The organism is Mycobacterium sp. SMC-18 (genome assembly GCF_045310895.1).
Lineage (GTDB): Bacteria > Actinomycetota > Actinomycetes > Mycobacteriales > Mycobacteriaceae > Mycobacterium.
Genome location: NZ_JBJIAL010000022.1, coordinates 1 through 55,678 on the forward strand (window position 1 = coordinate 1; position 55,678 = coordinate 55,678).

Consider the following 55,678-nt stretch of genomic DNA (forward strand, 5'->3'; position numbering starts at 1 on the left):
CGTTTGAGAACGAAGGTCACCAAGGGTCCGGGATCGCGGGCCGCTGGATTGGCCATGGCCTACAAGCTGATCGACGCAGCCCAAGCCCGTTGGCGGGCCGTCAACGCCCCACATCTGGTCGCCCTCGTCCGCGCCGGAGCGGTCTTCCACAAAGGCAAACTGCTCGAACGGCCCACCGACATCACCCCACCGACACCACCGTCAGACGGCGATCAACACACCGAAACGGAGGTCGCCTGAAACACCCCGATCCACAGGTATTGACAATTGCTCGGCCCTCGCGGCTTAAGCTCCCTACGTCAGGGTCCAACTTTCGGGGACCACTTCAGGCCGGGGGCTTTGTCGTATCCGCTACTTGTTGCCGAGCAGGTCGCGGATTTCCTTCAGAAGTTCGACTTCCTCCTTGAGTGCATCCTCCTTGACGGCCCGGAACTTGCTATATGGCAGCACGACCACGAAGTAGATGACGGCGGCGACCAGGACGAAGTTGATCGTCGCGCTCAGGACAGCGTTCAGGTCCATGTAGTTGTCGCCGAGCAGGTGGATGCGCAGCACGCCGTACGAATGGTCGCCGCCGGCACCGATGCTGGAGATCAACGGCTGGATCACCTGGTCGGTGAACGCCTTCACCAGCGTGGTGAACGCGGCGCCGATCACGACGGCGACCGCCAGATCGACGATGTTCCCCTGTGCGAGAAACTCTTTGAAGCCCTTAAGCATGACTGCCCTCCCTGTGATACGGCCTGTACCCACGAACGGTAAGACCGACCTGAGCATCGTGCAGGAGTCGGCGGCCGGACGATCGCAACAGATGCGTACTGGTGACGAAATCGAAATCAGCCGTGCGGCAAATTTCGCGGATCAGTGCAGAGTGACGGTGATGGCCCGGTGCAGCGCCGCGCCCGCGACGACATTGGCGCTGTGCCGAGGCAGGGCGACGAGTACGACGCGCTCGTCGTTGCTCGTCGGCGACTTGAGGCGTTCGGACACCAGCACCACGCGGGCGTCGGTGGCGATGACTTCGGCCGGCGTCTGATCGGCGACCGCGCCGGCGTTATCCGGACCGGCAAGGACGTCCACGACGTCTCCGGAGCGCAGCAGATCAGGCAATGCGGCGTCCGCCAGATGCAGCGGGACCATACGGGCATCGGGTCCGGCGGCGGCAGCCGTGAGTCGGGAACCCAGCAGACGCACGTCGGTGATGACCTCACCGCGTCGAGCCGGCGCGGCCAGCGTCGAGCCCACCGCGGCGCTTGATTCGTGCAGCGCGCCGTCGGGAATGCTTGGCGTGGAACGTGATTCGACCACAATGTCGTCAGCGGTCAAGGCCGAGCCGGGGGAGAGATCGTGCGTGGCGACCACCACCGCGACCTGACCCTGCCGGGGGTCCGGGCGAAATTCGATGACGGCGGCCAGGAGCACCAGTAGCCCGGCGGCGACGCGGCGCGCAGCCGTGGTCCTGGCCCAATCGGGCCGTAGTTTCTGTGCCAGCCGGCCGAGCAGTGGTGCGTCGAGCGAATCCCCCATGCCGTAACGGTAGGGATTTCGGTCGGGAAAAACAGGCCGGGATGGTTCCGGCCTGTGGATAACTCAGCTGGACGCGGCAGCGGCCGGTGCGGCCGACTTCGTGCTGCTCGACGAGGAGGAGGACGACGACGAGTCCGACGAGCTGGAGCCCGACTCGCTCTTTGCGGGAGCGGCGGCGGTGCTGGAGCTCTTCGAATGGCGGTTGTCGGTGCGGTAGAAGCCGCTGCCCTTGAAGACCACGCCGACGGAGCCGAACAGCTTGCGCAGCCGGCCGTGGCACTTCGGGCATTCGGTCAGCGCGTCATCGCTGAATGCCTGCACCGCGTCGAACCGGTTGTCGCACTCGGTACACGCGTAGGAATAGGTCGGCACGTAAACCTCCGAGGTCGTCAAACTTGTTAGCACTCTACCGGCTTAAGTGCCAAAACAGCTATTCGGTGCCGGGCATTCCCCGACCGACAGGCCCGGTGGCCTGGTGACGGGGGCAATCACGTCCGGGATGGCGGTGGGACACATAGCATTGTGCGCATGACTCGCATCATGACCAAGGGCGGCTGTGACAACCCGGACTGCACCTGTGAAAACTGCAACTGCGGATCGGGATGTACCTGCGGCAAGGACTGATCGTCTCCCGCAGCTTCAAACTCCCAGCGTGACGAGGCCCGCCCGCGGGGTCAGGGCATGCGTCATCGCGATGTCGTGCGGCTCGGCAGGTAGCGCCGGCAGCAGATCGTCGTCGTACACCACCGCCACGAGCAGCGCGTCCGCCGCGGCCAGCGAGAGCGACCGGTCGTAGAAGCCGGCGCCGCGGCCGAGGCGCACGCCCGCACGGTCGACGGCGAGCGCAGGGACCAGCACCACGCCGGCCTGCCGGATCGCATCGGGCGGCAGATGCGGAACCGCCGGTTCGAGTAGTCCGAAGGACGCCTTCGTGAGATGCCCGGCGCGATACCAGCCCCAGCTCAGCGGGGCGTCGGGGTGCGTCACCGGCAACAACACCCGGGCACCGGCGTCGATCAGGGCGTCCAGCATCGCCGGCGAACCCGGTTCGGTGCCGATCGGGACATACGCGCACACCACGACGCCGGGGCTCACCAATTCGGGCGCCCGTCGCGCCAGCGCTTCGGCGTCCGCCTGCCTCTGCTCCGGCGTCAGGGCCCGCCGTCGATTCAGGATGGCGCTGCGGAGCTCACGCTTTCCCTCAGGGGTCACGGTTACCACCGTGTCATATTTGCTCGCCCGGTGTTGTACACCTGTCCAGGTGACGGCCACTTCGGCGTTGCCGCTGACCCCTGGAAGGTGCACCTTGGTAGGGCAGATCGAGGCATTGCCGTTATCGTGTGAACAATGACGACACAGACTTCAGTGCCGATGCCGCGTACCGCGGTGGTCCCGGCGGCTGGTCTGGGCACGCGTTTCCTGCCTGCCACCAAGACCGTGCCCAAGGAGTTGCTGCCGGTCGTCGACACCCCCGGCATCGAGCTGGTTGCTGCGGAAGCTGCCGACGCCGGCGGCGAGCGACTGGTCATCGTGACCTCGGAGGGCAAGGACGGCGTCGTTGCGCATTTCGTCGAGGACCTCATCCTCGAAGGAACGCTCGAGGCGCGCGGCAAGCACGTGATGCTCGAGAAGGTGCGGCGCGCACCCGCATTGATCAAGGTGGAGTCGGTCGTGCAGGCCGAGCCCCTGGGCCTGGGCCACGCCGTCAGCTGCGTCGAGCCGGTGCTGCTGCCCGACGAGGATGCCATCGCGGTCCTGCTGCCCGACGATCTGGTGCTGCCGACCGGCGTGCTCGAGACCATGGCGAAGGTACGCGCCAAGCGTGGCGGCTCGGTGTTGTGCGCCATCGAGGTGCCCGAGGACGAGATCAGCGCCTACGGCGTGTTCGACGTCGAGACGGTGCCCGACGCGGCCAACCCGAATGTGCTGCGCGTCAAGGGCATGGTGGAGAAGCCGAAAGCCGAGGACGCCCCGTCGCCGTTCGCCGCGGCCGGCCGGTACATCCTCGACCGCGCCATCTTCGACGCGTTGCGGCGCGTGCAGAAGGGTGTCGGCGGCGAGATCCAGTTGACGGACGCCATCGCGCTCCTCATCGAGGACGGCCACCCCGTGCATGTGGTGGTGCACCGCGGGTCCCGACACGACCTGGGAAATCCCGGCGGCTACCTTAAAGCTGCGGTTGACTTTGCGTTGGAACGCGACGACTACGGCCCGGAATTGCGGCGTTGGTTGGTCGAGCGATTGGGTCTTGCCGAGCGCTGAGCGCCTGACACCGGCGGTACGGTTGGCCCGCACGTGCGCGAGCATGTGGTCAGCCACGGTGTGCGAGGTATGCAGAAAGGCGAGCTGTGCGTTCGGTTGAGGACCAGCAGGCCCGGGTTGCGGCTGCGGCGGTGGCACCGCGGCCGGTGCGGGTGGCGATAGCCGAAGCGCAGGGCCTGATGTGCGCCGAAGAGGTGGTCACCGAACGCCCGCTGCCCGGATTCGATCAAGCCGCCATCGACGGCTATGCCGTGCGCAGCGTCGACGTGATGGGCGCGGATTCCGGCGGCGACGCCGACGTCACGCTGCCCGTGGTCTCGACCATCGCCGCGGGCGAACGCACTCCCACCCGCCTGCAGCCGCGGCAGGCCGCGCGGGTGCAGACCGGTGCGCCGATGCCCACGCTCGCCGACGCGGTGCTGCCTCTGCGCTGGACCGACGGCGGCGAATCGCGCGTGCGGGTCCTGCGCGGGGTGCGGTCCGGCGCCTACGTCCGTCGTACCGGGGACGACGTGCAGCCCGGCGACGTCGCGGTGCGTGCCGGCACCATCATCGGGCCGGCCCAGGTCGGACTCCTGGCGGCGGTGGGCCGTGAACGCGTGCTGGTCCACCCGCGGCCGCGGCTGACGGTCATCTCCGTCGGCGGCGAGCTCGTCGACATCTCCCGCACACCCGGCAACGGCCAGGTCTATGACGTCAACTCCTATGCCTTGGCCGCCGCCGGTCGCGACGCCGGCGCCGAGGTGAACCGCGTCGGCATCGTGGATGCCGACCCCAAGACCCTGCGCGACGTGGTCGAGGGCCAGCTGAGCCGGTCGGAAGTCGTGGTGATCGCGGGCGCTGTCGGCGGCGCGGCGGCCGAAGGCGTGCGCACGGTTCTCGCCGAGCTGGGGGAGATGGAGGTCGCCCGGATCGCGATGCACCCCGGATCGGTGCAGGGTTTCGGCACGCTCGGCCGCGACGGCGTCCCGGTTTTCCTGCTGCCTGCGAACCCGGTGAGTGCGCTGGTGGTCTTCGAGGTGATGGTCCGTCCGTTGATCCGGATGTCACTGGGCAAGCGGCAGCCGATGCGGCGCGTGGTGCCGGCCCGGACGTTGTCACCGATCTCATCGGTGGTGGGGCGCAAGGGATTTCTGCGTGGGCAGCTCATGCGTGATCAGGACACCGGCGAATATCTGGTGCAGGCGCTGGGTGGGGCGCCGGGCGCGTCGCACCTGCTGGCCACCCTCGCCGAGGCGAACTGCCTGGTGATCGTGCCCACCGAGGCCGAGCAGATTCGCACGGGCGAATCGGTCGATGTGGCCTTTCTTGCGCAGCGCGGCTGATTCGTGAACCTGTTGCGTTCGAGTGCGATGCATCCGGGCTGGCCGCTGTCGGTCGGCCCGATCCGCGTGCAGGCCGGGGTGGTGCGACTGCGGCCCGTGCGGTTGCGTGACGGTCCGGTGTGGAGCCGGATGCGGCTGACGGACCGCGCTCACCTGGAACCCTGGGAACCCGTCGGTGAGGTGGATTGGACTGCACGCCATGCGGTTTCGTCGTGGCCGGCGCTGTGCTCGGGGTTGCGGGCGGAGGCGCGGCGCGGCCGCATGTTGCCGTACGTCATCGAGCTGGACGGTGAGTTCTGCGGGCAGCTGACCATCGGCAACGTGACACACGGAGCGCTGCGGTCGGCGTGGATCGGCTACTGGGTGGCGCGTCAGTACACCGGCGGCGGGATCGCGACGGCCGCGCTGGCGCTCGGCGTCGACCATGCCTTCGGGCCGGTCGGACTGCACCGGATCGAGGCGACCGTCCGCCCGGAAAACGGTCCGAGCCGGTCGGTGCTGGCACGGGTGGGGTTCCGCGAAGAGGGACTGCTGCAGCGGTATCTGGAAGTCGACGGGGCCTGGCGGGACCATCTGCTGGTCGCCATGACCGTGGAAGAGATGGCGCAGTCGGCGTCATCGGCGCTGGTCAGGGAGGGCCGAGCCACCTGGGTCTGAGGGATTTGTGCACGGTAGTCCGCGGTGGGCGCGGCAAATCGTGCACAAATCGCAAATAGGACTGTGTTGCAGATGTGACATCTGTGACTGATGTGCTTGTAAGTAGCGAATTACAGGTGTGTAATTGACCTTGGCGCGTCGGCTTCGGATGCGCTGGTCACGGACCTAATCTGATGGGGAAAGGAGCCGGCGACATGCCAAGCATCCCCCAATCCCTACTGTGGATATCCCTCGTCGTGTTGTGGTTGTTCGTGCTGGTGCCGATGTTGATCAGCAAGCGCGAGAACGTCCGCCGGACGAGCGATGTCGCATTGGCGACCCGCGTGCTCAACACGCAGGGCAACAGCCGGTTGCGACGCCGCAGTGGACCCGCTTCCGGGCACTACAGCGACCCGCACTGGAAGCAGGACGACGATCTCAGCGCGTTCGAAGAAGACTTCGCGCGCAGCGATGCGACCACCGATTCGATCCCGGTCGCCGACCCGGAGGCTGATGCGCCGCGTTCGGTGGTGCTCGCCGACCAGGTCGTCGTCGAGGAATCGGAGTACCTCGACGTCGAGGTGGTCGAGATGGACTCCGGTGCGCTGCCGATCGGCGCCTCCGGGCGCATGAAAGCCGTTCCCGAGCCCGAAAGCCAGGAACAGCCAACGCTTTTCGACGACATCGCGACGCCGACCATGGCGATCCGGACCATCTCCGAGGCCGACTTCGACCCCGAGGAAGCGCTCACGGACGAGATGGCGGCGGCGCCCGAGGCTGAAGCCCTCTCGGAGGCCGAGCCGACCACCGACGTGCACGAGGCCATCGCGGCGGACGAGGAACCGGCCGCGGAAGCGCCCGAGCCCGAGCCCGAGCCCGCGCCTGCGGCCGAAGCCGAGGACGGCACCGAACACGACTACGAGTACGTCGACGACACGTCAGGCGTCGAAGCGGCCTCCGAAGCCGAGCCGAAGCTGGCCGATTCGATGTCCAAGGCGCGCCGCGTCCGCTACGAGTCGAAGGCCGCCGTCGCGGCCGCCGAACGCAAGTACCGCTTCCGCAGCCGGATGCTGTCCGTGATGGCGCTGGCGATCCTGTTCACCGGCATCGCCGCCTTCGCGCTGTCGCCCGGCATGTGGTGGCTGTGCGGCACGGTCAGCGTCATCTCCGTGCTGTACCTGGCGTACCTGCGCCGCCAGACCCGGATCGAGGAACAGCTGCGGCGCCGGCGCGCCCAGCGGATGATGCGGTCCCGGCACGGCGTCGAGAACACCCAGGACGAGGAGTTCGACGTCGTCCCCTCCCGCCTGCGCCGTCCGGGTGCCGTCGTCCTAGACATCGACGACGAGGATCCGATCTTCGAGCACCTGGAATATGCCCGGATGGCGCGCGACTATGACCTGCCCCGAGCGGCCGGTCAGTAACTCGGTTTTTATGTGGCGGACCGGTACTGGTAGCCTTTGCTTCCGGTACAAGGGGCTATAGCGCAGTTGGTAGCGCGTCTCGTTCGCATCGAGAAGGTCAGGGGTTCGATTCCCCTTAGCTCCACAGAGATTCAGATGGGGTCGGTGTCCACCGGCCCCATTTCTGTTTCCGGACCTGGCGGGAGTTCACTCGCTCAGGCCCAGTGTCACGGACGGCCCGGCGAAGCGCTTCACCAGTTCGTATTCGGCCTGTTTGTCCTTGAGCGGCCAGTACCACAGCGCGAATGTCACGCGGATCAGCCATTGTGCTGCCAGCGGGTCGTGGCGCCCGATCATCTCGTCGGCGAACTTGGCAACCAGAGGTGACGCGGTCACGGCCCCGCTGTCGTGATCGGGCCGGATATCACCCATGATGAGCTTTCCCAGCGGCTCGGCCCGCATGCAGTCCAGCGCGACGACGATGGCAGCCACGACGCGCTCGGTACCTTCCAGGCCGGTGATGGCCTCGCGGATGGAGCCGACGATTCGTTGGGCGAACAGCGATACGAGTCGCTCGAGGATGGCGGCCTTGCCACCGGCGCGGCGGTAGACGGTGGCCGGGGAACAGTGCAGTTCGGCGGCCACCGCTTCGACCGTGAACGCTTCGAAACCCTTGCGGGACACGAGTTCCGACGAGGCCGAGAGAATGCGGGCGAGCGCTTCGGTATTGCGGTCGGTGCCGAGCACCCAGTCATGTTGTGGCATGTGGTGGGGCCTCCTCGCGATAGGAGCAGAATCCGTTCTATCACCTTGAGACGTTCTGCGGTTTCTATCTCAGAGGTATGGGCTGGTCGGGAATCCCCGCGCGCTCGACCACCGGCGCCGTGCTGCTGGTGCGTCTTTCAACTTCGACGAGACGCATTGACCACCTGGGTGGCCGGCACGGACGCTGATCAGGTGGCAACCAGGAAGGTCCGCTGACATGACAGTCGCACAGGCGGTACGTGGCACCACCTCATTGCTGTCCCCGCTGCTGGCCGCCGGCCAGCTGAACGTCGCGGCGGCGGTGCGTGCCCGCCGCCTCGGCTACCGCAGCTGGACCGGCGCCATCAACACCGACTATGACCCGCTGGACCCGCAGACCGCCGCCCATCCGCACGAGGCGTACGCGGCCCTGCATCGGGGTGGGCGAGTGCACTACAGCCCGCAGCGGTCGACGTGGATTCTGCACCGGCTCGACGACGTCCGTGCCGCCCTGCGCGACACCGACCAGGTCACCAGCAGCCAAGGGGTGACGCGGATTCGGATGGTCGCCGACCTCGTCGTGGTGACCGACGGCGAGCAGCACAGCCGGCTGCGCAAGCAGGTGCAGCCGGCGTTCACCAAAGGCGCGCTGGACAGTTGGCGCGCCACCATCGATGGGCTCGCCGCGGATCTCGTCGGCGATCTCATCGCCGACCCGGGTGCGGACGCCGTACAGCGACTGACGGTCCCGCTGCCGCTGCGGGTCATCGCCGCGCTGCTCGGCGTCCCCGAGCGTGACATCGCCGAGTTCCGCCGATGGTCCGACGAGAGCACCCGGCTCATCAACTTCACCCCGACCGTCCCCGGTCTCGTCGACGCCGCGAAGTCGATGCGTGCCGCAATGGCGTTGCGCCGGTACTTCTTACGGCATCTGGCGGCAGGAGAGCTGAAGGGCTCGGACACGGTGCTGGGGCGGCTGCTCGCCCACAGCTCCGACGGCGCGTTGTCGGACGAGGCGCTGTTCCAGATCGCCATCCTGCTGCTGATCGCCGGCAACGAGACGACCACCAATCTGCTGGGCGGGATGCTCCACACCTATGCGCTGCACCCGGATCAGTACGACATGATCCGGGAGAACCCGGACCTGATCCCGCAGGCCATAGAGGAACATATCCGGTACACCAGTCCCATTCAGAACCTCTACCGCTACACCCGCGCGCCCTACCGGGTCGGCGACGTCACCATTCCGACGGGTTCACGCGTCCTCCTGTCGTTCGGCGCCGCGAACCGCGATCCGCTCGCATTCGATGACCCCGACGTTTTCCGCACGGACCGCAACCCACGGACCCATGTCGGTTTCGGCTTCGGGGCGCACCTGTGTCTGGGCGCGCCGCTGGCGCGGATGGAAGCGCATGCCGTCCTGCGTGAGCTCGTCAACCGCGTTTCGAGAGTGGCCATCACCGGACCGCCGACATGGTCCACCAACAGTTCGCTGCGCGGACCCACGCGACTTCCGGTCGTGCTTCACCCCTGACGCACTCCTTCGCCGAGATTTCGACGGTTCCGTGATCGCCGGGAAGTTCGTAGGCTGGCCTTGTCGTCGCAATTCCCGCCAAGGTCAGGACGTCTCGTGAGCGAATCCGAACTGAGCAAGTCCCCGACACCCGATCCGGCCGAGGACAACGCCTTCTTTCCCTCGGCGTACTCGTTGAGCCAATACACCTCGGACAGAACAGATTTCGGCGGCGTCAAACATGCCGGCGCCTATGCCGGCGGCCGGTGGAAGATTCTGATGATCGCCACCGACGAGCGCTATCTGCTGATGGACAACGGCACCATGTTCTCCACCGGGAACCACCCCGTGGAGATGCTGCTGCCGCTGCATCACCTGATGGCCGCGGGCTTCGACGTCGACGTCGCCACCATCACCGGAAACCCGGCGAAGCTGGAGCTGTGGGCGATGCCGGGCAAGGACGACGCCGTGCAGCAGACCTATGCCGACCTCAAGCCCAAACTCAAGGAGCCGCTGAATCTTCGTGAGGTGATCGTCGACAGGCTGGGACCCGATTCCGACTATCTGGCGGTATTCATCCCGGGTGGCCACGGCGCCGAGGTCGGTATCCCGTTCAGCCCCGAGGTCGGTCAGGTACTCAATTGGGCACTCGAGAACGACAGGTTCGTCATCACGCTGTGTCACGGTCCGGCCTGCCTGCTGGCGGCCGCGATCGGCAAGACGGAGTCACCGTTCAAGGGCTACCGCATCTGCGTTTTTCCCGATGCGCTCGACAAGGGGCCCAACAAGGAGATGGGTTACATACCCGGCGGGCTGCGGCTCTTCATCGGGGAGGCGCTGGAGGATCAGGGTCTCAAGGTCGTCAACGACCAGATGACCGGTCAGGTCCATCAGGACCGGCGGCTGCTCACCGGCGACAGTCCGCTGGCCTCGAACAACCTTGGTCTGCTCGCCGCGGACGCGTTGGTCGAGGCGGTGACTGCCGAGGCGTAGCCGCTGGTGACGGGCTACGTCATCGTCACGGCCAGGACAACGCCGAAAACCACGGCGGGTGCGGTCATCCCGGCGAGAAACCGGAGCCCGAACCGGCGACCGCCGGCCGTGAATGCCAGCACGGTCTTCACGATCAGGTTGGAGCCGAGTGCGGCCGCTATCGCGAGCAGCGCGGTGTCGACGGTGATATCGCCCTTGGCGGCGAGGCTGGCGGCGGCGACGGAACCGGCGTGCGCGTCGGCCAGACCCGCGGCGAACGCGGCGAGCACGGTGCCGCCGGCACCGAGCACGTCCGCGCCCCACCGCCCGACAAGCAGCGCGAGGGTGAGCACCGCGGCCAGGATCAACGCCGGACGTAGGGCGAACGGTCGGCTTGCGGCTTTCGCGCCGGTGTCCTGCTCTGGTGACGGATTGTCCTCGGCGAGACCGGCTCCGCGGTAGACGACCCCGGCGATCACCACCAGCACCAACGCGCCGGCGGCCACGGGTGGCCACAGGCGCTGGAGGACGTGGGAGTCGACCACGCCGATCACGATCAGCAGCTGGACGAAGGTGGCCAGGCTGGCCAGCAGAGCGCTGGCCAGGGGCGCACGCACGCTCGGTGTCGTGCGGCTGAGCCGGGCCATGGACGCCGTCGTCGCGGTCGCCGAGACGAAGCCGCCGGCGATAACGGTGATCAGCAGGCCGCGTTCCGGGCCGAGCGCACGAACCCCGATGTAGCCCACCCACCCGATGCCGGTGAGCAGGACGACGAGGAGCCAGACCTTCTCCGGATTCAGAATGCCGTACGGCCCCAGTCCGCGATCCGGCAGCAGCGGCAGGATCACGAACGCGACGACCAGAAACTTGATCGCGTCTTCCAGCTCGACCTCGGTCATGATGTCGCGGGCGAACCGGTGGATGCGGTTCTTCGAGACGAGCAGGCCCGCGACGACGACCGCGAGGGCCACCGCGAGTGCCGGACGCGAATAGGCAAGGGCGCCAAGGAGATATGCGACGAGTGCGGCTGTCGCGGTAGTCGTTCCCGAATCTTCCGCGCTGGTCCGGAGATAGGCCAGGGCGATGAGCGCGCCGACAGCCAGAAATCCGGCGACGACAGCCCACTGACTGAAACCGGCCGCGATCGCGCCGGCCAGCGATAGCAGCGCGAACGAACGGGAGCCGGCCGGGAGCTTGCGGGCATGGCTACGTTCGCGCTCCAGGCCGAGCAACAGCCCGATGGCGAGGGCGACGAGGAAGGGTTCGATCTGTTGCCAGGTCATTTCGGTCGCCGCGCCTACTGCGCCGACGGAAACCGGGGCGGCCGCTTCTCGCGCAGCGCCGTATACCCCTCGACCACGTCCGGCCCGAGGAACGTCAACATCTCGTAGGCGGCGGACTGGTCGAAGATCGGGCCGGCGTGGCGCAGCCAGTTGTTGAGTGCGCGCTTGGTGAGCCGGATCGCCTGCTGGGCGCCGGTGGCCAGCACGTCGGCCACCCGGAGCGCTTCGTCCAGAACCTGTTCGCGGGGAAGGGCTTTGGCGACCATGCCGATGCGCTCGGCTTCGACGCCGTCGATCATCTCACCTGTCATCAGGTAGTACTTGGCCTTGGCGGTCCCGGCCAGCAACGGCCAGATGATCGCGGCGTGATCGCCCGCGGCGACACCGAGTTTGACGTGGCCATCGCCGATCCTGGCGTCCTCGGCGATGATTGCCACATCGGCCAGCAGCGCGGCCACGGCACCCGCGCCGACCGCGACGCCGTTGATGGCCGACACGATCGGCTTGTCGCAGTTGATCATGTTGTAGACGAGGTCGCTCATCTCGCCGAGCATGTGCGAGACGCGGTCGTAGTCACCCGCCATGCGTTCGACCATGGCCAGATCTCCGCCGGCGCTGAAAGCCTTTCCCGCGCCGGTGATGACGGCCACCCGGGTGTCCGGATCGGCCGCGACGTCCTTCCAGATGTTGGCCAGCTCGGCATGCATGCCCTCGTCGGCGGCGTTGTACTTCTCCGGCCGGTCGAGGGTGATCAGCAGGACGCCGTTGTCGTGGCGCGTCAGGGACAACTGCTGGTAGTCGATGAATGCCATCTCGCGAAGCCTTTCTGCCGCATGCGGGTGCATGAAGCGCTGCGCCCGACGGCAACCCACGTTACGGTCTCCCGACCGCCGCCGTGGTCAGCCCACGCGGATGGCAGCCTCGGGTGGCTGAGCGGCCCGGGACCAGGCCAGGGGATTCAGGCCGCGGTACGGATCGCGGGCCCGGACTTCCTGGAGGTCGGACAAGATCTGTTCCAGCGCTTGCTGAGTCGCGGACTTGACGGTTTCGACCCACCGGGCGTGGTCGGTCGTGCCGGACGGCGCCGTGGTGCTGATCGGCGCGCCGAACTCCAGGTACATACGCTGCGGACGGGGGATCAGCGTCGGGCCGATGCCGCGCACCAGCGGCATCGCCATGTCGGACCGTCCGCCCAACCGCTCGCCGATGGACTGGCTCAGCCGGCCCAGTGTGCTGTCGCGCTGGAAGAGGGGCTCGTAGACGTCGTCGCTGCCGACCAGTCCGACCGGCACGATCGGGTAGCCGTTCTCGATGGCGACGCGGGCGAAACCGCTTCGCCCGTCCCATTTCAGCTGGTATTCCTCGCCCTTGAACTTGGGCATCTCGCGTCCGCCGCCAGGGAAGACCAGAACGGTCTCGTTGTGCCGCATCAGTTCTCGCGCCGTGTCGGGGTGGCCGACCACGCCGCCGTACGCGGCGACCAGGTCACCGCCGAAGCCCTTGGCCTGTGCCAGGCCGCGCTCGGCGAGCGGGCGCACCTGCACTCCGAGCTCGCGGCGGGTGTAATACGGCATCAGCAGGATCTCGGCGAAGCCGAACGCGGTGTGGTTGCCCACCAGCAGGAAACGGCCGTCGCGCGGCAGCCGGTCGAGGCCGGTGACGTACGGTCGATACAGGTCGATCAACGGTTCGAGGGCATCGCCGGTCGCGTCCAACACATTTCGCAGGGTTCGGACGCGTTGCGGCGGTTCCATGATGGCAGTGATCTCGTCGTCGGTGACGGTCGGCCGGCCTTGTGGCGGTCCGAATCCCATCGGTGCTCCCGTCGGTGTCGTGGTGTTGACACCAAGGTACCGAGAGTTTTGATAGATCAGCTAATAAAAGGCTGTGAACTTCGTATCGCAGCCCGCTCCTTCGGGGTCGTGGCGCCCCAGATGCCGTAGGGCTCATCTGCTTCCATGGCGTGGCCGAGGCAGTCGCGCAGCACCGGGCAGTGGTGGCAGATCTGTTTGGCGTGTTCTTCGTGCGCGACCCGGCGGGCGCCGCGATCATCATCGCCGGTGTAGAAGACCTCGGCCGGCAACCCACGGCAACGGGCATGCAGTTGCCAGTCCCAGGCCGCGGTGGTCGCCGCACCCCGGGTGTGGGACCCGGGCCGCGGCCGATGCCGGGTGATACGCGGCGGGGAGATGAATGAGTCGGTGTGGCAAGGGGATACCCGCGCCAAGGTCATCGACCGTACTTGCGGTTGAACTTCTCGACGCGACCCGCGGTGTCCAGAATCTGCCGCTTGCCGGTCCATACCGGGTGGGAATCTGAGGTGACGTCGACCACGATCAGTGGGTACGTGCGAACGCCGTCGGCGGTCTGCCATTCGATGGTCCGGGAGCTCGTGGCGGTGGAGCGGGTCAGGAACGTGCGTCCGGTGGTGGCGTCCTGGAAGACGACGGGGTGGTAGTCGGGGTGGATGCCGGCCTTCATGGGAACCTCCGTCAGTTAAGTGAAAATCGTTTTCATTAACGCGCGGCCGACGATACCCGACACCGGAGAGCTTGTCGAAAATTGTTTTCAATAGGGGGAGTCCCAACGGCACCACATGCCGTGCCGTCCGCCGGTAACGTTTCCTTCCGTGCCGGAAGCGACGACGGATGAACTGGCCTCGTTGGGGTTCTTCGCGAGCTGCCGTCGGGAGGACCTCGACCGGCTGGCGCCCCTGCTGAGGCCGCTGACCGCCGAACCGGGCAAGGTGCTGATGACGCAGGGCGAAGTTGCGTCGTCGTTCATCCTGATCAGCGCCGGCAGCGTCCGGGTGACGCATGCCGCCCCCGACGGCGAACTCATCGTCCACGACATCGGCCCGGGCCTGATCGTCGGTGAGATCGCCCTGTTGCGGGGTGGCACGCGCAACGCCACCGTGCTGGTCACCGAACCGCTGACCGGGTGGGTCGGTGGGCACGACGCGCTGACCGCGATGCTCGACGTGCCCTGTATGGCCGAGCGGCTGGTGCGCACGGCGCGGCAGCGGCTCGCGGAGTTCATCACGCCGCTCCCGGTGAAGCTGAGCGACGGCAGCCAGATGTACCTGCGGCCCGTGCTGCCCGGCGACAACCCGCGCGTGCGCCAGGGACCCGTCCGTTTCTCGACCGAGACCATCTATCGCCGGTTCCAGACGGCCTACCAGCCCAGCCCCGCGCTGATGGCCTACCTCTTCGAGGTCGACTACGTCGACCACTTCGTGTGGGTGCTGACCGACGGCATCGACGGACCCGACGGGCCGATGGTCGCCGACGCCAGATTCGTTCGGCTGCACGAGAATCCGACGGTCGCCGAGGTTGCCTTCATGGTCGGTGACGACTATCAGGGCCGGGGCATCGGTACCTTCCTGATGGACGCGCTGGTGCCGGCCGCGCGGGGCTCCGGCATCGAGCGGTTCGCGGCGCGGGTGCTGTCCGACAACTTTCCGATGCGCAAGATCCTGGAGCACTACGGTGCCACCTGGGAGCGCGACGACCGCAACATGATCGTCACCGAATTCGACGTCCCGAAACCCGGCCAATTGTCGTTGTCGCCCAAGCAGTATCAAGAGATCCACACCCTGGCGCAGCAAGTGATCAAGGCGGTCGGCTGATGGCGGAATCGTTGTACTCCCGGCGTCCGCTGCTGAACAAGGACACCGCGGTGTGCATCTCGCTGGCTGCCCGGCCCAGCAACATCGGCACGCGCTTTCACAACTACCTCTACGACGAGCTGGGCCTGGATTTCGTCTACAAGGCCTTCACCACGACCGACATCGCCGCGGCGATCGGCGGCGTCCGGGCCCTGGGCATCCGCGGCTGCTCGGTGTCCATGCCGTTCAAAGAAGACGTCATCGCGCTCGTCGACGAGCTGGAAGAGTCGGCGCGCGTGATCAATTCGGTCAACACGATCGTCAATGACGCGGGCCGGCTGACGGCCTGCAACACCGACTACCTCGCCATCGCCCGGCTCATCGACGAGCACGGCCTCGATCCGGGCGCGTCGCTGCTCATCCGCGGCAGCGGCGGCATGGCCAGCGCGGTGGCGGCAGCGTTCCGGGACAAGGGATTCGAGGCGGGCACCATCGTCGCACGCAACCCTGAGACCGGCGGCCGGCTGGCCGACCGGCTGGGGTACCGCTACACGGCCGACGCGTCAGGTGGCGCGGACATCGTCGTCAACGTCACCCCCATCGGGATGGCTGGTGGCGCCGAAGCCGACGACCTGTCGTTCGCGCCGGAGGTTGTTGCCAAGGCGCGCAACGTTTTCGACGTGGTGGCCCTGCCATCGGAAACGCCGCTGGTGCGCGCGGCGCGCGCGGCCGGGATCCCGGTGATCACCGGCGCCGAGGTCATCGCCCTGCAGGCCGCCGAACAGTTCGAACGGTACACCGGGGTCCGGCCGACGGCCGAGCAGGTGGCCGCGGCATCGGCGTTCTCCCGCGCCTGAGTTCAGGCCCGTCAGGGCACGGTGATCTTCAGCGATTTGTCGATCGACGACGTCGCATCCATCAGCGGCGCGATGGTCTCCTTGGTGCCGCTGGCGTTGATCTGCAGCACGATCACGCCGTCCTTGGTCGGGATGGCCGCCGTCTTCTGTGCCATCAGCCGGTCCTTGCCGTCCTGGCTGTACATGCCGCCGACCTGACACGCCTTGAACCCCGCGAGCGTCGCCTCGCAGTTGGTGCCGGCGTCCTGCCAGTTGTGCAGGTTCTGCAGCTCGCCGGGTGCGTACTGCAGTACCTCGTCGGCATTGGCGCCGGGCAACTTCGAGATCAGCACGATGATGGTCGGCGGGTCGGCCTTCATCGCCGGGTCGTCGAATTTGCTTGCGCTCCAGGCCCATTTCGGTGTCAGCGGACCGGCGTCCACCCAGCCCTGGGGGAGCGGCATGGTCAGCGTCGGGGCGCCGGGATCGCCGGGGTGCAGCTGCTGCTCGGTGATGTTCTTCTCGTGCAGGTAGTCCCGGATGGTCTTCTTCGGAACCGCCGGTGCGCTGGGTGCCGCAGAAGTCGGTGCGGCCGCCGCGCTGGTGCTCGCGGCACTGCTGGACGTCGACGACGGCGCCGGTTTCGAGTCCGAGTTGCAGGCACTCGCGCCCAGCGCAGTCACAGTCACGGCCAGCGCAACGCCGGCAACCCTCATCGGCAACATTTCCGTCTCCTGTCGTCGGTTGCAGACTACGGGGCGGACGAAGCCGGATGCGCGAGCTTGCGGTGGAACGTCGTGTCCGCAAAAGTTGCATCGGCGTGGCGCCGGACATCGGCCGGGGTCGACGCGTTCGCCGTGCTATCAACAGCAAATGCGCGTACTCGCGTGGTCGGCAGCGGTGCTGCTGTGTGCGGCGTGTGGGTCGACGACCCCGCCCACGCGGCCGACCACCCCGGCGGCCGCGAAACCCGCCGACCCGGCCGCGATCGGCCGAATGCGCCAACACCTGCCCAAGGATCTGCAGGGCTACGAGTTCGCTGCGTTGCCGGCACCGGCCGCCCCGACGACGTTCTGGGGCATGTCCGCCGGGTCGGCGGCCGACCCACCGGACTGCGCGGTCCTGGTGGCCGCGCCGGCAGACGGCGTGCGGGGCTGGTCGGCATCGGGACCCGGCGGCATCGTGTACGCGACCGCGGCGCCGGCCGTCGCGCCGGCGCGCGAGCTCGTCGGCGACTGCCACGCCTGGTCGTTGAGCGCCGGCCGTGCGCACGCGGCCGTCGACCTCGTCGACGCTCCGCAGATCGCCGACGCCAAGACGCTGGGCCTGACGGCGCACATCACCACCAGCGTCGAGAACGGTGCGCAAACCCATTCGCAGGCAACGACTCTGATCGCGTACGTCGACGCGCTGGCGGTTTCGGTCACCATGGTGACCGACCCGGGGGCCGTCACGCCGCCGTTGCCCGCCGAGCTCCCGGCGACATTGTTGGACGCGGCGGTGCGGTCGGTGCGGGGCATCCCGGCCGCAGACGGATTGGCCCGGTAGATTCGCCACAATGCGCAGAACGGTGCTCGCGGTGGCCGGCCGGGTCGGTGTGGTCGGTCTGGTGGCGGCATGCACGTCCCACTCCCCGGCGGTGGTCGCTGACCCCGACATCACCAAAATCCTTGATCTGAAGGGCACTTTCGGGCCGGACTACCAGGTCAAGACGGTCGCGCCGACAGGCATCGACCCGCGCGCGTTCGCCCCGCAGACGCTGCCGCCGGGCCTGAAATTCGAGCCGCCGGACTGCGCGAAATTCGCCTCCGGCATGGCCGTCTCCCCAGGTGCCAAGGGCAACATGACCGCCGTCACCGCCGAAGGGCAGGGCAACCGGTACGTCATCTTGGCGGTCGAGACGTCCGAACCGATCGCGCCGGCCGATCCCGGTGACGGCTGCAAGAAGGTCGCCTTCTCCGGCGCCGGGGTGCGGGGCCTGGTCGAAGAGGTGCCGGCCCCGCCCATCGACGAGGTGAAGACGCTGGGTACCCACCGCATCCTCGAGACGATGGCGGGCGGCAAGCCGGCCTCCGGCCAGCTGTACAACTACGTCGCCGGTTTCGGCAGATTCCTGGTGATCGTCACCGCCAACTCGCTCGTCGCGCCGGACAAACCCGTCGTGCCGGTGAACACCCAGAAGGCGACGGAGCTGCTGACCAAGTCGGTCGCCGCGGTACGCGGGCAGTAACTACCGCACGTTGCGCGGCCGGAACTGAATGCTGATCCGCGGCCCTGTGGGCCGTGCGGTCTTGGGCACCGCGTGCTCCCAGGTGCGCTGGCAGGACCCGCCCATCACCAGCAGGTCGCCGTGGACCTGGGGCAGCCGGACGCTGGTGCGTCTGCCGTCTGCGCCCGCGTTGCGGGGACGCAGCGCGAAAACCCTTGTCGCCCCGAGGCTCAGCACCGCGACCATGGTGTCCTCGGTGCTGCTGCGCCCGATGGTGTCGCCGTGCCATGCGACGCTGTCATTGCCGTCGCGGTACAAGCACAGGCCCACCGTGGTGAACGGCTCGCCGAGTTCGTGGGCGTAGGCGTCGTTGAGGCGCACCCGCAGCCGCGCCAGCCCGGGATGCGGCGCCCGTTCCTGCGCGAGGTCATGGAAGCTGACGAGCCGCGGCACGTCGAGCACCTTGTCGTACATCTGGCGCTGCTCGGCGCGCCAGGGAATCGCCGTCAGCAGCTCGTCGAAAAGCGTGTCGGCGCCCGTCAGCCAGCCGGCGCGGACGTCGACCCAGGCGCCGTCGCCGAGCCAGCGCCGTTCGGCATGGTCGAACAGCGAACCCTGAACCGCCAAGGACACCCCGCGATCCTATCGCACAGGCGTTCGATGTGTCGGAACCGTTCCGTTGACTCCGCGGTGGCGGCGTTCGCCACTCGCACTCTTGCGCTCTAGACGCAGGATCAACGCCAGGAGGGCAGCACGATCTCCATGTTCCAGGTCGACGGCGAGATCGGCAGACCCGTCAGGATCGGGTACATCCAGGCGAAGTTGGTGATCACCAGTGCCACGTAGAAGCACACGACCAGCAGCCCGAGCGTTCGTCGTTCCGGTTCCGTCGATCTCGGATACAGGATGTCGCCGAGGATCAGGGTGATCAGGATGATCAGGAACGGCGCCATGGGCGTCGCGTAGAAGAAGTACATCTGCCGGTCGATGTCGGCGAACCACGGCAGGTATCCCGCGGCGTAGCCGGTCAGCGCGGCGGCGTACCGCCAGTCGCGTTTGACGAACGTCCGCCACACCGCCCAGGCGAGCACCGGCACCGCGATGAACCACATCGCCGGCGTACCGGCCAGCATGACGGCCTTGACGCACGACTGCGCGCCGCAGCCCGGCACGTTGTTGTTGTCGATGGCGTACAGCACCGGCCGCAGCGACATTGGCCACGTCCAGGGCTTGGATTCCCACGGGTGGTGATTGCCCGCGGCGTTGGTCAGGCCGGAATGGAAGCGGTAGACGTCGTGCGTGTAGTACCAGAGCGAGCGCAGCGTCGCGAACGGCCCGTCGCCGATGTTCCGGCCTTCCATGTGCCGGTCGATCGCGGTCTCCGAGGCGAACCACGGGGCATACGACGCCAGGTACACACCCACCGGGATCAGCGTCAGCGCCCACATCCCCGGCACGACGTCGCGGCGCAGCGTTCCCACCCAGGGCCGCTGCACGCGGTACGCCCGCCGGGCCGCAATGTCGAACGCGACCGTCATCAGGCCGAAGAACACCATGTAATACAGGCCCGACCACTTGACCGCGAGCGCGAGCCCCAACAGCACGCCGGCGCCGAACCGCCACCACCGCACGCCGAGCCGCGGGCCCCACGGTGTCTCGGTGATCCGGCCTTCGGTCATCGCGACGTGCATCCGGGCGCGTACCTGGTCGCGGTCCACGATGAGGGCGCCGAACGCCGCCACGATGAATACGGCCTGATAGACGTCGAGCAGCGCGGTGCGGGCCGAGACGAAGCTGACGCCGTCGGCGATGATCAGCAGCCCGGCGATGCCGCCCAGCAGCGTCGAGCGCGTCATGCGCCGCACGATCCGCGCCACCAGCAGCACCAGGATGACGCCGCACACCGCGCCGGAGAACCGCCAGCCGACGCCGTTGTATCCGAAGATCCATTCGCCGATGGCCATCAGCTGTTTGGCGACCGGCGGGTGCACCACCAGGCCGTAGCCGGGGTTGTCCTCGACGCCGTTGTTGTGCAGCACCTGCCAGGCCTGCGGCGCGTAATGCTTCTCGTCGAAGATCGGGGTGCCCGCGTCGGTCGGCGAGCCCAGGTTCAGGAACCGGGTGATGACGGCCAGCGCGGTGATCACCGCGGTCATGGTCCAGCCACGCAGCCGGTCGGTCGGGCCGAAATCGGCGGCAGGCGTCAGTGGCGCCGGACTGATCACGGGGACCTCGCGCTCGGCGTCGGAGGCGTCGAGGGCGGGGGCGGTCACGTCAGCGAGCTTAGGCTGTCCCGTGTGACATCAGCACTTGGTCCGCTCGCTGGCGCTGGTCGGCTGCTGCTCGCGGCGACTCCATTGGGCCAGCCCGGTGACGCCTCGGCCCGCCTCATCGAGGCGCTCGGCACCGCCGATGTGATCGCCGCCGAGGACACCCGGCGGGTGCGCGCGCTGGCCGCGTCGCTGGATGTCCGGCCCGCCGGGCGCGTCGTCAGTTTCTTCGACCAGAACGAGGCATCCCGGGTCGCGGGGCTCGTCGAATCGATTGCCGCGGGGGAGACCGTGCTGGTGGTCAGCGACGCCGGCATGCCGCTGATCAGCGATCCGGGGTACCGACTGGTGGCGGCGTGCGCCGAGGCCGGGTTGCCGGTGTCGTGTCTGCCAGGCCCGTCGGCGGTGACGACGGCGCTGGCGGTGTCCGGACTGGCGTCGGACCGGTTCTGCTTCGAGGGTTTCGCGCCGCGCAAGGGCCGGGCGGCGTGGCTGGCCGGCTTCGCGACCGAGCGCCGGACGTGTGTGTTCTTCGAGTCACCGCGCCGACTGGCCGAGACGCTGGCCGATGCGGTGACCGTGCTGGGGCCGGACCGGCGCGCGGTGGTGTGCCGTGAGCTGACCAAGACCCACGAGGAGATTCGCCGGGGCAGCCTCGCGGAACTGGCCGAGTGGGCCGCCGACGGCGTGCTCGGCGAGATCACCGTGGTGCTGGCGGGGGCGACGCCGGTGGCGGACATCGACAGTTTGGTCGCGCTGGTTCAGGAACTGGTCGACGACGGCGCGCGCGTCAAAGATGCCTGCGCGCAAGTGATCGCCGAGAACCCCGGCGCGCCGTCCCGGCGCGAGCTCTACGACGCGGTCCTGAAGGCCCGTGAGACATAAAAGTGTTGAAAAAGGCTCCGCTGACGTTTTCTGTGGGTCGACTGTCCGGCCGGTGCGGGCCTGGGATGCGCCACGCGGGCGATCGCCTGCGATGCTTCGCAGGCGATCACGAAATTCGCCGCCAATCTCCGCGTGAACCGACCCGACTCGCTTAGGTCGCACTAAGGCCTCGGATCCCAGTCACCAGGTGACTGGGATCCGAGGCCTAAGAGAGTCGGGTAGCTAGATCAGTGTCGATCGACCCAATTTTGTGCAGGGTACCGCCCGCTTGCAGCGGACTGCTCGCGAGACAGGGAGAGGCTGACGGTGGCGGCGGCCTTGTGGAGGCACTCTTCCCATTCGCGGTCCGGGTCGGAGTCGGCGGTGATGCCACCGCCCACCCCCAGGATCGCTCCGCCGTCGGGGTCGAATTCCACGGTGCGGATCGCGACATTGAGTTCGGTGCCGGCCAGGGGTGACGCCAAACCGACCGTCCCGCAATAGATTCCGCGGTCGTACGGCTCCCATTCGGCGAGGAGTTCGCGGGCGCGGCATTTCGGGGTGCCGGTCACCGAGGCGGGCGGGAAGGTGGCGTCCAGCACCGCCGCCATCGGGGTGTCGACCGGAACCCGCGCGGCGACCGTCGACACGAGATGCCAGACGCCCGGCGCGGGCTCGACTGCCAGTAGCTGCGGCACCCGGACGGGCCCGGTCGTCGCGACACGGCTCAGATCATTGCGCACGAGGTCGACGATCATGATGTTCTCGGCGACATCTTTGACCGACGAAGCCAGCTCCGACGGCGGACGATCAAGGGGGAGAGTGCCTTTGATGGGGCTGGAGGTGACGACCTCGCCGCGGCGGCTCAGGAACAGTTCCGGCGACAGGGACGCGACAGCGCCCCACTCGCCTGCGACGAACGCGGCCCGGGCGGGCGCGGTCCGCGTCACCGCGTCGACGAAGAAGTCGATGGGCGTGCCGGACAGCCGTCCGGTGAAACGGGTACAGACGCAGGCCTGGTACACCTCGCCCGCGGCGATCGCGTCGAGGCAGGACAGCACGCCGGCGCGGTGGCCGGCGCGGTCCGGCGCCCGCCAGTCGATCGCGTACGGCGCGGGCACCGCCGGCTCCAGGGCGGCCAGCCAGTCGGGAAGCGCTGCCCCGGAAAGGCTTTCGTACCACCAGTGCCCGGCGGCGTCCTGCCGCAGCACCGAGTCCGACCAGCCGCCGGCAGCCGCCGGGATCCGGTGACCACCGTCCGGGTACGACAGGTAGCCGAACCAGCCGCCACCGATCGCCTCACCGGAACCCGTTGGCGCGTCGAAGACTTCGGTGGCGGCCACCGGCTCGATGGCGACGCTCGGCGCGATGACGGCCGTCGCACCGAACCAGTCACCCAGAAGCGCGGCCGGCGGTGGCAGGCCGCGGCGGGCGGCGGCGTCGGCGACAGCCTTCAACACCCCGGGGGCGTCGCCCAGGTCGGCCAACCGCTCGACTCGCACGCCCCACAGCTTGTCAGACGGTCCGCCGGATCTCCCGCTCGACCAGCACCCCACCGAGCTTGTCGGGGTTGCGCACGGCGTAGAAGTGGCTGATCTTGCCGTCCTCGATCTCGATCAGGATGACGCCCTCGAGTTTCTCGCCGAGGTAGAGCACCAGTGCCGGGGCGCTGTTGTACGTCGCGAGGTCGGCGCGGGCCTCGGGGTAGTCGGCGATGCCGCGCATGAGGCCGAGCAGCAGTCGCCCGACCTTGTCCGGGCCGTAGACCGGTCGCCGGGCGGCGCTGACCTTGCCGTCGCTGTCCGCGGTCCAAGTGACGTTCGGGGCCAGCAGCGTCATCAGGCCGTCCAGATCGCCGGTCGCCGCTGCCGTCAGGAACTGCGTGGTGACCTCGGCGGACTTGGCGGTGTCGGGCGTGTACCGCTTACGCCGGGCCTGGACATGCTCGCGGGCCCGGTGTGCGACCTGGCGCACCGCCGCGGTGGATTTGCCTACGGCCCCGGCGATTTCGTCATAGTCGAACCCGAACACCTCACGCAGCACGAACACGGCCCGTTCGTCGGGGCCCAGAGTCTCCAGGACCACGAGCATCGCCATCGAAACCGACTCGGCGAGAACAACATCCGAGGAGGCGTCGCGCTCGTCGAGTAGCAGCGGCTCGGGTAGCCACGGGCCGACGTACTCCTCGCGGCGGCGAGCGCCGGCCCGCAAGGCATTCAACGCCTGCCGGGTGACCAACTGCGCCAGGTACGACTTGGTGTCCCGCACGGTGTCGAGGTCGACCTCGGCCCACCGCAGGTAGCTGTCCTGCAGCACGTCGTCGGATTCCGTTGCCGAGCCCAGGATTTCGTAGGCGATGGTGAAGAGGAGCGGCCGCAGGTGGGTGAACCGCTCGGCGTGTTCACCCCCTGCGACACTGGCGGAGCCGGTCATGCGCTGACAGTCTCCGCCAGCTGTTCGGCGCGCTTGCCGCCCGTCATCACGAACACCGCGCTCGGCTTATTGGCGACCCGTCGGATCCCCCACAGCGTGCCCTTGCAGATCGCTTCCTTCAGCTTCGCGCCGACCCGACCGCCGATGTAGTAGTTGGTGGAGGAGTCGTCTTTCCGGGCGATCTGGATGGTCGCCAGGTGCCGGCCGAGGCTGACGCACGATCCGACGAACACGGGGTCGAGGGGTTTGGGCTCGGTTCCGGCGATCCGGCTCAGCACGGTCCCCACGGCCGTCACGGTGAGCGGACTCGTCGCCTGGCAGCTCATCCGCAGCGGCTGACCCGACGGTGCGGCAGCGTCGCCGGTGGCGACGATGCGCGGATCGTCGATGCTGGTCATGGTTTCATCGGTCAGCAACCGGCCCAGGTCATCGGTCCGCAGTCCGCTGGCGGCCGCCAGTTGGGGGGTGCCGAAGCCGGCGGTCCACACCGTGACGGCGCTGCTGATGAAGCGCCCGTCGGCGAGGGTCACCCGGTGGGCGCTGACGGCGCTGACGTCGCCCTCGATCACAGTCACGCCCAGCTTGGCCAGGGCCTTGGCCACCGAGCGACGGGCCGGGGCACTCATCGCCGGCGCGAGCTTGTTGCCGACCAGCACGACGTTGCGGCCGGCCTCGGCGAATTCGGCCGCCGCCTCGATGCCGGTCAGCCCGGCACCGATGACCACCAGTGGCGCGGACAGCGGCACGTCCTGCAGTCGCGCTGCCAGCCGCTCCGCCTGCTCGAATTCGGCCAGGGGGTAAGCGAATTCGGCGGCGCCGGGCACCGACGACGGGACGGCGCCAGTGCTGCCGACGGCGTAGATCAGGTAGTCGTAGTCCAGGGTGTCGCCAGACGCCAGCTCGACGGTGCGGGCCGCGGCGTCGATGCGGGTGGCGGTGTCGATCACCACGCGGACGTCGTCGGCGAGGAGGGTGTCGTAGCCGACGGTGGCGTCGTAGTTCCCGGCCGCGTGCTGGTGCAGGCGGATGCGTTCGACGAACTTGGGCCGCGGGTTCACCAGGGTGACGGCCACGTCGTCGCGCATCCGGACGTGATTGGCCGCCAGTGCGCCGGCGTATCCGCCGCCGATGACGACAACGCGGTGGAGCTTCTGGTTTCCGGTCATCACTGCATCTCCTTCGGGGTTGGTTATGCCCTCAAGACACCGGCGGCGCCGAAAGTGTGACAAACGTACCCGCAGATGTGGCCCAGATCACTCGACTCCCGTGCGGACCCTGCGATTGGAAGGGATGAATGCGCAGGTCAGACGACTCCGAGGGCCGACATCGCGTCGGCGACCCGGATGAAGCCGGCGATGTTGGCCCCGGCCATGTAGTTGCCCGGCTGGCCGTATTCGTCGGCGGTGCTCAGGCAGCGGTCGTGGATGCGGCCCATGATCTCGGCCAGCCGCTGCTCGGTCTCCTCGAACGTCCACGAGTCGCGCGACGCGTTCTGCTGCATCTCCAGCGCGCTGGTGGCGACGCCGCCGGCGTTGGCGGCCTTGCCGGGCGCGAACGCGACCTTGGCCTCGGCGAACAGTTTCACCGCCTCCGGGGTGCACGGCATGTTGGCGCCCTCGGCGACGACCTGGCAGCCGGACGCGATCAGTGCCTTCGCGTCGTCGCCGTCCAGCTCGTTCTGCGTCGCGCACGGCAGCGCGATGTCGCACGGTAACTGCCAGACCGAATCGTTCTCGACGAACTGCGCACCGCCGCCGCGCATTTCGGCGTACTCGGAAATCCGGCCGCGGCGCACTTCCTTGAGCTCCTTGAGCAGCTCGAGGTCGACGCCCTTCTCGTCCACGATGTATCCGCTGGAGTCCGAACAGCCGATGACGGTGCCGCCGAGTGCGTGCACCTTCTCGATGGCGTAGATCGCGACGTTGCCGGACCCGGACACCACGACCTGCTTGCCGTCGAAGGATTGCCCGGTGCTGCGCAGGATTTCGTCGACGAAGAACACCGTGCCGTAGCCGGTGGCCTCGGTGCGGACCTGCGAGCCACCCCATGTCAGGCCCTTGCCGGTCAGGACGCCGGACTCGTAGCGGTTGGTGATGCGCTTGTACTGGCCGAACAGGTAGCCGATCTCACGGCCGCCGACGCCGATGTCGCCGGCGGGGACGTCGGTGTACTCACCGATGTGCCGGTACAGCTCGGTCATGAACGACTGACAGAACCGCATCACCTCGTTCTTGGAGCGGCCTTTGGGGTCGAAGTCCGACCCGCCCTTGCCGCCGCCGATGGGCAGACCGGTCAGTGAGTTCTTGAAAATCTGCTCGAAGCCAAGGAATTTCACGATGCCCAGGTACACCGACGGATGGAACCGCAGGCCGCCCTTGAACGGGCCCAGCGCGGAGTTGAACTCGACGCGGAAGCCTCGGTTGATCTGTTCGGCGCCGGCGTCATCGATCCACGGCACGCGGAAGATGATCTGCCGCTCGGGCTCGAACAGCCGTCGGATGATGGCGGTGTCGGAGTACTCGGGGTGCTTGTCGACGACCGGGCCCAGGCTCGTCAGAACCTCGTAGACGGCTTGGTGGAACTCGATCTCGCCGGCGTTGCGGCGGGTGACTTCCTCGTAGACGTCGTGCAGCCGCTCGTGTAAGCCGTCCTGCGCCATATCTTTTCGTTACTCCTTGGTCTCCGCTTGATAGCGGGGAAATACGCCTTCGGGTGTCGGTAGCACCGTCCCCGGTGCCAGCCGGGTACCCAGGGCACGGAAGTCCCGTGCCGAGGCGTCCTGCCCAAGAAGGTCGAGCAGCTTCCCCCCGGACTCCGGCATCACCGGCTGCACCAGCAGCGCGGCGATCCGGACCGCCTCCAGCGTCGTGTATAGCACTGTGCCGAAGCGGGTCTGGTCCGACTCAGCGGGAGACTTGCGCAGCACCCACGGTTCTTCGGCCGAGAAGTAGCGGTTGGCGGCACCGAGCATCTGCCAGATGGCCTCCAGGGCCAGATGCATCGCCGGCACGTCGTAGTGCGCCCGCACCTGCTCGAGCAGCGCGTCGGCCTGCTTGAGCAACTCGAGGTCGGCGGCGGTGAATTCGCCTGGCTCCGGCACGATTCCGCCGAGGTTCTTGTTCACCATCGACAGCGAGCGCTGTGCCAGGTTGCCCAGTTCGTTGGCCAGGTCGGCGTTGATGCGGCCGATGATGGCTTCCTCGCTGTAGCTGCCGTCCTGGCCGAAGGACACCTCGCGCAGGAAGAAGTAGCGCACCTGGTCCAGGCCGAAGGCGTCGATCAGCGCGATGGGATCCACCACGTTGCCCACCGACTTGCTCATCTTCTCGCCCTTGACATTGATGAAGCCGTGCGCGAAAACCCGCTCCGGAAGGGCGATTCCAGCCGACATCAGGAACGCCGGCCAGTAGACGCTGTGGAACCGGATGATGTCCTTGCCGATCATGTGCAGATTCGCCGGCCAGTACTTGCCGAAGTCCTCGGCGGCGGTGTCCGGAAAGCCCACGCCCGTAAGGTAATTCGTCAACGCGTCGACCCACACGTACATGACGTGCTCGGGGTGGTCGGGTACCGGGACGCCCCAGTCGAACGTGGTGCGCGAGATCGACAGGTCCTTGAGCCCGCCCGAGACGAAGCTGACGATCTCGTTGCGCCGCACATCGGGTCCGATGAATTCGGGATGCGCTTCGTAGTGCGCCAGCAGCCGGTCGGTGTAGGCCGACAGCTTGAAGAAGTAGGTCTGCTCCTCGGTCCACGTGACGGGCGTGCCGGTCTCGATGGCGAACCGGCTGCCGTCGCGCACCTCGGTCTCGTCCTCGGCGAAGAAGCGCTCGTCGCGGATCGAGTACCAGCCGGCGTACGTGCCGAGGTAGATGTCCCCGGCCTCGTTCATCCGGCGCCAGATTTCCTTGGACGCCTCGTAGTGGTCGGCGTCGGACGTCCGGATGAACCGGTCGAAGGAGATGTTGAGCTTCTCCTGCAGCGCCTGGAACACGTCGGAGTTGCGCGTGGCCAGCTCCGCGGCGGTGATGCCTTCGGCCGCCGCGGCCTCGGCCATCTTCTGGCCGTGCACGTCGGTACCGGTCAGGTAGCGGACGTCGAAGCCGTCGAGCCGCTTGAACCGGGCGATCGCGTCGGTGGCGATGTACTCATACGCGTGCCCGATGTGCGGTGCGCCGTTCGGGTACGCGATGGCGGTGGTGATGTAGAAAGGCTCACTCATTTGGGTCTCACTTTAGGGTGTCGCTGTGAGCGCCAAACGAGAGAAGCCGCCCGCCCCGGAACCACTGCCCGGACTGATCGACGCGCACACCCACCTGGACGCCTGTGGCGCCACCGACGCGGCGAGCATCAAAGAAATCCTGGACCGTGCCGAAGCCGTCGGCGTCGAGAAGGTCGTCACCATCGCCGACGATCTCGAGGCGGCCGAGTGGGCCGTCGGCGCCGCGCATGCCGATCCGCGTGTGTACGCCGCCGTCGCGCTGCATCCGACCCGTGCCAACGCCCTCGACGACCAGGCCAGACGCACCCTGGAAGGCCTGGCCGCCGACCCGCGTGTGGTCGCGGTGGGGGAGACCGGCATCGACATGTACTGGCCCGGCAAGCTCGACGGTTGCGCCGACGAGGCGACGCAGCGCGAGGCCTTCGCCTGGCACATCGACCTGGCCAAACGGGTCGGCAAGCCGCTGATGATCCACAACCGGGACGGCGACGCCGAGGTCCTCGACGTGCTGAGGTCCGAGGGCGCGCCGGAGACGGTGATCTTCCACTGCTTCTCGTCGGACGCCGCGATGGCCCGCACCTGCGCTGATCACGGCTGGCTCATGAGTCTGTCCGGCACCGTCAGCTTCCGGAACGCGCATGCGCTGCGGGAGGCGGCCGCGATCATCCCGGCGGAGCTGTTGCTCGTCGAAACCGACGCGCCGTTCCTGACGCCGCACCCGTTCCGCGGCGCGCCCAACGAGTCGTACTGCCTGCCGTACACGGTCCGCGCACTGGCCGAGATCCGGAATTCTTCAGCGGCCGAAATTGCCGCGGTGACCTCGGAAAACGCTTCGAAAAGCTATGGACTGTATCATTAGTCCAAGTTGCCGCCTCCCGGGGACGTTCGTTACCGTTCTGTGATCAACCCGGTCGAGGTGGCTTTCATGTGGTCACCGCGGCCGCTGCTCGGGGCCACCCCGGGCTCGATAGACACGGGATTGACGCCTTGAACGTTCTGAACAAATTGCATGATGCGCGCTCGCCGATGCTGCGTGGCGTGACCGGGGCCTTCCTCGCCACGCTGACCGTCGCAGGCGGGTTCGCCGTCGCGAACCACAAGACCGTCACCCTCACCATCGACGGCGCACCGATGACGGTGCAGACCATGAAGACCCGCATCGGCGACGTCCTGACCGAGAACGGCTTCACCGTCGGCGAGCGCGACGACCTGTTCCCCGCGGCCGACCAGGACGTGCACGACGCCGAGAACATCGTGCTGCGCCGCAGCCGCCCGCTCGAGATTTCGCTGGACGGCCAGGGCACGCGTCAGGTGTGGACCACCGCCGCCACCGTGCAGGACGCCCTCAAGCAGCTGTCCATGACCGACACCGCGCCCGTCGCGGCCGACCGCGCCACCCGCGTGCCGCTGGCCGGCATGTCGCTGCCCGTGGTCAGCGCCCGCAACGTGACCATCGTCGACGGCGGTGTGCCGCGCCAGGTGCACCTGGCCGCGGCCAACGTGGCCGGGCTGCTGGCCGAGGCCGGCGTGCCGCTGGAGCAGCGCGACACCGTCGTCCCCGCGGCATCCACGCCGGTGACCGAGGGCATGCAGATCGATGTGACCCGGATCCGGCTGCAGCAGGTGACCATGGAATCGCCGCTGCCCCCGACCATGAACACGGTGCCCGACCCGGCGCTCAACATGAGCCGCAAGGTGGTCGACGATCCGGGCCAGCCCGGCACGCAGAACGTGACGTTCGCCGTTGCCACGGTCAACGGTGTCGAGACCGGTCGGCTGCCGGTCTCCAATCAGGTGCTGACCCCGGCGCGGGACGGCGTCCTGCGCGTCGGCGCCAAGCCCGGCACCGAGGTGCCGCCGGTGACGCAAGGGGCTGCCTGGGATGCACTGGCGCGTTGCGAGTCCACCGGCAACTGGGCCATCAATACGGGCAACGGTTTTTACGGCGGAGTCCAATTTGATCAGAACACCTGGGAGCGGCAGGGCGGTCTGCGTTATGCTGCGAGAGCTGATCTTGCGACACGTGAAGAGCAGATCGCGATTGCTGAAGTGACGCGAGCCCGCCAAGGTTGGGGTGCCTGGCCAGTGTGTAGCGGGAGAATTGGGGCACGATGACGATCCGGCTACTCGGTCGAACCGAAATCCGGCATCTGGCAAAAGAGCTTGATTTCCGGCCGCGTAAGGCCTTCGGACAGAACTTCGTGCATGACGCCAACACGGTGCGCCGCATCGTGTCGGCATCCGGGGTCAACCGGCAGTCCCACGTCTTGGAGGTCGGCCCGGGTCTGGGCTCGCTGACGCTGGCGCTGCTGGACCGCGGCGCGAAGGTGACGGCCGTCGAGATCGACCCGGTGCTGGCCCGCCAGCTGCCGACCACGGTCGCCGAGCACTCCCACAGCGAGATCGGCCGGTTGACGGTGATCAACCGCGACGTGCTCGACCTCATGCCGTCCGACCTGGAAGAGCAGCCGACCGCGCTGGTCGCCAACCTGCCGTACAACGTCGCGGTGCCGGCAATCCTGCACCTGCTCTCGGAATTCCCGACCATCCGCACCGTCATGGTGATGGTCCAGGCCGAGGTCGCCGAGCGGCTCGCCGCCGACCCCGGCACCAAGGACTACGGGGTGCCCAGCGCCAAGGTGCGGTTCTTCGGCAACGTCCGGCGCTACGGCATGGTGTCGCCGACGGTGTTCTGGCCCATCCCGCGGGTCTACTCGGGCCTGGTCCGGATCGACCGGCACGAGACGTCGCCGTGGCCGACCGACGACAACTTCCGCTCGCAGGTTTTCGACCTGATCGACATCGCGTTCGCGCAGCGGCGCAAGACGTCGCGCAACGCGTTCGCCGAGTGGGCGGGTTCGGGCAATGCCTCGGCCGAGCGCCTGCTGGCCGCCAGCATCGATCCGGCACGTCGTGGCGAGACCCTGGCGATCGCCGACTTCGTGCGGCTGCTGCAGCGTTCGGGCGAGCTGGACCGCGAGCAGCGCGCCACGGCCCCGGAGCCTGAGCAGCAGGTCGACGCCACCCACTGAGGCCGGCGGGCAGGCTTTTCCACACTTGGTGTTGTGGCTCTCGCCGCGGGCGTTAATGTCGTGGCGTGTCTACGTCGGATGGAAACACTGCTTCTGAGTGGGTACCCACAGGCTCGGTGACCGTCCGCGTGCCGGGCAAGGTGAACCTGTACCTCGGTGTCGGTGACTGTCGCGATGACGGCTATCACGAGCTCACCACGGTGTTCCACGCCGTCTCCCTGTTCGACGAGGTGACCGTTCGCAACGCGGACCTGTTGTCACTGGAGATGTTCGGCGACGGCGCCGAGGGCCTGCCGACCGACCACCGCAATCTCGCCTGGCAGGCTGCCGAACTCATGGCCGAGCACGTCGGCCGCGCGCCCGACGTCGCGATCTCGATCGACAAGTCCATCCCGGTGGCCGGCGGCATGGCCGGCGGCAGCGCCGACGCGGCCGCCGTGCTGGTCGCCATGAACAACCTCTGGGAGCTGGGTGTGCCCCGCAGGGACCTGCATGCGCTGGCCGCCCGGCTCGGCAGCGACGTCCCGTTCGCGCTGCACGGTGGCACCGCGCTGGGCACCGGCCGCGGCGAGCAGTTGGCCACGGTGCTGGCGCGGAGCACGTTCCACTGGGTGCTGGCGTTTGCCGAGGGTGGGCTGTCCACGCCGAAGGTTTTCGCCGAGCTGGACAACCTGCGGGCCGACGGGCGCAAGGGCGGCCCGCCGGCGCTGGACGATCCCGAGCCGTTGCTGACCGCGCTGGCCTCGGGCGATCCGAGGGAGCTGGCGCCGCTGCTGGGCAACGATCTGCAGGCCGCGGCCGTCAGCCTGGACACCGGGCTGCGGCGCACGCTGCGCGCGGGCGTCGAAGCCGGTGCCCTGGCGGGCATCGTCTCCGGTTCCGGCCCCACCTGCGCGTTCCTGTGCGCCTCCGCCGAGGACGCCGTCGAGGTCGGCACCCAGCTTTCCGGTGCCGGGGTATGCCGCACGGTGCGTGTCGCCAGCGGCCCGGTGCACGGCGCCAGAGTGGTGCCGGCGCCCAGCAAGCAGGCCTGAGCCGGTGTGACTCAGCACTCAATTCGGCCAACAGTTTGTTAGCTACTTAAGAGTCTCTTAAGATGATCGATGGTGTATGCCAGCGGCTAGGCGTGGAACGCAATGGTTTTTCTCACCGGCGGTGTCGGTGGGCGGATGCGCAGCGCCGGAGTCATGGCAGCGGAGCCATCGATTCGAGATATAACCGCGGCCGAATTGTGCGTGCGCGCCTCTACAAGTGCGCCTGGCACCGGACGGACTATGGAACGACGGGCAGTGGCGCCTGACGTCAGGAGGTTGTCGTGAGCCGATTTACCGACAAGATGTACAACAACGCTCGTACATCGCAGCGGGGCATGGTCACCGGTGAGCCGCACGAGCCGGTGCGCCACACCTGGGGTGAGGTCCATGAGCGGGCCCGCCGTATCGCAGGCGGCCTGGCGGCCGCCGGCATCGGTCACGGCGACAAGATCGGCGTGCTGGCCGGTTTCCCGGTGGAGATCGCCCCGACCGTGCAGGGCATCTGGATGCGCGGCGGCAGCCTCACCATGCTGCACCAGCCGACGCCCCGTACCGATCTGGCCGTCTGGGCTGAAGACACCATGAATGTCATCAGCATGATCGAGGCCAAGGCCGTCATCGTCTCCGAGCCGTTCCTGGTGGCCATCCCGGTGCTGGAGGAGAAGGGCCTGCAGGTCCTCAAGGTCGGCGATCTGCTCGCTGCCGAGCCCATCGACCCCGTCGAGACCGGTGAAGACGATCTCGCGCTGATGCAGCTGACCTCGGGTTCGACCGGGTCGCCGAAGGCCGTGCAGATCACGCACCGCAACATCTACTCCAACGCCGAGGCCATGTTCATCGGCGCCGAGTACGACGTCGACAAGGACGTCATGGTCAGCTGGTTGCCGTGCTTCCACGACATGGGCATGGTCGGCTTCCTGACCATCCCGATGTACTTCGGCGCCGAGCTGGTCAAGGTCACGCCCATGGACTTCCTGCGCGACACCCTGCTGTGGGCCAAGCTGATCGACAAGTACAAGGGCACCATGACGGCGGCCCCGAACTTCGCCTACGCCCTGTTCGCCAAGCGGCTGCGCCGCCAGGCCAAGCCGGGCGAATATGACCTCTCCACGCTCCGGTTCGCGCTGTCCGGCGCCGAGCCCGTCGACCCCGCCGACGTCGAGGACCTCATCGACGCCGGCAAGCCGTTCGGCCTGAAGGCCTCGGCCATCCTGCCGGCCTACGGCATGGCCGAGACCTGCCTTGCCGTGTCGTTCTCGCCGTGCAACGCCGGCCTGGTCGTCGATGAGGTCGACGCCGACCTGCTGGCCGCCCTGCGGCGCGCCGTGCCGGCATCCAAGGGCAACACGCGTCGCCTCGCATCGCTGGGCCCGCTGCTGCGCGACCTCGAGGCCCGCGTCGTCGACGAGGACGGCAACGTCCTGCCCGAGCGCGGTGTCGGCGTCATCCAGCTGCGCGGCGAATCGGTGACCCCCGGTTACATCACCATGGCCGGCTTCCTGCCGACGCAGGACGAGAACGGTTGGTACGACACCGGTGACCTTGGGTACATCACCGAGGAGCAGAACATCGTGGTGTGTGGCCGCGTGAAGGACGTCATCATCATGGCGGGCCGCAACATCTACCCGACGGACATCGAACGCGCGGCGGGCCGGGTGGAAGGTGTGCGCCCGGGCTGCGCCGTCGCGGTGCGCCTGGATGCCGGTCATTCGCGAGAGACCTTCGCCGTCGCGGTCGAGTCCAACGCCTGGCAGGACCCGGCGGAGGTGCGCCGGATCGAGCATCAGGTGGCGCACGAGGTCGTGACCGAGGTCGACGTGCGGCCGCGCAACGTGGTCGTGCTGGGCCCCGGCACCATCCCGAAGACCCCGTCCGGCAAGCTCCGTCGCGCCAACTCGGTGGAACTCGTCACCGGCTAGGTTTGTGAAGTCGTGAAAACCCCTGATCTCCAAGGAGATCGGGGGTTTTTACGTTTTCCACACGGATGGGCTTGCCCGCTACGCTGAGCGAAAGCTGTGAACCCCGGGTAATCTCGCCAATTACCGACGAGAGGACCGGCGTATTCATGAGGCGTGTCGTTGCGGCCCTGGCTGCAGTGCTCGGCGCGGGCGCCATCGCCGCGGTACCCGGTTGCGCCGACGGCTCGGCGGGCGTGCTCGGGAAGCCGAACAACATTGCCGCAGCGGTCGGTTCCGGTGTCCGGGGCGGCGTCATCGTCGGCTTCACCGCCACCGGGCCTGACGTCCGTGCGGCCTCCGTGGCAGTGATCGCGGCGTGTAACCGGGCCGGCGCCGACCAGTGCACGAGCGACGAGGCCACCAACGATCGGTTGTGCATCGTCAACGTGCACGCCCCCGAGAGCGGTGTCGTGGCCGGCGGCGCCGGGCCGACGATCGAGGACGCCCGCCGCGACGCGTTCAACCGGGCGGCGGCGAACAACACTCCTCTTGCTGCGGACTCACCCACACTGGTGTCGTCGTGCCCGTGAACTGAGGCACGCATGCAGCGGTCGTGACGAATTCCGTTGCATGCGAAAGTTCCTCGGCCATCCGGTGACGTTGCTCACCGCCTTTTTCAAGATCGCCAGGTCACCGCATTTCGGCTGCTCACGGACATGTGAGTTTGCCATGAGTTCATGGCACGGTCACATGGCCGAAACATATAGTCGAACTAACATGCGGGGGCCAGAAGGCAGGCTGAGAGACAGACGGCCTTCCCCCGAAAGTGAGAAGGTGACATGACTCATCAAGGCAAGCGCACGATGGCAGCTCTGCTGGTGGGCCTGGCCTCGGTCAGCGGCATCATGGCGCCCGTCGCAGGTGCCCGCCCGACCTGTCAGGACTCCGGCGCAACCTCCACCTGTGAGACCAACGGCAGCGTCGCGATCAAGGCGACCCCGGGCGTCCGTACCCAGGACACCACCCAGAGTTCGCGCGTGGGCGCGCAGGGCCGCCGCAACTGCTACACCGATGCCGTTGACCGGCAACACATCTGCGGATAGTTCTTTCGCGACCAGTACGCGAAAACCCCCAAATTCGGTGGAATTTGGGGGTTTTCGTGGTTTTACGGCCGGAATGGCTACCAGGCGTGGACGGTGTTCTGCGCCGCCTCGACGCCGTGCTGCAGTAGCAGTTCCGTTGCGTCGGCGGCTTGTTCGAGAATGGTGCCCAGTTCGGGCCGTTCCCTCGAATTGAAGTTCTCCAGCACGAACGCCGCCGGGTCCTGACGCCCCGGTGGGCGGCCGACGCCGATGCGGACGCGCTGAAAATCCTTGGTGCCCAAGGCCGAAGCCACGGACCTCAGGCCATTGTGGCCGCCCTCGCCGCCACCGAATTTGAGCCGGATGCGGCCGAAATCGATGTCCAACTCGTCGTGGAGCACCACGACATCGGCGGGCGCGACCGAATAGAACTTCGCCAAAGGCCCGACGTGCCTGCCGGATTCGTTCATGTAGGTGCGCGGCTTGGCGAGCACCACGGACCGGCCTCCCAGCCGGCCCGTGGTGACCTCAGCTCCGGATTTCTTGTGCACCTTGAATCCTGAGCCGATGCGCTCGGCCAGGATGTCGGCAACCAGAAATCCAACGTTGTGCCGCGTTGTTTCGTAGCGCGGCCCAGGATTGCCCAGGCCGACCACCAGCAGTGGCTCGGCCAAAGCGGACTACTCCGACTCGGCAGCAGCCTCTTCGGCCGCCTCGCCCTCGGCAGCGGCCTCTTCGCCCGAAGCGGCCTCTTCCTCGCCGGCGCCCTCGGCGTCCAGGTCCTCGGCGGTCGGCGCGGTGACGACGTTGACGACCAGGGTCTCGGCGTCGGTCACCAGGGTGACGCCCTTGGGCAGCTCGACCTGGCCGGCCAGGATCTGGGTGCCGGCCTCGACGCCCTCGACCGAAATGGTCAGCGACTCGGGGATCGACAGGGCCTCGGCCTCGATCTGGATGGTGTTGGCGTCCTGGGTGACCAGGGTGCCGGGGGCGGCGTCGCCCTCGACGAGGACGTTCACGTCGACGGTGACCTTCTCGCCACGCTTCACGACGATCAGGTCGGCGTGCTCGATGTTGCGCTTGATCGGGTGAACGACGACCTGCTTGGTCAGCGCGAGCTGCTCCTTGCCGGCGATGTCCAGGGTCAGCACCGCGTTGGTGCCCGAGTTACGCAGCACGGCAGCGAAGTCGTGGGCGTTAATCTCGAGGTGCTGGGGGTCGGTGCCGTGGCCGTACAGGACAACGGGCACGCGGCCTTCGCGACGGGCCAGACGCGAGGCGCCCTTGCCGGTCCGGGTGCGGACCGCAGCGGTCAGATTGTTCGAGGTGGGGGCCGCGTTCTTGGCCATGTGAATCGCTCCTGATGCCGTATCTACTGGGTGGCACGGCCAGGGCTGGGATATCTGCGCACATACGTGCTGTGAATTCCCGTCGATAACGGTGGCCCGAAATCGGACCGACCCTCGCCGTGATCGTGAGCCAGACTAGCGGAAACGCCCCTTACAGCGGAAATTCAGTGGCAGTGAGCTGGGCAGACAGGTCCCAGAGCGCCGTCGCGGTGCGCGCCGAACGGGCGGCCGGCTTGATCAGCTGGGTGGGGCCGGTCGGCCCACGGAAGCCGAATTTCGGGCCGACGAACGTGTTGCCCGGCAGGTCCTGCGACGCCGCGAACAGCGTCTGGCGCGCACCGAAGGACGCGTCGGTGGCGATCTTGTTGGCGGCGAGCCAGAACTTGTCGCCGAACTCATTGCCGGTGTGGCCCTGCAGGTTGGTGGCCGAGTAGCCCGGGTGCGCGGCCAGCGCCCGGACGGGCGAGCCCGCGATCGACAGCCGGCGCTGCAGGTCTTTGGTGAACAGCAGATTCGCCAGCTTCGACTGCCCATACGCCAGCCAGGCCGAGTACGGCCGCGACTTCCAGTTCAGGTCTTTGAGGCTGATGTAGCCCAGCAGGTGCAGCTCGGACGACACCGTGACGACGCGGTCGGTGATCTTGGGCAGCAGCAGGTTGGTCAGGGCGAAGTGGCCCAGGTGGTTGGTGCCGATCTGGCTCTCGAAACCGTCCTCGGTCACCGAGAAGGGCACCGCCATGATGCCGGCGTTGTTGATCAGGACATCGACCTTGTCGACCCCGGCGGCGAACTCACGCACCGAGGCCAGGCTCTGCAGATCGAGCGGACGGACCTCGACGTCGCCGGTCATGCCCGCGGCCGCGGCGTCGCCTTTGGCGGTGTTGCGGCAGGCCAGGATGACCTTGGCGCCCACGCCGGCCAGCTCACGGGCGGTGACCTCGCCGAGGCCACTGTTGGCCCCGGTGACGATGACGGTGCGGCCGGCGAAGGAAGGAAGGTCCGCGGCGGTCCATTCGCTCATGACGGCGAGCTTAGTGCGGCGCCGCTACTTCGGTCCGACGGAGAAGCCCTTGATGATCGTCTCGATGTCGCCGGCCTGCTCCTTGGCCTGTTCGGCGTACGTCGTGACGGTCAGCTGGATCAGGTAGTGGATGCCCGGGCGCGGCGGCGACGGCTGGGCGATCACGATCCGGTTGTACGACTGCATCCGGCGGTTGTGCAGGTCGTAGCTGCCCTCGATCATGGCCGACGGATAACCCTGGAAGTCCTCGCTCGAGCTGTAGAGCTTCTTGAAGTTCTCGGACAGCAGCGCGTCGGCGTCGGAGTGCTTGAGGGCGTCCTTGACGTCGAAGTCGCCGGACAGCTGGAACACCATCAGCATCGCCAGGGGATAGGTGTCGTTCTTGGCGATCGTCACGGTGCCGGGCGAGTAGTTGAGGTTCTTGTAGCCCGTCCAGCCCGGTGGCCGCGGCAGCGACACCTTGAGGTCGGTGAGCTGGTCCGGGACGACCTGCTTGCTCTGCACGCCGAGCTTGTTGAGGTAGTCGGGGAACGGGATCAGGCTGGCCTTGTCCACCGGAGTCGCGCTGGTGGTCGGCGTCGTCGACCAGATCGACTTGTAGTCAGGCGTTTTCGCGTCGCATGCGGCGAGGGTGAGAGCGGTCGCAATGGACAGCACCGCCCCACCGATCCGCTGCAGGATCACAGAATCTCGCGGACCGCGTCGATCGGGCGGGCCAGCCGGGTGCCCTTGTCGGTGACGACGAAGGGCCGCTCGATCAGGATCGGGTGCTCCGCCATGGCGTCGAGCAACTGCTCGTCGGTGGCCTCGGCCAGATTCAGCTCGGCGTAGAGGGCTTCACGCTTGCGCACCGCGGTGCGCACGTCGATGCCCGCATCCTCGATCATCGCCGTGAGCTCGGCCCGGGTCGGCGGCGTCTTCAGATACTGCACGACCTCGGGCTCAACGCCGTTCTCCCGCAACAGATCCAGCGTCTTGCGGGAGGTCGAGCACTTCGGGTTGTGGTAAATCCGGGCCATTTAGGCGGATCCGTCGAAAAGGCCGGTGACCGAGCCGTTTTCGAACACCGCGCGGATGGTCGAGGCCAGCAGCGGCGCGATCGACAGCACGGTCAGGGCGTCGAACTGCTTGTCCGGCGTGATGGGCAGCGTGTTGGTGACGATGACCTCGCGGGCGCCACAGTCGGCGAGGCGCTGGGCCGCCGGGTCGGACAGCACGCCGTGCGTGGCGGCGATGATGACGTCCTTGGCGCCGTCTTCGCGCAGCAGCTTCACGGCGCCGGCGATGGTGCCACCGGTGTCGATCATGTCGTCGGTCAGGATGCAGGTCTTGCCCTTGACCTCACCGACGACGCGGTTGGCCTTGACCTGGTTGGGGACCAGCGGATCGCGGGTCTTGTGGATGAAGGCCAGGGGCACGCCGCCCAGCGAGTCGGCCCACTTCTCGGCGACGCGCACGCGGCCGGAGTCGGGGGAGACCACGACGAGGTCGGAGTCGGAGTACTTGTCACCGATGTAGCCGCACAGCAGGGACTGGCCGCGCATGTGGTCGACCGGACCGTCGAAGAAGCCCTGAATCTGGTCGGTGTGCAGGTCGACCGAGACGATGCGGTCGGCGCCGGCGGTCTTGAGCAGGTCGGCGACCAGGCGGGCCGAGATGGGCTCGCGGCCGCGGTGCTTCTTGTCCTGGCGCGCGTACGGGTAGAACGGCAGGATCGCGGTGATCCGCTTGGCCGACCCGCGCTTGAGCGCGTCGATCATGATGAGCTGTTCCATCAGCCAGTGGTTCAGCGGCGCGGGGTGGCTCTGCAGCACGAAGGCGTCACTGCCGCGCACCGACTCGTCGAAACGGACGAAGATCTCGCCGTTCGCGAAGTCCCGGGATGTCTGCGGGGTGACCTCGACGCCGAGCTCTTTGGCCACCTGTTCGGCCAGTTCGGGGTGCGCGCGCCCCGAGAAGAGCATCAGATTTTTGCGGTTGTCGGTCCAGTCCGTGGCCACTGTGTGCTGCTTTCGCGGTGGGGGATCGATACGCGGTAATGGTACTTGCCGGTAACCCGGAACTGTTGCCGGGTTACCAGAACACCAACAACAAACATCGAGCTCAGCTCTCGCCGCGCGCTTTCCGGGCTGCGGCTGCGGCCTTCGAGTCGGGGCGTTTGCGCTCGACCCAGCCTTCGATGTTGCGCTGCTCACCCTTCGAGACGGCCAGCGCGCCGGGCGGCACGTCCTCGCGGACCACGGTGCCGGCGCCGGTGTAGGCGCCGTCGCCGACGGTCACGGGTGCGACGAACATGGTGTCCGAGCCCGTGCGCACGTGCGAACCGATGGTGGTGCGGTTCTTGTTCTCGCCGTCGTAGTTGACGAAGACGCTGGACGCGCCGATGTTGCTGTACTCGCCGATGTCGGCGTCCCCGACGTAGGTCAGGTGCGGCACCTTGGTGCCGGTGCCGATCTTCGAGTTCTTGACCTCGACGAACGCGCCCAGCTTGCCGTCGGCGCCCAGCTCGGTGCCGGGCCGCAGGTACGTGAACGGCCCGACGGTGGCGCCGGCGCCGATGACGGCCAGCTGCCCGTGGGTGCGGATCACCTCGGCGCCGTCACCGACCTCCATGTCGGTCAGCGTCGTGTCGGGGCCGATGACGCAGTTCGCGCCGACGTCGGTGGCGCCCAGCAGCTGGGTGCACTGCTTGACGACGGTGTCGCGGCCGATGCTCACGTCGACGTCGATCCAGGTGGTGGCCGGGTCGATGATCGTGACGCCCGCGCGCTGATGCCCGGCGATGATGCGGCGGTTCAGCTCGGCGGCCACCTCGGACAGTTGCACGCGGTCGTTGACACCGGAGACCTGTGCGCTGTCGTCGACGTGGTGGGCCCGGACGATCTGGCCGTCGCCGCGCACGATCGCGATGGCGTCGGTGAGGTAGAGCTCCTGTTGGGCGTTGTCCGAGCGCAGCCGGCTCAGCGCCGACCGCAGGGCTGCCGCGTCGAACGCGTACACCCCGGAGTTCACCTCGCGGATGGCGCGCTGGGATTCGGTGGCGTCGGCCTGCTCGACGATGCCGATCACCTCGTGGTCCTGCGTGCGCAGGATGCGGCCGTAGCCCGTCGGGTTGGTGACGGTGGTGGTCAGCACCGTGGCAGCCGCGGTGGCGGCGGCGTGGGTGTCGACGAGGTCGGCAAGGGTGTCGGCGCCGAGCAACGGCACATCACCCGCGGTGACGACGACGGTGCCGGCGAAGTCCTCGGGCAGTGCGGACAGCCCGCAGCTGACGGCGTGCCCGGTGCCGAGCTGTTGGTCCTGGATGGCGACGGTGACGCTGCGCCCGAGGCCGCCCGCGATCTCGTGCACATGGGCGGTGACGCGCTCGCGCTCCTTACCGACCACCACGACCAGGTGCGTCGGGTTGACCTTGGCCACGGCATGTAGCGCGTGCGCCAGCATGCTGCGGCCGGCCAGCGTATGCAGGACCTTCGGGATGTCGGAGCGCATCCGGGTGCCCGACCCAGCTGCCAGAACGATGACAGCGGCTTCGCCTCGAGTCACGTACGCCTCTCTCTACGCCGCATCGCGCTTTGAACTTGCTCCGTCGCCAGGACTCGAACCTGAACTATCTGAACCAAAATCAGAGGTGCTGCCGATTACACCACGACGGATTACTCGCCAGAGACTCTAGTGCAAGCGGATACGCTGGCGACCATGGCAGCGGCGGAGAACGGAGCGCGCAGCCCTCGTGCGCGCATGACCGGCAGTGAACGCCGTCAGCAGCTCATCGAGATCGCGAAGTCGCTTTTCGCCGAGCGCGGTTACGACGGCACGTCCATCGAGGAAATCGCGCAGCGCGCCAACGTCTCCAAGCCCGTCGTCTACGAGCATTTCGGCGGTAAGGAAGGCCTCTACGCCGTCGTCGTCGACCGCGAGATGTCGGCGCTGCTGGACGGCATCACGTCGTCACTGACCAACAACAGGTCCCGGGTGCGCGTCGAGCGGGTGGCGCTGGCGCTGCTGACCTACGTCGAGGAGCACACCGACGGCTTCCGGATCCTGATCCGCGACTCGCCCGCGACCATCACGGCCGGCACCTACGCGACGCTGCTCAACGACGCCGTCAACCAGGTGTCGTCGATCCTGGCCGGTGACTTCTCCCGGCGGGGGCTCGATCCGGAACTGGCGCCGCTGTACGCGCAGGCGCTGGTCGGTTCGGTGTCGATGACGGCCCAGTGGTGGCTGGATGTGCGGCAGCCCAAGAAGGAAGTGGTCGCCGCGCACGTGGTCAACCTGTGCTGGAACGGGCTGACGCACCTCGAGTCCGACCCGGAGCTGCACGAGAACTGACTACTTCGGGGCGGCTTCGCGGGCCTTGCGCTTGTCCTCGGCGGTGAGGTAGCAGCCGGTGCCGACGTACATCGACGAGGCCTTGGCCGACCCGAACGTGAAGCGGCCGCCGTCGGCGTCGGTGATGACCAGTCCTTTGTGCTCGTCGTCCGTGACGTCTCCCGGGCCGCCGGTCACATTGGTGTAGCCGTATCTGGCCGCGATGTCGATGATGGCCTGCGTGGCCCGGTTCCAGAGCGCGGCGGGCACAGGCACTTTCGATGTGTAGTGCGGACTGAAGTAGATGTTGCCCTTGGTCGATCCGAAGTCGCCGCAGCCTGTGGAGCCGGGTTTGTCGTCGGGCAGCCACTGGCCCCCCGGCACGATGGCGGCGAGAGCGTCGGCGATCTCGGTCATCATGCGGTCGCGGTCGGCGATGACGTCTTCCGCGTCGCGGCGGGCCAGTAGCGTGCCGAGCTCCTGAGGAGTGCCGTAGCCGTAATCGCCCTCGACGGGGCCACCCTGATAGCCGGACTCAAACATCGGACCGCACCCACTCAATGCGAACGCCAGCAGCACGGTGATCACCGAACGCCACATCAATCCTCCCGCTTCACGTAGTGGTCATCTTGTCCTAGACCTGCCACCACGACGGCCTGGTTGTAGAGCGCCGTGGTGCCGATGAACGAGTACTTGCTGTGGCCCGTCGATTCGGCGCGTTGCCCCAACGGCGTGGTCTCGGCGTTGGTTGACAGGTCGATGAGGCCGGGCAGGTTCGACGGGATCGTCACGCCGAAGCGGCCGAGGTCGGCCACGACGTCGTTCTTGGCATGTTCGACGAACACGTGGCCCTGCGACAGATGCAGGTCCGACGGGGTGGTGTCGTGCAGGAACTGCAGCGGGTTGGTCTCCAGGCCCGGTGAGCCCATGAACACGGCGTCGTCGGCGGCCGTCCCGCGCTGCAGGGCCTCGCTGGCCAGCGTCGAACCGTACGAATGGCCGAGCACCGTCAGATGCGGGTCGGTGTCGCGCGAGCTGTCCAGGCCGTTGATGAACGACGCCAGCTTCGGCGCGTTGTCGTCGGCGTAGTGCGCGCTGGCAGCCTGCCCGACGTCCTCCGGCGGTTCGTAGCCCAGCCAGGCGACGGTGGCCACGGTCTCGTCGCCCTTGCCGGCATCTCTGAGGACGTTCTCGGTGTCGCGCTTGAGCCACTCGGACTGCTCGATGTAGGTCGGCAGGTCGTTGCCCGCGTTCTTCTTGTCGTACGTCACCGACCCGGTGCCCGGCACGTACACGCTGACGTGCTTGGCGGTATCGACATTGCCCAGCGCGACAGCCACTTTCGGGTGCTCGCCGTCGAAGTCCACCACCAGTAGCTGGCGGTCCGGCTTGGAGAGGGCGTCGTCGATCGCGGCGAGGGTGCCCTTCTCCTCTTCGGTCAGGTTGGGGTCATTGCGCAGTTTCGCCAACCGGTTGCGATTGGCCAGATCCCGCGCAGAGCCGGGCACACCGTCGAGATTGCCGATCCAGTCGGGCCGCTCGGCGATGATGCGGTCCCGCTCTTCCTTGCTCAGCCCGTCCCACCACTGGTTGACCTCGGTGTCTGTGGCGCCGTCGGGCGGTTTGAGACTGTCGAGCTCGCGGTCCAGGGGCGCGGCCGGCGGCTCACCGACGATGTTGTTCCTGCCGGTACCAGCCGAATCGATGGCGGCGGCCGTGGCTTCGTCGACGGCGCTGAACTGCTGCAGCAGGCTCTTGAGAATCGAGGTGTACGCCGCGGCGAGTTCGGGGGTGAACGTCTGGCCCGCGCCGGTCGAGGTGGCGGTGCCGTCGTCGCTGACCGTGCCACCGAGCGCGAAGACCTGCTGCACCATCCCGGTGATCGTGCCGCGCAGTGTAGTCAGGCTGGTGCCGGCCGACTCCAGCGTCGACTGCATGGACGTGAGCCGGGACTTCAGCGCCTCGTGTTGCTGAACCAGGGCGTCGCCCTTGGCCTTCGCGGCGTCGGCGGCGGTACCTTCCCAGGCCTCGCCGAGCTGGTGCAGTGCACGCCGCTCGTCGAATATCAGCTCGTCGAGTTGCTTGACGTCACCGCGCAGTTGCGCGGCACCGTCTGCCAGACGTGCGGGGTCCGAAGCCTGCACCGCGGAAATGGTCACCGACACTCGGCAGTCGCCCCCGACCGTGATGCCATGCCGTCCCCCCGGACTGTGAATTCCCTGTCAACAGGCTAGCGTCTCGCAACCGCTGTCGTAGACGGGAATTCCACCGTCAGCCGCAGTCGCGCAGCAGCAGGTCCGCGGTGGTCTCGCGGCGGATCAGGGGCCGTACCCGGCGGTCGCACACCGCGATGACCGGTGGTCGGGTCGTCATGGTGAAGTTCGACGCCGTGCTGTGGTGGTAGGCGCCGGTGCACGCGGTGGCGAGCAGATCCCCGGGGTGGACGTCGTCGGGCAGGTCGAGATCGTCGGCGATGACGGTGCCGTCGCGGCCGACGACGGTGGCGCGCCGCGAAGGCCCGAGCGGGTGCCGGTTGGCAAGGGTGACAGTGTAATTCGCGTCCGGTGCGGAATGCGGGTGGCTGCCGTCGACGGTGACGACGGCGGTGCCGTCGGTCCGGGTCGACACCGACTGCACGCGGTGCAGCGTCACGCCGGCACGGCCGCTGATCGCGCGGCCGGGTTCGACGACGAGCCGGGGCCGGGGGAACCGGTTGGCGGCGCAGGCGGCGTCGAGGGCGTCTTCCAGGAAGTCGGCCAAGGCCGGCACGTCGAGTTCGGGTTCGCCGGTCCGGTAGGCGATGGCGTGGCCGCCGCCGATGTTCAGTTCGGTGAGCACGACGCCGTGGGCGGCGCGCACGTCGGTCATGGTGTCGACGAGACCGCGCACGGCTTCGACGTACACCTCCGGCTCGGCGATCTGCGTGCCCAGATGGCAGTACAGCCCCGCCAGTGGCAGTTGCGGCGTGGCCAGTGCGCGGCGGACGGTCGGCAGCACGTCGATACCGGGCCGGACCTGCAGCAGCACGGCCTGCCGCCGGCGTGCGACGCCGGCCAGATAGGCCATCTCGATGGGGGAGTCCAGCACGATGCGGCCGACGCCGGCGCCCGCGGCGGTCGCCAGCTCGTCGACCGACTTGCCGCTGCCGTGGACGACGATGCGCGCGGGGTCCATGCCACCGGCGAGGGCCGTGGCCAGCTCGGCCGTCGAACACACCGCCATGCCGAGGCCGGCCTCGTGCACCCAACCGGCAACGGTCCTGGTCAGCAGGGACTGAGCGGCGTAAACGACCTCGACGCCGCGCAGCGTGGCGCGGTAGTGCTGGGCCCGCTTGCGGAAGTCGGCCTCATCCAGAACATATGCGGGCGTGCCGAACTCGTCGGCCACGTCGGCGAGCGCGACCGACCCGACGCAGAGACGTCCCAGGGCGTCGACCTGAGTGGTCAGCGGCCAGATGGTGGTGTCGATGCGCGGACGCATGGCGCCCCGCAGGGACGGCAGGATGTCGAGCAGTGTCATGGCTCCACCCTGCGCCGGGAATCGGCCGGTGAGCGCCGCGTTGACGATCCCTTGACGGGACGGTGCCCAATATTGACGAAGTCCTGCGAACTACAATCGGAGGCATCATGACCTCCCCGGGGCAGCAATCGATCCAAACCCCGTTGGCGGGGCTCGTCCAACTCGCACTCACCGATCCTGGCCTGCAGGAACTGACGCGGCAGGCCGCCGAGGGTGTCGCCGAGCAGGCCCTGGTGGGCCCGGTCAGCGCGCGGCTGCCGGTCGCGGCCGCGCTGGCCGCCGCCGGTCCGGTGCTGGTCGTCACGGCCACCGGTCGCGAGGCCGACGACCTCACCGCCGAACTGCGGGCCGTCCACGGCGACGCCGTGGCGTTGTTCCCGTCGTGGGAGACGCTGCCGCACGAGCGGCTCTCGCCCGGCGTGGACACCGTGGGTGCGCGGCTGACGGTGCTGCGCCGGCTGGCGCGGCCCGACGACGCCCGCCTCGGTCCGCCGTTGCGCGTGGTGGTCACCACGGCCCGGTCGCTGTTGCAGCCGCTGGCCGGCGGGGTCACCGACGCCGAGCCGGTGACGTTGACCATGGGCGGTGAAGCCGACTTCGACGACACCGTGGCGCGGCTGGTCGAGCTGGCGTACACGCGTGTCGACATGGTGGGCAAGCGCGGCGAATTCGCCGTCCGCGGCGGCATTCTCGACGTCTTCACGCCGACCGCCGAGCACCCGGTGCGCGTCGAGTTCTGGGGCGACGAGGTCACCGAGATGCGGATGTTCTCGGTGGCCGACCAGCGGTCCATCCCCGAGATCGCGGTCGACACGGTGATCGCGATGCCCTGCCGTGAACTGCTGCTGACCGCGGATGTCCGCGAACGCGCCGCCGAGATCGGGGCGGGCCTGCCCAGCAGCGACAACCAGGTCACCGGCAGCATCGCCGACATGATGGCCAAGCTCGCCGAGGGCATCCCGGTCGACGGCATGGAGGCGTTGCTTCCGGTGCTGCGCCCGGGCGAACTGGCGTTGCTCACCGACCGCCTGCCGGCCGGTGCGCCGCTGCTGATCTGCGACCCGGAGAAGGTGCGCACCCGCGCGGCCGATCTGATCAAGACGGGCCGCGAGTTCCTGGAGGCCTCGTGGTCGGTGGCCGCCGTGGGCGGCGACGCGCCGATTGATGTTGAGCAGCTTGGTGGTTCGGGTTTCCGGGACTTCGTGGAGGTCCGTGAGGCCGCGGCCGCCGGTGGCCACCCGTGGTGGACGCTGAGCCAGCTGGCCAATGAGTCGGCCGCGGAGGTCGACATCCGGCCCGCGCCGTCGGCCCGCAGCCAGCAGAGCCTCGAGGAGATTTTCGCGATGCTCCGGGCCCACATCGCCACCGGCGGGCTCGCCGCGGTGGTGACCCCCGGCACCGGTACCGCGCACCGCGTTGTCGAGCAGCTCGGCGAATCCGACGTCGCCGCAACGATGTTGGAGCCCGGTGAGGTGCCAAAGCCCGGTGTCGTCGGCGTGCTCAAGGGCCCGCTGCACGACGGTCTGGTGCTGCCCGGCGTCAACCTGGTGATCATCACCGAGACCGACCTGACGGGTAACCGCGCCGGGGCCACCGAGGGCAAAAGGCTTGCCGCCAAACGGCGTAACGTCGTCGACCCGCTGGCGTTGACGGCCGGTGACCTGGTGGTGCACGACCAGCACGGCATCGGCAAGTTCGTCGAGATGACCGAGCGCGTGGTCGGTGGCGCCCGGCGCGAGTACCTGGTGCTCGAATATGCCTCGGCCAAACGTGGCGGTGGATCCGACCGGCTGTACGTGCCGATGGACTCGCTGGACCAGCTGTCCCGCTATGTCGGCGGCACCGAGCCCACGCTGAGCCGGCTCGGCGGTAGCGACTGGACCAACACGAAGACCAAGGCGCGCAAGGCCGTTCGCGAGATCGCGGGCGAGCTGGTGTCGCTGTACGCCAAGCGGCAGTCCGCCCCGGGGCACGCGTTCGCGCCGGACACCCCGTGGCAGGCCGAGATGGAGGACGCGTTCGGCTTCACCGAGACCATGGACCAGCTGACCGCCATCACCGAGGTCAAGGCCGACATGGAGAAGCCGGTCCCCATGGACCGCGTCATCTGCGGTGACGTCGGCTACGGCAAGACCGAGATCGCGGTGCGCGCGGCGTTCAAGGCCGTACAGGACGGCAAGCAGGTCGCGGTGCTGGTGCCGACGACGCTGCTGGCCGACCAGCACCTGCAGACCTTCACCGCCCGCATGGCCGGGTTCCCGGTGACGGTCAAGGGCCTGTCCCGGTTCACCGACCCCGCCGAATCCCGTTTGGTGATCGAGGGTTTGAAGGACGGCTCGGTCGACGTGGTCATCGGCACGCACCGGCTCCTGGCGACCGGCGTGACGTGGAAAGACCTCGGCCTGGTGATCGTCGACGAGGAGCAGCGGTTCGGCGTCGAGCACAAGGAGCACATCAAGTCGATGCGCACCCACGTCGACGTGCTGACCATGAGCGCCACCCCGATCCCGCGCACGCTGGAGATGAGCCTGGCGGGCATCCGGGAGATGTCGACGATCCTGACGCCGCCCGAGGAACGCTTCCCGGTGCTGACTTACGTTGGGCCGCATGACGACAAGCAGGTCGCCGCGGCACTGCGGCGTGAGCTGCTGCGCGATGGGCAGGCGTTCTACATCCACAACCGGGTGAAGTCGATCGACAACGCGGCCGCGCGGGTGCGTCAGATGGTGCCCGAGGCGCGGGTGGTCGTGGCGCACGGGCAGATGCCCGAGGAGATGCTGGAGAAGACCGTCGAGGGCTTCTGGAACCGTGAGTACGACATCCTGGTGTGTACCACGATTGTCGAGACGGGCCTTGACATTTCGAACGCCAACACGCTGATCGTGGAGCGGGCCGACACCTTCGGCCTGTCGCAGCTGCATCAGCTGCGGGGCCGCGTCGGCCGTAGCCGTGAGCGCGGGTACGCGTACTTCCTGTACCCGCCCGAGGTTCCGCTCACCGAGACCGCGCACGACCGGCTGGCGACCATCGCCCAGAACAACGACCTGGGCGCCGGTATGGCCGTGGCCATGAAGGACCTCGAGATTCGCGGCGCCGGCAACGTGCTCGGCGTCGAGCAGTCCGGGCACGTCGCGGGCGTCGGCTTCGACCTGTACGTCCGGCTCGTCGGTGAGGCCGTCGAGGCCTACCGGGCCGCGGTGGACGGGAAAACCATTGCGGCCGTGGAGGAACCGAAGGAGGTGCGGGTCGACCTGCCGATCGACGCCCACCTGCCGCCGGACTACATCGGCAGCGACCGGCTGCGGCTCGAGGCCTACCGCCGGCTGGCCGCGGCGTCCGATCACGCGGCCGTGGCGGCTGTCGTCGAGGAGCTGGTGGACCGCTACGGACCGTTGCCCGAGCCCGCGCAGCGCCTTGTCGCGGTGGCGCGCCTGCGGCTACTGTGCCGCGAGTACGGCGTCACCGAGGTGACCGCGATCTCGGACTCGACCATCCGGTTGACGCCGCTGACGCTCCTGGACTCCGGACAGCTGCGGCTCAAGCGGATGTATCCGGGCGCCACCTACCGGGCGACGACGTCGACGGTCCAGATTCCCATTCCGCGCGCCGGCGCCGGGGTCGGCGCACCCCGCATCCGTGACCTGGAGCTGGCCCGCGCGGTGGCCGGTTTGCTGCTGGTGCTCGACGGGAAAGCGGCAGGTGAAGTGGATATCACCGACCTGGGAGGTAGCGCAGTGGGAGAATCGGGGCAGTCCAAGTGACGGTCGTCCTGGTCGATCCGCGCCGCCCCTCGCTGATGCCGATCGACGCTCTGGTCCTGCTCACCGGCGACGTGCAGTACACCGAGGAACTACCGGTCAAGGTGCCGTGGTCGTTGCCGGCCGGCCGGCCGGCGTACGGCGACGCCGACAATCCGGCACCGGTGCTGTTGTCCTCCGATCCGGAACATCCGCAGGTGCGGGCCCGGCTCGCGGCCGGCGAGAAACTGATTGCGGCGGACGGTTCGCAGCCCGGAGAGCGGCTCATCGACGCCGTCACGATGATGGACAAGCTGCGCACCAACGGTCCGTGGGAGAGCGAGCAGACGCACGACTCGCTGCGCCGGTACCTGTTGGAGGAGACCTACGAGCTGTTCGACGCGGTGCGGGGCGGCAACGCCGACGACGTCCGTGAGGAACTCGGAGATGTGTTGCTGCAGGTGCTGTTTCACGCCCGCATCGCCGAAGACGCGCCGCTACACCCGTTCGGCATCGACGACGTCGCCGACACCCTGATTCGTAAGCTGGGCAACCGGGTGCCGGCAGTACTTGCCGGACAAGAGATTTCGCTGGAAGACCAGATCGCCCAGTGGGAAGAGCGCAAGGCGCTGGAGAAGGCGGCACGGACGTCGTGCATGGACGAGGTGCCGACGGCGCTGCCGGCGCTGGCGCTGGCGCAGAAGCTGATCGAACGGACCGGCACGGCCGGTTTGCCGTCCGATCTGCTTCCGGCCGGGCTCACCTCGGTGACGCTGGAACCTGGCGTCGACGCCGAAAGCGCCTTGCGCACAGTGGCTCTGGAATTCATCGACACTGTGCGCGAGGCCGAGCGCCGCATCGTCGCCGCCCGCCGCGGCGACGAAGTGGCGGTGGAGTTGGATGCCGCACCGTTGGGCGCGGTGTCAGAGGACGAGTGGCGGGAGCACTGGCCGCCTCAGGACGTCTGAGTCGCGGCCTCGTCGATCAGGTCGGCCACGGCCACCGCCTGCGAAGCCAGCGACGCGTGGCTGGCGTCGAGTTCGATGATCTTGCGCGGGCTGATGCGCTCCGCCGAGGCCGGCTTCAGCCGGGCGTTCAGCCGGCGGTTCGGCGCCCCGCCGCTGCGCTGGCGAAACACCGTGGGCCGCGCCGGCTGAGACGGTGTGCTGCAGCGTCCGAACGCAACTGCACGGCGACTCTCGGGCTGGTTTTCCGCCACCCAGTTGCGTTCGAGCGACGGCGGATCCTGAGCGGGTTGTCGCACAGAGGGGGGCGCATCGGTCCGTCTCCTGGCCGGCGACACAAGTGCCTGGTGTGGTGACAGTGACTGCAACAATGCGCCCGCCACCGCGAATGTGCAGCTAGAGCGCCCATCCGGCTGGATCTGCGATCTGTGCGCACGGTCGCGGCCCAATTACCGGCAACCCGCACGGCCCCAGAACTTGGGATCGGTAGCCGCCGGGCCCCGGTGTGATTGCTCCAACGACGCCGACCGACGAGCGTCCGAGAAACCTGAGGAAGGAATCACCATGAAGCTCCCCGCCGCCATCGAACAGCACGTCAACCGCTTCGACCGCCAGCAGAGCCTGATCATCGCGATCAGCACCGGCCTGTTGGCCTTCTGGTCGGGCTACCGCGTCGCCTGGTCGCTGTACCTGACCATGACCTACGACTTCCTGTTCGGTTCGCTGGTCTTCCAGATCGCACTGTGGGGTGTCATCGGTGCCGCCGCAGCGCTCGCGTCGTTCGCGTTCTACAACCGCTACCGCACCGCCGAGCAGCCCGACACTCAGCCGAGCAGCGTCGATCCCCAGTAGTCCGACGAACCATCACGCACACCCGGCGGGCAGGCGAAGATGCCGCTGCCGGTGTGCGTGATGTATTCGTTCAGGGCGTCGTTGTCGGACAACTTGGTCTGCATCGGGATGAACGATTCGGCCGGGTTGCGGACGAACGCGATGAAGAACAGACCCGCATCCAGGTGGCCGAAACCGTCTGAGCCGTCGGTGAAGTTGTAGCCGCGGCGCAGAATCTGGGCGCCGTTGTTGGCTTCGGGCGAGGCCAAGCGCACATGCGAGTCGACGTCGATCAGCGGCGCGCCGTCGGCGCCCTTGCTCTCGAAGTCGAGCGGGGTGAATTCGTCGGTGTACCCGTTGGGTGCGCCGCTGCCCTTCTGCCGGCCGATCACCCGCTCCTGCTCCGCCAGCACGGTGCGGTCCCACGATTCGATGAGCATCCGGATGCGCCGGCTGATCAGATACGAACCGCCCGTCATCCAGGCCGGCCCGTCGCCACTGGCGACCCAGACGTGCTTGTCGATGGCCGACGTGTCCTCGGCCTTGAGATTGTTGGTTCCGTCCTTGAACCCGAACAGGTTTCGCGGTGTGGACTGGTTTCGCGTGGTCGACGACGTGCGGCCGAACCCCAGCTGCGAGTACCGCACCGCGACCGTGCCAAAGCCGACGCGGGCGAGGTTGCGGATGGCGTGCACGGCGACCTGCGGGTCGTTGGCGCAGGCCTGCACGACGATGTCGCCGCCGCACCGCTTCGGGTCGAGCGTCTCGTTGCGGAACTTGGGCAGGTCGACCAGATGCGCCGGCCGCTGCCCGTCGATGCCGAACCGGTCCTTGCCGTCCTTGCGGAAGAACGTGGGGCCGAAGCCGATGGTGAGGGTCAACGCAGAGGGCGAAAGGCCAAGGGCCTCACCGGTATCCGCCGGCGGGGCGTACGGATTGAGCCCGATGGCCCCGTGGGCGACGGCCTCCTCGCCGAGCGTCATGCGCTCGGCCATCTCGGTCCACTTCTTCAGCATTGCCACGACGTCGGCCTTCTTGTCCGTCGTAACGTCGAAGGTGGCGAAGTGCATGCGGTCCTGCGCCGCGGTGACGATGCCCGCCTGGTGGGTGCCGCGGAACGGCACCGGCCTACCCAGGGTGTCCTCGACGACGGCCGCGGAGGAGCGGCCGGCCAGCGCACCGGTGGCGGCGGCGCCGACGACGGCAGCCGTCACCCCGGCGGCGCCGAAGAGCTTGCGCCGGCTGAGCCCACCGGACTCGGTCACGGCCGGCTCAGTGGGCTTGGGCTCACTGCTTGGCGACGACACCCTGCACCTCGCTGACCTCCTTGCTCAAAGCGTCGACGGCGCGCGAAAGTTCTTGCCGCTCAGGCTCGGTCACCTTGTCGTAGGAGATGAAGCCGTCGCCCTGGCGCCACTTGTCCAGCAGCTTCTGGACGTTGTCGAAGGCCGCCTCGACGTCCTTGCCCAGCTGCGGGTTGCGCTCGTCGAGGATCGGGTCGACCGAGCCGACCGCGGTGCGCGAGCCCTCGATGTTGGCCTGGATGTCCCAGAGGTCGGTGTGGCTGAAAATGTCTTCTTCACCCGTGATCTTGGTCTTGGCGATCTCGTCCAGCAGCTCCTGCGCGCCGCCGGCGATCTTGGTGGAGTCGATGGTCCACTTCGGATCCTTGACGCCCGCGTCGAGCTCCTTGACGTCGGCGACCAGCTGGTCGGCCAGGGCATTGGCGTCGGGCTGCAGTCCGGTGACCCACAGCTGCTTCTCCAGCACGTGGAAGCCGGTCCACTTGTCGCCCGGCTTGACGTCGGCTTCACGCAGGTCGATCCGCGGGTCCAGGTCGTCGGGGAACGACTCGGCGACCGGCTCGATGCGCTCGTAGAAGGTGCGGGCCTTCGGGTACTGCGCCTTGGCGCCGGCGACGTCACCCTTCTTCACGGCGGCGGCGAAGGCCTCGGTCGCGGGCACCAGCGCGGTGGTCTGCTCGACGACGTACTTCTTGTAGAAGTCCGCGGCTTCCTTGAACTTGCCGGTGTCGTCGATCTTGACGGTGTCGCCGGTGACGGTGAAGTCGCCGCGGATGCCGTCGCCGACCATGCCGGGCTTGCACGCGGTCTTGTAGGTGCCGGCTTCGGGCAGCTGCACGATCAGCTTGCGCTGCAGGCCGGGGGAGACGTTCTCGATCTCGCCCATGACCTTGTCGCCGGGGCCGTAGACGTAGAACTCGGTGACCTTGGTGCCGTTGTTGGTGACGACGAAGGTGCTCGGGCCCGTCTTGGCCGACGTTGCCGACAGCTTGCAGGCATCATCGGTCGCGGTCACGGTGATCTCGCCGGAGGCGGACTTGTTCTCGTCCGTCTTGGACGAGCACGCGGAGACCGCGGTCAGGCCGGCGAGCAGGGCTACCGATGCAGCTACGCCGGTCTTGACGTTCAGGGCAGCGAGATTCACTTGGCGGACCTTTCGAGGGTGGCAGCAGGGGCGGGTTTGGCTGCGACGGGTCGCAGGAACAGCGTCAGGACGACCACGAGGTACGCCAGCCAGCAGACGAACTGCAGGATCGAGGGGGCGGGGCTGATGTTGAAGACGCCCTGGATCACCTGGCCGTACCACGACGACCAGTTGAAGGCGCCGGTCATGTCGAAGGCCTTGGCGCCCAGCCCGGGCAGCCAGCCGACGGTCTGCAGCGCGTGGATGGCGTACGACAGGATGCCCGCGGCGACGACGACGAGGAACGCGCCGGTGTACTTGAAGAACTTCGCCAGGTTGATCCGCACCGCGCCGGCGTACATGCCGTAGGCGACGACGACGGCGATGAGCAGGCCGATCACGAGTCCGGCCAACGGCCACGCGGTTGACGCGTTGGCGTAGCCGACCATGAACAGTGCCGTCTCGACGCCCTCGCGGCCGACGGCCAGGAAGGCCAGGGTGGCGACGGCCATCCCGCCGGTCTCCAGGGCGCGCGCCATGTCGCTGCGCAGTTCGCCGGAGATGGTGGCGGCGGCCTTGCGCATCCACAGCACCATGGTCGTGACGATGATCACCGCCACCAGGGAGGCGACGCCGGCGATGGCCTCGGCTGCCAGGCCGGAGATGGTGTTCTCGCTGAGCTGGATGGACAGGAAGACGCCGATGGTCATCGCGATGGCGGCGGCGACCCCGAGCCAGACCCACTTGAGGGCGTCGCGACGGTCGGACTTCACGAGGAAGGCGATGAGGATGGTGACGACGATCGCAGTTTCGAGGCCTTCACGAAGGCCGATCAGCAAGCTGCCAAATAGCTGTGAAGAAATGCCCGGGCCTGCGGCGACCAGCGATGTCGAGACCGCGAAAGTGGTGGTCATCCGCAATCCTTAGATAGACTAAACGGCAACACAGGTTTGCCTTGCCAAAGCAAGGCAAGCCAACCTTATCAGCGGATGGGTGGCCGTCGTACCTTCGTGCCGGAAAGCTTGCGCTTCGGGGTGCACTCAGCTCGGCATGCGACGATGACGGGCGACGAATCCGTCGACAATCTCTGGGTATAGGGGAGTACCGGTGTTGCGAGCGCGTTGGCTGCGGGCGAGCGCTGTTGTCCTCGCGACGGCGCTCCTGATGGCCTCGAGCTGCTCGTTTCAGCCCGGCTACCTGCGCGGAGTGCCGCCGCCGCCGGGGCCTGCGGTGCCTCCGATCAATACCCATGTGAAGGGTCGGGGCGCGGACCAGCTGCGTGACTGGGCCGAGCATCTGGCACCGCCGCTGGGCATTCCGGTCATGGCACTGGAGGCCTACGGGTACGCCGCGCGCGTGGCCGAGGTCGAGAACCCCAAGTGCCACATCGCGTGGACGACGCTCGCGGGCATCGGGATGGTCGAGAGCCACCACGGCACCTACCGCGGCGCGACCATCGCCCCGAACGGTGACGTCACGCCCCCGATCCGCGGCGTGCCACTCGACGGCACCATGAACAACCTGCGGATTCCGGACTCCGACTCCGGCAGCATGGACAGCGACGACGCCGTCGACCGCGCCATGGGGCCCATGCAGTTCATCCCGGACACGTGGCGGTTGTACGGCGTCGACGCAAACAACACCGGGTTCGCCAGCCCCGACAACATCGACGACGCGGCGCTGTCGGCGGCGGGTTATCTCTGCTACCGCGGCAAGGATCTGTCCAGCCCGCACGGCTGGATGGACGCGCTGCACGCCTACAACCTGTCCGACGACTACGCGCGCGCCGTGCGGGACTGGGCGACGGCGTATGCCAACGGGCACCAGCGATAGGTTGCGATAGGTACCGGTAGCTGCCGCACTTCTACTACGGGCACCGTTTAGGCTGATGGGCGTTCGCACGAGTCCGTGACGCCAGAGGGAGACCCAAGTGCCAATCATCGAACAGGTCGGAGCCCGCGAGATTCTCGACTCTCGGGGAAATCCGACGGTCGAGGTCGAGGTCGCTCTGACCGATGGAACCTTCGCTCGCGCGGCGGTGCCGTCGGGTGCGTCGACCGGTGAGCACGAGGCTGTCGAACTGCGCGACGGCGGCGCGCGTTACCTCGGCAAGGGTGTCGAGAAGGCCGTCGAGGCCGTGCTCGACGAGATCGCTCCCGCCGTCATCGGCCAGGCCGCCGACGACCAGCGCATCATCGACCAGGCGCTGCTGGACCTGGATGGCACGCCGGACAAGTCGCGCCTCGGCGCCAACGCCATCCTCGGCGTCTCGCTGGCCGTGGCCAAGGCCGCTGCCGACTCGGCCGGCCTGCCGCTGTTCCGGTACATCGGCGGCCCGAACGCCCACATCCTGCCGGTGCCGA

General features: G+C 67.9%; 55 protein-coding genes, 2 tRNA genes and 2 pseudogenes (1 of these 59 cut by a window edge). 26 read left to right on the plus strand and 33 right to left on the minus strand.

Annotation, left to right across the window (positions count from 1 at the left end; translation table 11 throughout):
- Nucleotides 1–240, plus strand: a pseudogene (locus ACJH6J_RS18950) (IS256 family transposase); the annotation flags it as partial.
- A 111-nt stretch (nucleotides 241–351) separates the two neighbouring features.
- Here ACJH6J_RS18950 and mscL read toward each other — a convergent pair.
- The 4 genes from mscL to ACJH6J_RS18970 form a co-directional block, all read right to left on the minus strand.
- Complete coding sequence (mscL, locus tag ACJH6J_RS18955; RefSeq protein ID WP_406804372.1) at nucleotides 352–720, minus strand: large-conductance mechanosensitive channel protein MscL; 369 nt, start codon at nucleotides 718–720, stop codon at nucleotides 352–354.
- A 141-nt stretch (nucleotides 721–861) separates the two neighbouring features.
- The gene (locus tag ACJH6J_RS18960) at nucleotides 862–1,527 is read right to left on the minus strand and encodes an SAF domain-containing protein (protein ID WP_064859515.1); all 666 of its coding nucleotides are present in this window, start codon (nucleotides 1,525–1,527) and stop codon (nucleotides 862–864) included.
- 63 nt (nucleotides 1,528–1,590) lie between these two features.
- Nucleotides 1,591–1,899 carry an FmdB family zinc ribbon protein gene (locus ACJH6J_RS18965; protein ID WP_406804373.1) on the minus strand — a complete coding sequence of 103 codons (309 nt, stop codon included), beginning with the start codon at nucleotides 1,897–1,899 and terminating at the stop codon, nucleotides 1,591–1,593.
- A gap of 267 nt (nucleotides 1,900–2,166) precedes the next feature.
- Nucleotides 2,167–2,739 carry a 5-formyltetrahydrofolate cyclo-ligase gene (locus ACJH6J_RS18970; RefSeq protein WP_135355208.1) on the minus strand — a complete coding sequence of 191 codons (573 nt, stop codon included), beginning with the start codon at nucleotides 2,737–2,739 and terminating at the stop codon, nucleotides 2,167–2,169.
- Nucleotides 2,740–2,898: 159 nt separating this feature from the next.
- On the opposite strand from ACJH6J_RS18970, the gene ACJH6J_RS18975 reads away from it, so the two are divergent.
- From ACJH6J_RS18975 to ACJH6J_RS18995, 5 genes are all read left to right on the plus strand, one after another.
- On the plus strand, nucleotides 2,899–3,789 hold the full coding sequence (locus ACJH6J_RS18975) for a UTP--glucose-1-phosphate uridylyltransferase (protein ID WP_020099058.1): 891 nt from the start codon (nucleotides 2,899–2,901) through the stop codon (nucleotides 3,787–3,789).
- Between the two features lie 86 nt (nucleotides 3,790–3,875).
- Nucleotides 3,876–5,114, plus strand: a complete 1,239-nt coding sequence (gene glp, locus ACJH6J_RS18980) for a gephyrin-like molybdotransferase Glp (RefSeq protein WP_135355207.1) — start codon at nucleotides 3,876–3,878, stop codon at nucleotides 5,112–5,114.
- A gap of 3 nt (nucleotides 5,115–5,117) precedes the next feature.
- Nucleotides 5,118–5,771, plus strand: coding sequence for a GNAT family N-acetyltransferase (locus ACJH6J_RS18985; RefSeq protein ID WP_135355206.1), 654 nt, complete (start codon nucleotides 5,118–5,120; stop codon nucleotides 5,769–5,771).
- Nucleotides 5,772–5,965: 194 nt separating this feature from the next.
- Nucleotides 5,966–7,174 (plus strand): gephyrin-like molybdotransferase receptor GlpR, encoded by a 1,209-nt coding sequence (gene glpR / locus ACJH6J_RS18990; RefSeq protein ID WP_406804374.1) that lies wholly within the window; start codon nucleotides 5,966–5,968, stop codon nucleotides 7,172–7,174.
- Between the two features lie 51 nt (nucleotides 7,175–7,225).
- Nucleotides 7,226–7,298, plus strand: a tRNA-Ala gene (locus tag ACJH6J_RS18995).
- A gap of 62 nt (nucleotides 7,299–7,360) precedes the next feature.
- Here ACJH6J_RS18995 and ACJH6J_RS19000 read toward each other — a convergent pair.
- Entirely contained in the window at nucleotides 7,361–7,918 is a 558-nt protein-coding gene (locus ACJH6J_RS19000; protein ID WP_064859508.1) for a TetR/AcrR family transcriptional regulator, read from the minus strand.
- A 217-nt stretch (nucleotides 7,919–8,135) separates the two neighbouring features.
- Here ACJH6J_RS19000 and ACJH6J_RS19005 point away from each other — a divergent pair, with 217 nt between their 5' ends.
- Nucleotides 8,136–9,431: a cytochrome P450 gene (locus ACJH6J_RS19005; RefSeq protein WP_406784518.1), complete on the plus strand. Its 1,296-nt coding sequence runs from the start codon at nucleotides 8,136–8,138 to the stop codon at nucleotides 9,429–9,431.
- A gap of 96 nt (nucleotides 9,432–9,527) precedes the next feature.
- On the plus strand, nucleotides 9,528–10,403 hold the full coding sequence (gene hchA / locus ACJH6J_RS19010) for a glyoxalase III HchA (protein ID WP_406784519.1): 876 nt from the start codon (nucleotides 9,528–9,530) through the stop codon (nucleotides 10,401–10,403).
- Between the two features lie 14 nt (nucleotides 10,404–10,417).
- Here the strand turns inward: hchA and ACJH6J_RS19015 are convergent, their stop codons facing one another.
- From ACJH6J_RS19015 to ACJH6J_RS19035, 5 genes are all read right to left on the minus strand, one after another.
- Nucleotides 10,418–11,665: an MgtC/SapB family protein gene (locus ACJH6J_RS19015; protein ID WP_406784520.1), complete on the minus strand. Its 1,248-nt coding sequence runs from the start codon at nucleotides 11,663–11,665 to the stop codon at nucleotides 10,418–10,420.
- Nucleotides 11,666–11,679: 14 nt separating this feature from the next.
- Entirely contained in the window at nucleotides 11,680–12,477 is a 798-nt protein-coding gene (locus tag ACJH6J_RS19020; RefSeq protein WP_406784521.1) for an enoyl-CoA hydratase/isomerase family protein, read from the minus strand.
- A gap of 87 nt (nucleotides 12,478–12,564) precedes the next feature.
- Nucleotides 12,565–13,479 carry a lysophospholipid acyltransferase family protein gene (locus tag ACJH6J_RS19025; protein WP_293014893.1) on the minus strand — a complete coding sequence of 305 codons (915 nt, stop codon included), beginning with the start codon at nucleotides 13,477–13,479 and terminating at the stop codon, nucleotides 12,565–12,567.
- 56 nt (nucleotides 13,480–13,535) lie between these two features.
- Nucleotides 13,536–13,898 carry a WhiB family transcriptional regulator gene (locus ACJH6J_RS19030; protein ID WP_406804375.1) on the minus strand — a complete coding sequence of 121 codons (363 nt, stop codon included), beginning with the start codon at nucleotides 13,896–13,898 and terminating at the stop codon, nucleotides 13,536–13,538.
- Nucleotides 13,895–14,146 (minus strand): type B 50S ribosomal protein L31, encoded by a 252-nt coding sequence (locus ACJH6J_RS19035; RefSeq protein ID WP_029121474.1) that lies wholly within the window; start codon nucleotides 14,144–14,146, stop codon nucleotides 13,895–13,897. Before ACJH6J_RS19035 ends, ACJH6J_RS19030 begins: the two co-directional genes overlap by 4 nt.
- A 115-nt stretch (nucleotides 14,147–14,261) precedes the next feature.
- Between ACJH6J_RS19035 and ACJH6J_RS19040 the strand changes: the two genes are divergently transcribed.
- Both ACJH6J_RS19040 and ACJH6J_RS19045 read left to right on the plus strand, forming a co-directional pair.
- Nucleotides 14,262–15,293, plus strand: coding sequence for a GNAT family N-acetyltransferase (locus ACJH6J_RS19040; protein ID WP_406804376.1), 1,032 nt, complete (start codon nucleotides 14,262–14,264; stop codon nucleotides 15,291–15,293).
- Complete coding sequence (locus ACJH6J_RS19045; protein WP_406804377.1) at nucleotides 15,293–16,129, plus strand: shikimate 5-dehydrogenase; 837 nt, start codon at nucleotides 15,293–15,295, stop codon at nucleotides 16,127–16,129. Before ACJH6J_RS19040 ends, ACJH6J_RS19045 begins: the two co-directional genes overlap by 1 nt.
- Before the next feature lie 11 nt (nucleotides 16,130–16,140).
- On the opposite strand, the gene ACJH6J_RS19050 is transcribed toward ACJH6J_RS19045, so the two are convergent.
- On the minus strand, nucleotides 16,141–16,833 hold the full coding sequence (locus tag ACJH6J_RS19050) for an LpqN/LpqT family lipoprotein (RefSeq protein WP_406804378.1): 693 nt from the start codon (nucleotides 16,831–16,833) through the stop codon (nucleotides 16,141–16,143).
- Between the two features lie 148 nt (nucleotides 16,834–16,981).
- Between ACJH6J_RS19050 and ACJH6J_RS19055 the strand changes: the two genes are divergently transcribed.
- Both ACJH6J_RS19055 and ACJH6J_RS19060 read left to right on the plus strand, forming a co-directional pair.
- On the plus strand, nucleotides 16,982–17,656 hold the full coding sequence (locus tag ACJH6J_RS19055; RefSeq protein WP_406804379.1) for a DUF5642 family protein: 675 nt from the start codon (nucleotides 16,982–16,984) through the stop codon (nucleotides 17,654–17,656).
- Nucleotides 17,657–17,666: 10 nt separating this feature from the next.
- Nucleotides 17,667–18,338, plus strand: coding sequence for a DUF5642 family protein (locus tag ACJH6J_RS19060; RefSeq protein WP_406804380.1), 672 nt, complete (start codon nucleotides 17,667–17,669; stop codon nucleotides 18,336–18,338).
- Here ACJH6J_RS19060 and ACJH6J_RS19065 read toward each other — a convergent pair whose 3' ends face one another.
- Entirely contained in the window at nucleotides 18,339–18,950 is a 612-nt protein-coding gene (locus tag ACJH6J_RS19065; RefSeq protein ID WP_406804381.1) for an alpha-ketoglutarate-dependent dioxygenase AlkB, read from the minus strand.
- A gap of 101 nt (nucleotides 18,951–19,051) precedes the next feature.
- The gene (locus ACJH6J_RS19070) at nucleotides 19,052–20,590 is read right to left on the minus strand and encodes a dolichyl-phosphate-mannose--protein mannosyltransferase (protein ID WP_406804382.1); all 1,539 of its coding nucleotides are present in this window, start codon (nucleotides 20,588–20,590) and stop codon (nucleotides 19,052–19,054) included.
- Between the two features lie 24 nt (nucleotides 20,591–20,614).
- Here ACJH6J_RS19070 and rsmI point away from each other — a divergent pair, with 24 nt between their 5' ends.
- Nucleotides 20,615–21,472 carry a 16S rRNA (cytidine(1402)-2'-O)-methyltransferase gene (rsmI, locus tag ACJH6J_RS19075; protein WP_406804383.1) on the plus strand — a complete coding sequence of 286 codons (858 nt, stop codon included), beginning with the start codon at nucleotides 20,615–20,617 and terminating at the stop codon, nucleotides 21,470–21,472.
- Between the two features lie 227 nt (nucleotides 21,473–21,699).
- Here rsmI and ACJH6J_RS19080 read toward each other — a convergent pair whose 3' ends face one another.
- The 5 genes from ACJH6J_RS19080 to metG all read right to left on the minus strand — a co-directional run bounded on the left by ACJH6J_RS19080 (nucleotide 21,700) and on the right by metG (nucleotide 28,106).
- A complete protein-coding gene (locus ACJH6J_RS19080; RefSeq protein WP_406804384.1) occupies nucleotides 21,700–22,953 on the minus strand; it encodes an aminodeoxychorismate synthase component I in 1,254 nt (417 codons plus the stop codon).
- A gap of 13 nt (nucleotides 22,954–22,966) precedes the next feature.
- Nucleotides 22,967–23,884, minus strand: coding sequence for an RNA polymerase sigma-70 factor (locus tag ACJH6J_RS19085; RefSeq protein ID WP_212812886.1), 918 nt, complete (start codon nucleotides 23,882–23,884; stop codon nucleotides 22,967–22,969).
- Nucleotides 23,881–25,050: an NAD(P)/FAD-dependent oxidoreductase gene (locus ACJH6J_RS19090; RefSeq protein ID WP_406804385.1), complete on the minus strand. Its 1,170-nt coding sequence runs from the start codon at nucleotides 25,048–25,050 to the stop codon at nucleotides 23,881–23,883. The genes ACJH6J_RS19085 and ACJH6J_RS19090 overlap by 4 nt, the downstream gene beginning before the upstream one ends.
- 137 nt (nucleotides 25,051–25,187) lie before the next feature.
- Nucleotides 25,188–26,543 (minus strand): NADP-specific glutamate dehydrogenase, encoded by a 1,356-nt coding sequence (gdhA, locus tag ACJH6J_RS19095; RefSeq protein WP_406804386.1) that lies wholly within the window; start codon nucleotides 26,541–26,543, stop codon nucleotides 25,188–25,190.
- Between the two features lie 9 nt (nucleotides 26,544–26,552).
- Entirely contained in the window at nucleotides 26,553–28,106 is a 1,554-nt protein-coding gene (gene metG / locus ACJH6J_RS19100) for a methionine--tRNA ligase (RefSeq protein WP_133427945.1), read from the minus strand.
- Between the two features lie 25 nt (nucleotides 28,107–28,131).
- Between metG and ACJH6J_RS19105 the strand changes: the two genes are divergently transcribed.
- The 7 genes from ACJH6J_RS19105 to ACJH6J_RS19135 all read left to right on the plus strand — a co-directional run bounded on the left by ACJH6J_RS19105 (nucleotide 28,132) and on the right by ACJH6J_RS19135 (nucleotide 35,173).
- Complete coding sequence (locus tag ACJH6J_RS19105) at nucleotides 28,132–28,965, plus strand: TatD family hydrolase (protein WP_133427946.1); 834 nt, start codon at nucleotides 28,132–28,134, stop codon at nucleotides 28,963–28,965.
- 128 nt (nucleotides 28,966–29,093) lie between these two features.
- On the plus strand, nucleotides 29,094–30,221 hold the full coding sequence (locus ACJH6J_RS19110) for a transglycosylase family protein (RefSeq protein WP_346416158.1): 1,128 nt from the start codon (nucleotides 29,094–29,096) through the stop codon (nucleotides 30,219–30,221).
- Nucleotides 30,218–31,138, plus strand: a complete 921-nt coding sequence (rsmA, locus tag ACJH6J_RS19115) for a 16S rRNA (adenine(1518)-N(6)/adenine(1519)-N(6))-dimethyltransferase RsmA (RefSeq protein WP_406804387.1) — start codon at nucleotides 30,218–30,220, stop codon at nucleotides 31,136–31,138. The genes ACJH6J_RS19110 and rsmA overlap by 4 nt, the downstream gene beginning before the upstream one ends.
- A 65-nt stretch (nucleotides 31,139–31,203) precedes the next feature.
- Nucleotides 31,204–32,172, plus strand: coding sequence for a 4-(cytidine 5'-diphospho)-2-C-methyl-D-erythritol kinase (locus tag ACJH6J_RS19120; RefSeq protein ID WP_346416160.1), 969 nt, complete (start codon nucleotides 31,204–31,206; stop codon nucleotides 32,170–32,172).
- A 281-nt stretch (nucleotides 32,173–32,453) separates the two neighbouring features.
- Nucleotides 32,454–34,091: a fatty acyl-AMP ligase gene (locus ACJH6J_RS19125; protein WP_346416161.1), complete on the plus strand. Its 1,638-nt coding sequence runs from the start codon at nucleotides 32,454–32,456 to the stop codon at nucleotides 34,089–34,091.
- 146 nt (nucleotides 34,092–34,237) lie between these two features.
- Nucleotides 34,238–34,660: a hypothetical protein gene (locus ACJH6J_RS19130; protein ID WP_406804388.1), complete on the plus strand. Its 423-nt coding sequence runs from the start codon at nucleotides 34,238–34,240 to the stop codon at nucleotides 34,658–34,660.
- A 249-nt stretch (nucleotides 34,661–34,909) separates the two neighbouring features.
- On the plus strand, nucleotides 34,910–35,173 hold the full coding sequence (locus ACJH6J_RS19135) for a hypothetical protein (protein WP_138248077.1): 264 nt from the start codon (nucleotides 34,910–34,912) through the stop codon (nucleotides 35,171–35,173).
- A 77-nt stretch (nucleotides 35,174–35,250) separates the two neighbouring features.
- On the opposite strand, the gene pth is transcribed toward ACJH6J_RS19135, so the two are convergent.
- The 8 genes from pth to ACJH6J_RS19175 form a co-directional block, all read right to left on the minus strand.
- Entirely contained in the window at nucleotides 35,251–35,826 is a 576-nt protein-coding gene (gene pth, locus ACJH6J_RS19140) for an aminoacyl-tRNA hydrolase (protein ID WP_406784528.1), read from the minus strand.
- A gap of 6 nt (nucleotides 35,827–35,832) precedes the next feature.
- Nucleotides 35,833–36,501: a 50S ribosomal protein L25/general stress protein Ctc gene (locus ACJH6J_RS19145; RefSeq protein WP_318986728.1), complete on the minus strand. Its 669-nt coding sequence runs from the start codon at nucleotides 36,499–36,501 to the stop codon at nucleotides 35,833–35,835.
- A 151-nt stretch (nucleotides 36,502–36,652) separates the two neighbouring features.
- Nucleotides 36,653–37,522, minus strand: a complete 870-nt coding sequence (locus ACJH6J_RS19150) for an oxidoreductase (RefSeq protein ID WP_346416164.1) — start codon at nucleotides 37,520–37,522, stop codon at nucleotides 36,653–36,655.
- Between the two features lie 24 nt (nucleotides 37,523–37,546).
- Nucleotides 37,547–38,200 (minus strand): LpqN/LpqT family lipoprotein, encoded by a 654-nt coding sequence (locus ACJH6J_RS19155; protein WP_406804401.1) that lies wholly within the window; start codon nucleotides 38,198–38,200, stop codon nucleotides 37,547–37,549.
- Between the two features lie 2 nt (nucleotides 38,201–38,202).
- A complete protein-coding gene (gene arsC / locus ACJH6J_RS19160) occupies nucleotides 38,203–38,541 on the minus strand; it encodes an arsenate reductase (glutaredoxin) (protein WP_406804389.1) in 339 nt (112 codons plus the stop codon).
- Nucleotides 38,542–39,522 carry a ribose-phosphate diphosphokinase gene (locus tag ACJH6J_RS19165; RefSeq protein WP_318986724.1) on the minus strand — a complete coding sequence of 327 codons (981 nt, stop codon included), beginning with the start codon at nucleotides 39,520–39,522 and terminating at the stop codon, nucleotides 38,542–38,544.
- A gap of 103 nt (nucleotides 39,523–39,625) precedes the next feature.
- Complete coding sequence (gene glmU, locus ACJH6J_RS19170) at nucleotides 39,626–41,068, minus strand: bifunctional UDP-N-acetylglucosamine diphosphorylase/glucosamine-1-phosphate N-acetyltransferase GlmU (RefSeq protein WP_406802050.1); 1,443 nt, start codon at nucleotides 41,066–41,068, stop codon at nucleotides 39,626–39,628.
- A 38-nt stretch (nucleotides 41,069–41,106) separates the two neighbouring features.
- Nucleotides 41,107–41,178, minus strand: a tRNA-Gln gene (locus ACJH6J_RS19175).
- An 85-nt stretch (nucleotides 41,179–41,263) separates the two neighbouring features.
- Between ACJH6J_RS19175 and ACJH6J_RS19180 the strand changes: the two genes are divergently transcribed.
- On the plus strand, nucleotides 41,264–41,857 hold the full coding sequence (locus ACJH6J_RS19180; RefSeq protein WP_064983424.1) for a TetR/AcrR family transcriptional regulator: 594 nt from the start codon (nucleotides 41,264–41,266) through the stop codon (nucleotides 41,855–41,857).
- Here ACJH6J_RS19180 and ACJH6J_RS19185 read toward each other — a convergent pair whose 3' ends face one another.
- The 3 genes from ACJH6J_RS19185 to ACJH6J_RS19195 form a co-directional block, all read right to left on the minus strand.
- Complete coding sequence (locus ACJH6J_RS19185) at nucleotides 41,858–42,436, minus strand: LppA family lipoprotein (RefSeq protein ID WP_406802049.1); 579 nt, start codon at nucleotides 42,434–42,436, stop codon at nucleotides 41,858–41,860.
- Nucleotides 42,436–43,995 (minus strand): alpha/beta hydrolase, encoded by a 1,560-nt coding sequence (locus tag ACJH6J_RS19190; protein WP_406804390.1) that lies wholly within the window; start codon nucleotides 43,993–43,995, stop codon nucleotides 42,436–42,438. The genes ACJH6J_RS19185 and ACJH6J_RS19190 overlap by 1 nt, the downstream gene beginning before the upstream one ends.
- A gap of 112 nt (nucleotides 43,996–44,107) precedes the next feature.
- Complete coding sequence (locus ACJH6J_RS19195) at nucleotides 44,108–45,355, minus strand: diaminopimelate decarboxylase family protein (RefSeq protein WP_406804391.1); 1,248 nt, start codon at nucleotides 45,353–45,355, stop codon at nucleotides 44,108–44,110.
- Between the two features lie 107 nt (nucleotides 45,356–45,462).
- On the opposite strand from ACJH6J_RS19195, the gene mfd reads away from it, so the two are divergent.
- Together mfd and ACJH6J_RS19205 are read left to right on the plus strand one after the other, a co-directional pair.
- The gene (gene mfd / locus ACJH6J_RS19200) at nucleotides 45,463–49,116 is read left to right on the plus strand and encodes a transcription-repair coupling factor (RefSeq protein ID WP_406804392.1); all 3,654 of its coding nucleotides are present in this window, start codon (nucleotides 45,463–45,465) and stop codon (nucleotides 49,114–49,116) included.
- Nucleotides 49,113–50,060 carry a nucleoside triphosphate pyrophosphohydrolase gene (locus ACJH6J_RS19205; RefSeq protein ID WP_135355191.1) on the plus strand — a complete coding sequence of 316 codons (948 nt, stop codon included), beginning with the start codon at nucleotides 49,113–49,115 and terminating at the stop codon, nucleotides 50,058–50,060. Before mfd ends, ACJH6J_RS19205 begins: the two co-directional genes overlap by 4 nt.
- Here ACJH6J_RS19205 and ACJH6J_RS19210 read toward each other — a convergent pair.
- A pseudogene (locus ACJH6J_RS19210) lies at nucleotides 50,048–50,164 on the minus strand (alpha/beta hydrolase); the annotation flags it as partial. The gene ACJH6J_RS19205 and the pseudogene ACJH6J_RS19210 sit on opposite strands and share 13 nt — an antisense overlap.
- Before the next feature lie 457 nt (nucleotides 50,165–50,621).
- Between ACJH6J_RS19210 and ACJH6J_RS19215 the strand changes: the two are divergent.
- Nucleotides 50,622–50,909, plus strand: a complete 288-nt coding sequence (locus ACJH6J_RS19215; RefSeq protein WP_318986715.1) for a hypothetical protein — start codon at nucleotides 50,622–50,624, stop codon at nucleotides 50,907–50,909.
- On the opposite strand, the gene efeB is transcribed toward ACJH6J_RS19215, so the two are convergent.
- From efeB to efeU, 3 genes are read right to left on the minus strand one after another with little or no spacing between them, the layout of a single operon-like run.
- The gene (gene efeB / locus ACJH6J_RS19220) at nucleotides 50,882–52,195 is read right to left on the minus strand and encodes an iron uptake transporter deferrochelatase/peroxidase subunit (protein WP_318986714.1); all 1,314 of its coding nucleotides are present in this window, start codon (nucleotides 52,193–52,195) and stop codon (nucleotides 50,882–50,884) included. The two genes, ACJH6J_RS19215 and efeB, sit on opposite strands and share 28 nt — an antisense overlap.
- Nucleotides 52,176–53,336, minus strand: a complete 1,161-nt coding sequence (gene efeO, locus ACJH6J_RS19225) for an iron uptake system protein EfeO (RefSeq protein ID WP_318986713.1) — start codon at nucleotides 53,334–53,336, stop codon at nucleotides 52,176–52,178. Before efeO ends, efeB begins: the two co-directional genes overlap by 20 nt.
- Nucleotides 53,333–54,229 carry an iron uptake transporter permease EfeU gene (gene efeU / locus ACJH6J_RS19230; protein ID WP_318986712.1) on the minus strand — a complete coding sequence of 299 codons (897 nt, stop codon included), beginning with the start codon at nucleotides 54,227–54,229 and terminating at the stop codon, nucleotides 53,333–53,335. The genes efeO and efeU overlap by 4 nt, the downstream gene beginning before the upstream one ends.
- Nucleotides 54,230–54,422: 193 nt before the next feature.
- Here efeU and ACJH6J_RS19235 point away from each other — a divergent pair, with 193 nt between their 5' ends.
- Nucleotides 54,423–55,148: a lytic murein transglycosylase gene (locus ACJH6J_RS19235; protein WP_318986711.1), complete on the plus strand. Its 726-nt coding sequence runs from the start codon at nucleotides 54,423–54,425 to the stop codon at nucleotides 55,146–55,148.
- 97 nt (nucleotides 55,149–55,245) lie between these two features.
- On the plus strand, nucleotides 55,246–55,678 hold the beginning of the coding sequence (gene eno / locus ACJH6J_RS19240; protein ID WP_318986710.1) for a phosphopyruvate hydratase. It continues 857 nt past the right edge of the window; only the first 433 of its 1,290 coding nucleotides appear in the window; the start codon lies at nucleotides 55,246–55,248; the stop codon falls past the right edge of the window.

Excerpts from the sequence above, each read along its gene's own strand:
- mscL (WP_406804372.1), bottom strand. The coding sequence starts at position 720 with ATGCTTAAGGGCTTCAAAGAGTTTCTCGCACAGGGGAACATCGTCGAT.
- ACJH6J_RS18960 (WP_064859515.1), bottom strand. The coding sequence starts at position 1,527 with ATGGGGGATTCGCTCGACGCACCACTGCTCGGCCGGCTGGCACAGAAA.
- ACJH6J_RS18975 (WP_020099058.1), top strand. The coding sequence starts at position 2,899 with ATGCCGCGTACCGCGGTGGTCCCGGCGGCTGGTCTGGGCACGCGTTTC.
- glpR (WP_406804374.1), top strand. The coding sequence starts at position 5,966 with ATGCCAAGCATCCCCCAATCCCTACTGTGGATATCCCTCGTCGTGTTG.
- ACJH6J_RS19000 (WP_064859508.1), bottom strand. The coding sequence starts at position 7,918 with ATGCCACAACATGACTGGGTGCTCGGCACCGACCGCAATACCGAAGCG.
- ACJH6J_RS19005 (WP_406784518.1), top strand. The coding sequence starts at position 8,136 with ATGACAGTCGCACAGGCGGTACGTGGCACCACCTCATTGCTGTCCCCG.
- ACJH6J_RS19015 (WP_406784520.1), bottom strand. The coding sequence starts at position 11,665 with ATGACCTGGCAACAGATCGAACCCTTCCTCGTCGCCCTCGCCATCGGG.
- ACJH6J_RS19020 (WP_406784521.1), bottom strand. The coding sequence starts at position 12,477 with ATGGCATTCATCGACTACCAGCAGTTGTCCCTGACGCGCCACGACAAC.
- ACJH6J_RS19025 (WP_293014893.1), bottom strand. The coding sequence starts at position 13,479 with ATGGGATTCGGACCGCCACAAGGCCGGCCGACCGTCACCGACGACGAG.
- ACJH6J_RS19030 (WP_406804375.1), bottom strand. The coding sequence starts at position 13,898 with ATGACCTTGGCGCGGGTATCCCCTTGCCACACCGACTCATTCATCTCC.
- ACJH6J_RS19035 (WP_029121474.1), bottom strand. The coding sequence starts at position 14,146 with ATGAAGGCCGGCATCCACCCCGACTACCACCCCGTCGTCTTCCAGGAC.
- ACJH6J_RS19040 (WP_406804376.1), top strand. The coding sequence starts at position 14,262 with ATGCCGTGCCGTCCGCCGGTAACGTTTCCTTCCGTGCCGGAAGCGACG.
- ACJH6J_RS19045 (WP_406804377.1), top strand. The coding sequence starts at position 15,293 with ATGGCGGAATCGTTGTACTCCCGGCGTCCGCTGCTGAACAAGGACACC.
- ACJH6J_RS19050 (WP_406804378.1), bottom strand. The coding sequence starts at position 16,833 with ATGTTGCCGATGAGGGTTGCCGGCGTTGCGCTGGCCGTGACTGTGACT.
- ACJH6J_RS19055 (WP_406804379.1), top strand. The coding sequence starts at position 16,982 with ATGCGCGTACTCGCGTGGTCGGCAGCGGTGCTGCTGTGTGCGGCGTGT.
- ACJH6J_RS19060 (WP_406804380.1), top strand. The coding sequence starts at position 17,667 with ATGCGCAGAACGGTGCTCGCGGTGGCCGGCCGGGTCGGTGTGGTCGGT.
- ACJH6J_RS19085 (WP_212812886.1), bottom strand. The coding sequence starts at position 23,884 with ATGACCGGCTCCGCCAGTGTCGCAGGGGGTGAACACGCCGAGCGGTTC.
- ACJH6J_RS19090 (WP_406804385.1), bottom strand. The coding sequence starts at position 25,050 with ATGACCGGAAACCAGAAGCTCCACCGCGTTGTCGTCATCGGCGGCGGA.
- gdhA (WP_406804386.1), bottom strand. The coding sequence starts at position 26,543 with ATGGCGCAGGACGGCTTACACGAGCGGCTGCACGACGTCTACGAGGAA.
- metG (WP_133427945.1), bottom strand. The coding sequence starts at position 28,106 with ATGAGTGAGCCTTTCTACATCACCACCGCCATCGCGTACCCGAACGGC.
- rsmA (WP_406804387.1), top strand. The coding sequence starts at position 30,218 with ATGACGATCCGGCTACTCGGTCGAACCGAAATCCGGCATCTGGCAAAA.
- ACJH6J_RS19130 (WP_406804388.1), top strand. The coding sequence starts at position 34,238 with ATGAGGCGTGTCGTTGCGGCCCTGGCTGCAGTGCTCGGCGCGGGCGCC.
- ACJH6J_RS19135 (WP_138248077.1), top strand. The coding sequence starts at position 34,910 with ATGACTCATCAAGGCAAGCGCACGATGGCAGCTCTGCTGGTGGGCCTG.
- ACJH6J_RS19145 (WP_318986728.1), bottom strand. The coding sequence starts at position 36,501 with ATGGCCAAGAACGCGGCCCCCACCTCGAACAATCTGACCGCTGCGGTC.
- ACJH6J_RS19150 (WP_346416164.1), bottom strand. The coding sequence starts at position 37,522 with ATGAGCGAATGGACCGCCGCGGACCTTCCTTCCTTCGCCGGCCGCACC.
- arsC (WP_406804389.1), bottom strand. The coding sequence starts at position 38,541 with ATGGCCCGGATTTACCACAACCCGAAGTGCTCGACCTCCCGCAAGACG.
- ACJH6J_RS19180 (WP_064983424.1), top strand. The coding sequence starts at position 41,264 with ATGACCGGCAGTGAACGCCGTCAGCAGCTCATCGAGATCGCGAAGTCG.
- ACJH6J_RS19185 (WP_406802049.1), bottom strand. The coding sequence starts at position 42,436 with ATGTGGCGTTCGGTGATCACCGTGCTGCTGGCGTTCGCATTGAGTGGG.
- ACJH6J_RS19195 (WP_406804391.1), bottom strand. The coding sequence starts at position 45,355 with ATGACACTGCTCGACATCCTGCCGTCCCTGCGGGGCGCCATGCGTCCG.
- mfd (WP_406804392.1), top strand. The coding sequence starts at position 45,463 with ATGACCTCCCCGGGGCAGCAATCGATCCAAACCCCGTTGGCGGGGCTC.
- ACJH6J_RS19215 (WP_318986715.1), top strand. The coding sequence starts at position 50,622 with ATGAAGCTCCCCGCCGCCATCGAACAGCACGTCAACCGCTTCGACCGC.
- efeU (WP_318986712.1), bottom strand. The coding sequence starts at position 54,229 with ATGACCACCACTTTCGCGGTCTCGACATCGCTGGTCGCCGCAGGCCCG.